Consider the following 56,471-nt stretch of genomic DNA (forward strand, 5'->3'; position numbering starts at 1 on the left):
TGGAATGTATCGTGGAAGGTCATTGTCAACGGTAACGACATGACCACGGCCATGAGGCCCTATCTCATCGACATTGAGATTGTCGATAAGGATGGAAGCGCATCTGACACTTGCTCGCTCACCTTCGATGACCAGAGCGGGCAACTTGAACTGCCGCCAGACGGTTGCTCAATTGAAATCTTCTTGAATGGCGTTTCGAAGTTCAAGGGGACACTGGATGACATTCGTTCGTCAGGCACGCGGGGCGGTGGCCGGACACTCCGCGTCACAGGTAAGGGCTTCGACAGCCGGGGCAAGGTCAAGCAGCCGCTGATGTTTCATAAGGATGATGCCACTCTTCAGGAATTTCTCGATGACGCAGCAAAGCGGGCTGGTCTGACACCGCCCAAGCTTGACCCTGATTTTGCTAATATTCAGCGGGACTATTGGTCTGCTGATGGCGAGAGCTACCTTCACCTTGGTGAGCGGCTGGCCCGCGAGTTGGGTGGCACATTCAAGATGAGGGATACTCAGTCTGTTCTCGCCAAACGCGGCGACGGAAAGGCTGCGACCGGTGCGCAGATGCCGACGATCCGGGGAGTGGTCGGAGAGAATGTAATCTCATGGGATATAAGCCCCATCAAGGGGCGTCGGACCTTTACCAAGGCCAAGGTTCGCTATTTCGATAGAAAAGCCGCTGACTTCAAAACCGAAGACGTTGAATTCGATCTGGATAGAGATCTGCCAGATTCCACCAATGTTGTGCGTTCAACGGTTGCTGACAGTGACCAGGCAAAAGCCGTAGGCGATGCACGGAAACGCGAGGCCGAACGCGAAGGCGGTGAAGGCTCGGTGCAAATGGACCTGACAGCCGAGGCCCAAGCAGAAGGGACATTCATACTTTCCGGTGCACGCGAAGGTGTGGATGGTCAATACCGAATTTCTTCTGTTCGCCATAAGGCGGACAGAAGCGGTGGTAGTTTAACTTCACTGGAAATCAAACAGCCCGGTGGGGGGGCAGGCAAGGACAAGCGAAAGAAAAAAGGCAAGGCCAGCGCTGCCGACGGCTCTGATAATGCGTTCAAGGGAATGAGTGACGATCCGCTCGACGATTAGAATCTTTCGTCTCAACAACAGCCGCCTTCGGGGCGGCTTTTTTTATGCCTGAAAGGGAAATCCATGAAAACCAGTACAGCAGGGCGAAAGCTCATTGAGCAGCGCGAAGGCGTTGAATTGACAGCCTACAAGGATAGCGCCGGGATTTGGACTATTGGCGTTGGCCACACATCAGCGGCAGGCGCACCAAAAGTCACGCCTGGCATGAAGATTACGGCGGCGGAAGCCTCGGAAATCCTGTCGCGTGACCTTGCGACCTTCGAAGCGGCAGTGTCGTCGGCAGTGAAGGTTCCACTCAACCAGAATGAGTTCGATGCTCTGGTAAGCTTCGCCTTCAATGTCGGCGCTGGCGCTTTCAAAAGCTCGACCTTGCTGAAGCGCCTCAATGCAGGTGACAGGCAGGCCGCAGCCGATCAGTTCCTTGTCTGGAACAAGATCACCATCAACGGCAAAAAGCAGGCGCTCAAGGGGCTGACAATCCGCCGCGAGGCAGAGCGAAAGCAATTCCTCACTCCGGTATCCGATGCGAAACCCGAAGTCGGAAATCCGTCCACGGAATTCTCTACCGGTTTCTGGGGCGATCTATTCCGGGCAATTCTCGCGATCTTCGGAAAGGGCAAGTGATGGATATTGCCCTTCTTATCCCGATCATTCGGCAAATCCTTCAGGTGGTCGGCGGTTTCCTGATCGCTCGCGGCTGGCTGGATGACGGCGCAGCTGATGCGCTGATTGGCGTTATCGTGAACGGTATCGTGTTTCTCTGGTGGCTGTACGACCGCCACCGGATCAACAAGAAGGCTCGCCTTCTGCGATACAAGGTAGGAGAAACCGACCATGCTTGAGGCAGTCATTGGACTTATCGCCGCTTCGAATGGGTGGGTGGCCTATATTGGTCTAGCCATCACCGGGGCGCTCGGTCTGTACCTGAAGGGCCGCGCAGACGGTAAGGGCGCTGAAAAGACGCGGCAGAAAGATGAAAACTCTGCCGCGCGATCCGTTGCCGACGAAATTGACGCGGCTGTGGCTGGCCGTGAGCCTCAGGCGAACCGCGAAAGGCTGTCAAAATGGTCAAGATAGCCGCTCTCGCTGTTCTTTGTGTGCTCTCGGCATGCGCCATTCCGCAAGGCTCATTCTGCTTGGTCGCGAATCCTATGAGACCTTCGCCCGAAGCTTTAGCGTCTATGACTGATCGGGAGGTATCAGCGATGCTTTCACATAATGAGAAAGGCGCGAAGATGTGCGGGTGGAAAGCATGACAGAAGCTGGACAGGAGCGGGCAATAGGGCGCATTGAGGGGAAACTTGATCTGATTATCTCGGATCAGGAAAAAGCGCGGCAGGACCGCAAGCAACAGTACGAGCGGCAGGAGAAAACTGAACGGCTCCTAGAAGCCCTTCAGAGGAACTATGAAAGTGTCGACTCCAGACTTGAAAAGGTAGAGGAGCCAGTCGCTGATTTTAATCGATGGCGAGAGCGCGGGGTGGGAGCGATAATGCTTGTCAGCTTCTTCGCAGCTACCTTCGGCGCCATTCTCGCCTCTTTCTGGAAGAAAATCCTTGCGCTCATCACCGGCTGAATTCGCCACCATTCGAGAACTCCAACCCGTTCGAGAAGGATCGAGCATCTTCATTGAGCGGGAAGGAAACCGTATCGAACTATCGCCAATGCAGGCGAAAATCATTGCCCTTGCATGGTTTGAAGCGATAAGTGGCGCCTACGTCCGGAGTGATTTAGTCAGACTTCAAACCACAACCATCGATAATCTGCCCGATGGCTTTTCCCGATCCTCGCACATTGAATGATTGCTCGTGATAATTCTCACCAAGCAAATTCAAAACTACGGCAACACGATTCTTGGCATCTCGAACCGCTTCAAGAAGTTTTAAGCCTACCACACCAGATGCTCCTGCTTTTCCGTCCGCATCCGATAGTTCAACATCGACATCAACGATGGGATTTTTATCTACCCGAATTTTCATTTTTGGATGCGTTGTATTCGCGGTTTGGTAAGTATTCTGATTAAAGGAAGTATCAGGAGTTAGGTATACAGCTTCAATTTTACTGCCTCTGCATCGAAAACCAAGCCCATATGCTCCTTGCCCTGTGAATGCCATATGCACAGAGTCATCATCAAATGCACTCTCTTTGCCGGTATAGACCCATTGAGCATTCGCCGACACGCAGGTCGCTAGTAAGCCAACCAGTATAACCCCAAGCCTTCTTCTCATATTTCGCCCCATTCCATATTCGCCACAACGATGCTGTTCAAAGATGACACTTCAAGTCAACAGTTTCTAGCTAGTGTCTTTGTTGCCGCCGCCGCGTTATCGCTTTTCAGATTCCGATTTGTGTTTGGTGGATATCACTCTGCCTGCCTCAATTATCTTCTCTGCCCCCTCGGCAAATCTCTCAATCTCATGCAGCATTTTGAGCCATTCATGACGCGGAACGGTGATACCGCCTTGGTCTGTCGCAGGAGAGAATGAGGCTTCCAACCGAGCAATAATTTCAGCGTTCATTGAGCGTTTGTTCTGCTCGGCGGCTTCGCGAACGCGCTCACGCATCCCGTCTGGAAGGCGGAGCATAAACTTGTCCTGAAGTGTGCGGTTCTGGTCCTCTGTCATAATAATATCATTAGGACATCTTTATCGCTTGACGCAATGAAGTCCTTAGGACATTACTATGCTGTCCTAATGACATTAAGGAGCCCAAATGAACCGGGAAGCAAACGACAAGTTCATGCTCCGCTTACCTTCAGGGTGGCGAGAGAAGATCAAACGCGAGGCTGAAAAGAGCGAGAGAAGTATGAATGCCGAAATTGTTTTCCAGCTTAAGCGCGCATATGGCGCAAATGAAAAAGAGCGAAGCAACGGCCTCGTAAACCCGCTTCGCTCTCAGTGATAACCACTCGTAAGGATATCAACATGAAACATAGCAGTTTTTCTGACTATGCAAAAGCTAAAATCACCATCGATCGGCGCAGCGCTCTGCGGAGCCTTATAGGTGTCGGCTCAATTCTATCAGTTGGTGTTTCGCACTCTTCGGCAGCACAAAACGCTCAAGCGGCAGAATATTTCCTTGAACAGCTTGAGAGCATGTTCTCTGAAACATGGGCTCGCGTAACCGATGCTGGGGGAACATATCAACGATACCAAGATGCCGTTAGCCTCGCAGAGGTGATCGCGATAGCACCGGCGCAAACCTTTGCGGGTATTGCGCTGAAAGCACGAGTTGCTGCCAGCACCAAAGACTTTGGCGACCACGTTATAAAATTGCCCTTTGAAACCCAGCGCCGGTTAGAAATCCGAGTTCAAATTGAGCAGAAATCTCTGGAGGCGTGCCATGCAGGCTGACATTGACATAAAGAATTTCGAATTCGAGGGCAACGGCGTCCGCAGCATCATCCAGAACGACGAACCGTGGTTCGTTCTATCTGATGTGTGCCGTGTGTTGGAAATTCGCAATGCTGGTGATGCAGCAGCTAGACTCGATGAGGACGAAAAGAATAGCATCCGCAATACGGATGTTAATATTAACATCGGTAATACCGATGTTAATGCTGGTCGCGGAAACCCAAATGTCGTCATTATCAACGAATCTGGCCTCTATTCGCTGATACTCACCAGTCGAAAGCCTGCTGCCAAGAGGTTCAAGAAGTGGGTGACGTCAGAAGTGCTGCCGACCCTGCGGCGGACCGGCGTCTACATCATGGATGGTCGGGATGAAGATTTGCCGAGCCTTGCCGATGGCAAAGTGTTTGGCATGAAGGTGGCCAAGGTTAACGCCGCTGCACGTCTGATCTCGGTCGCTAATGCAATTTATGGGCCGGAAGCTGCTCGCGCGCTTTGGGAAAGTGAGGCCGGACTTCCGAAAGTGGCGCACAGATCTGTCACCGCATTGGCTGGGACTTCCGCTGACGATCCGACCGGGTGTCTTCGGCATCTGTTACGTTCGGCAGCGGAAAACGGCAGAACGATAGGCGAGACGCTGCGTCTCGCTTTGCATGATAGCGTGGCTGCTCGGCTCTTACCGAAATACGGTATGCTCGCAGATCCTCATATCCATAAAGGATACTTGGCCATTGCCTGCGAACATCCATTCCTTGGTTCGGTGTTCTCGCAAACGCAATGGGCTGGCGACTGGAAAATAGCGATGATGCAGCTTACCGGGGCCAAGTCCGCCCGTTTGAGAATCTCGGGCGAAAGCAACCCTACGCCTGTAGTCCTGATACCGAAACGGGCAGTGCTTTCGGTTCTCGCCTCGTATCACTGACGGCACCGACCCATTCAATCCCACATTTGTACGAATATGCCGCCCCCGACCGGGGCGGCTATCGGCGCTGCAAGCACCGATAAGCGGCGGCTTAAGATTGGACGTCAAATCCGCCCGGCATGACGGTAGGTCAAATGCCACACCCCGACCCTTGCGGGCGGGGGCATACTGGCCTTTACAGGTTAACAAAAAATGCAAGAAGGGTTTTCATTCACAGCCGTGCGGCCGGTATCGCCACCGGCAAGCTATATCGGCGGCAAGAAACAACTGGCGCAGCGGCTTGCCTCCATTATCGAGCAAATCCCGCATACGCTTTATGCCGAGCCGTTTGTCGGCATGGGCGGCGTTTTCTTCCGTCGCCGACTGGTGCCCAAATCAGAGGCGATCAACGATGTTTCAGGCGATGTGGCCACTTTGTTTCGAATACTCCAGCGCCATTATCCGCAGTTCATGGAAACGATGAAATTCCAGGTTACATCACGCAAGGAGTTTGAGCGGCTGGCCGCATGCGATCCCGACACTCTGACCGACCTGGAGCGCGCCGCACGATTCCTCTATCTCCAGAAACTGGCGTTCGGCGGCAAGGTCAAGGGGCGCACGTTTGGCGTCGATACCTCCGGCCCGGCCCGCTTCAACATCAATCGGCTGGGGCCGATTCTGGAAGAGGTGCACGAACGGCTTGCAGGCGTGGTCATCGAGCGCCTGCCGTGGGACGCGTTCATTGATCGGTACGACACGTCGGCAACGCTGTTCTATCTCGATCCGCCCTATTATGGCTGTGAGACCGATTACGGAAAGGACGTGTTTTCCCGTGCGGACTTCATCCGAATTGCTACCCGTCTTCAAACGATCAAAGGACGGTTCGTTCTATCGTTGAATGATCGGCCCGAAGTGCGGGAAATATTCAACAACTTCCGCATATGCGACGTGCCACTGACCTATACGATTGCAGGCGGTGAAGGAAAGCCGGTTTCCGAAGTCATTATCTTGGACAGGAAGGAGCCGACAGTACCAAACCTACCATGAATGCGCAACATTTTGCGCAATCGATGTTGACATGCTCTCCTTTAGTGTGTAGATATATACACATCGCAACGAATATAGGAGACGCGATGCTACAAGACAGCAAGAAAATAATTAAGCGACTGAAAGATGACGGATTTGTGTTTGTTTCAGCCCGAGGCTCACACCACAAATATCGCAAGGGAACAGTAACTATCATCGTTCCTCATCCGAAGGCGGACCTCCCGATAGGAACCGCTCGCAAAATTGCCAAAGAGGCGGGCTGGCTGTAGCCAGCCCCTCCCCCGCAATAGAATTTTCTTGCTGACGAATGGAAACATCCACTCTTAATTACTCTAAAGGAAGCTAATGAAACACTACTTCGCATTGGTGCATAAAGATGCCGATAGCTCTTTTGGCATTCAGTTCCCAGATATTCCGGGTGCATTCTCTGCGGCTGATGAGGTTAATGACATCGTGCCGAACGCTATCGAAGCGTTGGGTCTTTATGCAGAGGATACTGAATTACCAATAGCATCCACACATGCAGACATAATGGCGCGCGAGGATGTTCGTGCTGAATTGTCCGAAGGGGCATTTCTAGTGTCTATTCCTTTTATCGAGGATGACAGTGCCGTTGTGAGAGCAAATATCTCTATAGAGAGAGGCGTCTTAAAAGCGGTTGATGAATGTGCAAAACGTAGAGGCTTGACCAGATCAGCGTTTATCGCACAGGCCGCAAGACATGAAATCGAGGCAGGCGCGTAAGCGCCTGCCTTTTCTCACTCGTTAATCACACCAGTTGCGGCGCTTCCCCTGCCAAGGGCGAGCTAGAAGCTCTTCAATGAGGGTTTCGCCCACATCTTTCCCATCGACGTATACCAACGCCAATGTGCGTCCATAGCGGTCTTTGATGCGGCCTGATTCCGGATCGCCCTTCTCAATATCCACCTGCCCGCTACCGAGCAACTCAGCCAATCGTTTACGCGCCACCAGCCCCAGCCGCCTTTCGGCATCACATTTCGGATGCCCGATCTCCGGCGCATCGATGTTGGCTATCCGGATTCTTTCGGCTCGGATCGTGAATGTGTCGCCATCAATCACGCAGATATCGCGACCAGTTGTCAGGCATTCCCCAGCCTGTGCTCCATGGATAGCGCCAGGCGCTGCAGCTAGCATGAGCAGCGTAAAGACTGCCAATCTGTGGGGAAATCTGTGGGGTGATAGGCGTTTCAATATCGGGGAATATGATCTAAGCATTTGATTTTTCTATGGTCGGAGTGAGAGGATTCGAACCTCCGACCCCCTCGTCCCGAACGAGGTGCGCTACCAGGCTGCGCTACACTCCGTGACCATGTGGCCTTGACCATTGAGGCGGCTTATAACGCCCCAAATTTCAAGCTGCAAGAGCATCTTGTCGTTTTTTTAAACGCCTGACTTGAAAAGTCGGAAACATCTTTCCGGCAAGCATCAAACCGCAGCAAAAACAGGCTTCGTGCCACCGCCAAAAGCCACGAAATTGGGATTGGCAAACCCCGCAACACCCTCATTGGCGCGCTGGCCATAAGAGAGCGGCACGCCCTCGAACGTCGTGGTAAGACCACCAGCGGCGCGCAACACGGCGTCGCCTGCTGCAGTATCCCATTCCATCGTCGGGCCGAAACGCGGATAGATATCGGCCTCTCCACTGGCAATCAGGCAAAACTTCAGCGATGACCCGATGGAAACACAGCTGCTGATCCTGTTTTCGTCCAGGAACTTCTCCGTTTCCGGGTTCTTGTGTGACCGACTGCAAACCGCCAGGCGCTCGGCCCCGTGGACGCGCACCGCTATCCCACGCCGCGTTCCGATCGCATGATCTTTGGTCGTCGTTATTTCTTCGGCACCATCGCCGTTTCCAATAAACAAGCGGTTGCGAACTGGTGCATAAACGATGCCAAGAACCGGAGCGCCATCCTCGATCAGACCGATATTCACCGTGAAGTCGCCGTTTCGCAGCAGAAACTCACGGGTGCCGTCCAGAGGATCAACCAATAGGAACCGCCGACCCAGCTGTGAAGGCAAACGCCCTGCCGCCACTTCCTCCTCGGCGACAACCGGAATATCCGGAACAACCGAAGCAAGCGCCGCAAGAATGATGGCTTCCGCGTCACGGTCTGCTTCCGTGACCGGGGAAGAATCCTTCTTGCTCTGAACCGCGCAACCATTGGCATAGTGCTTCATGATAACGCGCCCCGCCTCAAGTGCAGCTTCCTGCAGGACGGCCAGTATTGCATCGTCGTTCGGATCGGCTTTCGGGGAGGCTGAAATCTTCATTGCTCAGATTGACCAGGAATCGCTGCCATAACTGCCGATGATACCACGTTCGGCGAGATACTTTTCTACTTCTGCGACGAGTTCGTCAACGCCACGACCCGTCGTGCTCAGGCGTAACTCTGGTGATACCGGTGCTTCATACGGAGAATCGATCCCGGTGAAAGCCTTGATCTCACCGCGCAAGGCCTGCGCATAAAGCCCCTTCGGGTCACGAGCGATGCATTCCTCTATTGGTGTATCCACGAAAATCTCCACAAACTCACCTTCCGGCAAGCGGGCGCGGATACGATCCCGTTCGCTCCGAAATGGCGAGATGAAAGAAACCAGCACCAACAGCCCCGCATCGGTCATCAACCGGGCAACCTCTCCGACACGGCGGATATTCTCTGCCCTATCCTCCTCCGAGAAGCCCAGATCGCTGTTGAGGCCATGACGGACATTATCCCCATCCAGCAGATATGTATGCTTGCCGAGCGCATGGAGACGCTGTTCCAGTCGGTTTGCGATGGTGGATTTGCCGGAGCCGGACAGACCCGTGAACCAAAGCACAGCCGGTTTCTGGAATTTCTGCGCCGCGCGTGTCTGCTTGTCGAGGTCGAAGGACTGCAGATGCACATTCGTCGCCTGACGAAGAGCGCTATCGATCATTCCAGCACCAACGGTCGCGCTGGTAAGACGATCGATCAATACGAACGCGCCCGTTACACGATTATCGGCGTAAGGATCGAACGCAATCTGATCCACCATCTGGAGATGGCAAAGTCCGATCTCGTTGAGGTCAAGGCGGGATGCTTCCTGACGGGTGAAGCTATCGACATCGGTTCGGTATACGATCTCGTTGATCGTTACCGGCGTCTGATCAGTCTCCGTACGCAGAATATAAGACCGGCCGGGATGCAACGCCTCCTCGCCAAACCAGACTATATTGGCCGAGAACCGATCAGCAACTTCGGGTCGGGCTTCCGTCCCAACCAGCATGTTGCCGCGAGAAACCTCGATCTCGTCCTCCAGAACCAGTGTGACAGCCTGTCCTTCGGAAGCGCGCGGCAGGTCACCGTCATAGGTGGCGATACGTTTCACGCGGGAGGTCTTGCCTGATTTGGCAACAACCACTGTATCGCCGGTAGTGATCGACCCGGATGCCACGGTGCCGGAGAAACCGCGAAAATCGAGATTGGGCCGGTTCACATATTGCACCGGAAAGCGAAAGGGCTTTGCCGCCGCCTCCGTATCGATGCGCACGGTTTCCAGATGTTCGAGCAGATGCGGCCCCGCATACCAGTCCATGCGGGGCGATGGCAGCGTGACATTGTCGCCGAAGCGCGCCGAGAGCGGGATCGGCTGCACACTGACAAAGCCAAGTTCTTTGGCGAAGCTCATATAGTCGGCAATGATGTGCTCGAAGGCTTCTTGCGAAAAATCGACCAGATCGATCTTGTTCACGGCCAAAACGATGTGACGAATACCGAGCGCCGACGCAATGAAGGAATGGCGCCGTGTCTGGGTCAGCACACCCTGTCGGGCATCGACAAGCACGATAGCAAGATCGGCGGTCGAGGCGCCGGTTGCCATGTTGCGCGTATATTGCGCATGACCCGGCGTATCCGCGACAATGAATTTGCGACGTGGTGTCGAAAAGAAGCGATAGGCGACATCGATGGTAATGCCCTGCTCCCGTTCTGCCTCCAGACCGTCAACCAGCAATGCGAAGTCGAAGTCGTCATCCGTGGTGCCGAACTTGCGGCTATCGTTCTTCAACGATGCGAGCTGGTCCTCGAAGATCAGTTTCGTATCATAGAGCAGGCGCCCGATGAGCGTCGATTTGCCGTCATCCACCGACCCGCAAGTGAGGAAGCGCAACAGGGTCTTACGCTCCTGATCAGCCAGAAAATCGCTAACTGCAGCATTGGTCGCAACGGGCTTGATTATCGCATTCATCAGAAATAGCCCTCGCGCTTCTTTTTTTCCATCGACCCGGCTTCGTCGCGATCGATGGCCCGGCCCTGCCGTTCGGATGTACGGGCAATCAGCATTTCCTCGACAATATCGGAAAGGTCTGCCGCGCTAGATTCAATTGCGCCAGTCAGCGGATAGCAGCCAAGTGTGCGGAATCGCACCAGCCGGTTTTCCACCCGTTCGTCCGGACGCAATTTCATACGGCCATCATCGACCATAATCAGCATGCCGTCACGCTCGACCACCGGGCGATGCGCTGCAAAATAAAGCGGCACGATGGGGATATTCTCCTGCAGGATATATTGCCAGATATCGAGCTCGGTCCAGTTCGACAGCGGAAAGACGCGGATCGATTCCCCTGCGGAAACGCGGGTATTATAGATTTTCCACATTTCCGGACGCTGGTTCTTGGGGTCCCATCCATGCTGTGCGTTACGGAAGGAAAAAATGCGCTCCTTGGCGCGCGATTTCTCCTCGTCGCGACGAGCACCACCAAAAGCGGCATCGAACTTGTATTTGTCGAGCGCCTGCCGCAAGGCGACCGTCTTCATCACATGGGTGTGGACATTCGATCCATGGCTAAAGGGGCCAATATTCTCGCGCACGCCGTCCTTATTGATATGCACGAGCAGCTCGAAACCCTTTTCACGTGCCTGAGCATCGCGAAATTCGATCATCTCCCGAAACTTCCATGTCGTATCAACATGCAGGAAGGGAAAAGGCGGCGGCGCGGGATAGAATGCCTTCATCGCCAGATGCAGCATCACCGACGAATCCTTGCCGACCGAGTAAAGCATCACCGGATTGGAGAAGGTTGCTGCAACCTCACGAAAAATATGGATCGCTTCCGCCTCAAGGCGCTGAAGATGCGTCAGGTTCTTGGTCAGGGATGCATGATGCACGACTACTTACTCCCGGCAACCGGATGGGGACTCGATACTGGCGGGAGGGATGGCCCAAGGTCAGGAGATGGCCTTCATCCGGCGCAGATACGGCAAAAGCCGCGATGCGCGCATTGTCGTGAAATGATGCGAAAAAGTGAAAGAAACCTATCGCGTATTGCGACCGGCTTGCGCGAAAAACTTACCGTATTTGCAAGCAGGGCCGGAACAAACTTGCGCGCGCTGGAAAAAGCTGATTTTCGGCCAAGCCACGGAAAATCATACAATTTTTGTGATATTTAACGGCTTTTCGCTGTGGAGCTGCCCGTTATTCGGACAGCTCCAGAGCAAATTTTTACTTGGCAAGGCTCGCCTGAACATCGTTGAGCGTCGCTTCGAGTGCCGACACCATCGTATCGATCTGCTGATCATTGATGATGAGTGGCGGACAGAAGGCAAGCGTGTCGCCCATTGCGCGGGAAATGACGCCTCGCTCCTGGAGAGCCGCATTTGCCTGAGCTCCCAGCGCACCAGCCTGTTCAAGACCTGTCTTGGCCTGCTTGTCGGTGACAAGCTCGACACCGGCAATGAGACCGACGCCGCGCACTTCACCGACCAGCGGGTGATCCTGCAAATCGCGCAGGCGCTTCTGCATATAGGTACCGCGGTCGCGCGCATTGGCGACCAGATCACGCTCTTCGATGATGGCAAGGTTTTCCAGCGCGACTGCTGCTGCCACCGGATGGCCGGATGCCGTGAAGCCAGTGCCAAGCGTGCCGATCTTGTGGCTTTCTTCGGCAATCGGCGCGTAGACACGCTCATTGATGAGGAAGGCCGAAATCGGCAGATAGGATGACGAAAGCTGCTTCGACATAACGAGAATGTCAGGCTTCATGTCAAAAGTCTGGCTGCCGAACAGATTGCCCGTCCGCCCGAAGCCGCAAATGACTTCATCGGCGACCAGCAGAATATCGTAGCGCTTGAGAACCGCCTGCACCTTTTCCCAATAGGTTTTAGGCGGCACGACCACGCCGCCAGCACCCATCACCGGCTCACCAATGAAAGCTGCAATGGTGTGCGGGCCTTCAGCAAGGATCAACTGTTCCAGCTCATCCGCCAGTCGCGTTGCGAACTGCTCTTCAGTCTCGCCGGCCAGCCCTTCGCGATAGTGATGCGGACAACCCGTATGCAGAATGCGGTCGATCGGCAGGTCGAAGGAACGATGGTTGTTGGGCAGACCCGTCAGGCTGGCAGAGGCAATCGTCACGCCATGATAGCCACGCTTGCGTGAGATTATTTTCTTGCGCTCCGGTTCGCCGAGCGCATTGGAGCGATACCAGATCAGCTTGATGACAGTATCGTTGGCCTCGGAACCTGAATTGGTGAAATAAGCCTTGCTCATCGGGACTGGAGCCATCGAAACGAGCTTTTCCGCCAGATCGATGACCGGGCCATGCGAACGGTAGGAAAATGTATGGTAGAAAGGCAGCTTCTTCATCTGTCTTGCAGCTGCCTCGGCCAGACGCGGCTCCGAAAAGCCCACGCCGACGCTCCAAAGTCCTGACATCGCTTCGATATAGCGCTTGCCCGATACATCTTCGACGTAAATGCCATCGCCACGCTCGATGACAAGCGGGCCTTCCGCTTCGAGGCGGACAGCATCGGTGTAAGAATGGAGATGATAACGGATATCGCGGGCTTCAAGAGAGTTTGGCTGAGCAGTCATTCATTGATCCTCCGGGAAAGATAATGAATTTGTAGCCCGTTTCAGAAAAAGCGCAAACCGGAAAGCCGCTGAAAATGCCCTTCGGATCAAACCGCCGAGGGACTTGGAAGATATTTAGAGAAGTCCGAAGGTACGGGCCTTGGCGACCGCCTGAACCTTGTTGACCGCAACGAGCTTGGTCAGAACGTTGCTGATGTGGAAATTCACCGTGCGTGTGGAAATATTGAGGATCGTACCGATGATCTCGGCAGTCTTTCCTTCGCTTGTCCAGCGCAGGATTTCCCTTTCCCGCATCGTCAGGTTCACTTCAGAAACGCAATTCATCGCCGGAACATCAAGATGTTCATACATGGACAGATGTAAAAGATTGGCTGCGATCTGCATCTGACGCCGCAACATCGAAATCTCGCCAGAAGACAATGCCGGACCACTTCTCAGGAAAGACAACATTCCGAATACACCTTGAGCCGCCCAGCATGGCTGGGAAATTCCGACCTTGAGGCCGAAGCGCTGTGCATCCGTCCAAATCTGCGGCGCATCTGCAAACAGCTTTGGCGACCAGACCAAAGGCTCGATGCTGTTCAATGCCTTGCGAACCAAGGGGGCGACATCCGCATATTTTCTGGCCGTATAATGATCGATCCATTCCTGCGGCAACGATCCAAAGCTGAGCCATTTGACCACGCCATTCAGCAACGGAACGCGCATGACATAGGCCGTATGTGCAAAACCGCACTGCTTGGCATAGGTATTTATGTATTCAAGGAGTTGTGCGGCATCGTCAGCAGATTGCATGGATTCATAAATTTGTTCCCATTTCATTGCAGACTTCCCAAAGAAAAATATAACTATTGATGATTATTGAAATTCGAAGCATTTAAATAAAATGCCAACAAATCACTAGCACATCCCTGTAGTTTTCTCCAAATACTAATCATAAATATAATATTATTCATTCATAAATATTATATAATTCTAAATTACATTTAACTTTATTCTTTTCTTAATTATTATATAAGGCAAAAATTCCAATGCTGCGATTGAGCCAGATGCTGAGAATATGAAATGCCAAGCCGATGCAGCCGCGCCGGCTGTTTTGTAGCCGATCCATAACTACAAACCAGTCAAACGCCTGCAGCGCATCTGTCAAAACTACGGGTATATGAGATTAAGTTAATTTGACTGCGGCATTTATCAAGCCGCAGCCTCTTCCGAAGTTGTGCCTGGGGTATAATTGAGGATCGGTGTAAGCCAGCGCTCGACCTCCTCAACCGCCATTCCCTTGCGATCTGCGTAATCCTCAACCTGATCGCGTTCGACCTTGGCCACACCGAAATAATAACTTTCGGGATGGCCTATATAGAGACCCGATACAGAAGAGCCGGGCCACATCGCATAGCTTTCAGTCAGTTCCACGCCCGTGTTTGCAGTCGCGTCCAGAAGGCGGAAAAGCGTCGATTTTTCAGTATGATCGGGCTGAGCCGGATAGCCCGGAGCAGGACGAATGCCTTTATATGGCTCACCGATCAATTCTTCTGGCGTATAGGTTTCGTCCGAAGCATACGCCCAGAATTCCTTACGCACACGCTCATGCATCAGTTCCGCAAAGGCTTCCGCAAAACGATCAGCCAGCGCTTTCACAAGAATAGCCGAGTAATCGTCATTGGCGCGCTCGAAACGTTCGGCTATCGCCACTTCACCAATACCTGCCGTGACGACAAAGCCGCCGACATAATCCTGCTTTCCGCTTTCGACGGGAGCCACGAAGTCGGACATCGCGACATTCGGACGACCATCGCGCTTGCTCAATTGCTGGCGCAGCGTGAAGAAGGTAGCAAGTTCCTGCCTGCGGCTTTCATCGGTGAAAAGACGAATATCGTCTCCCACCGCATTGGCAGGCCAGAAGCCGACGACAGCTTTCGGCGTGAACCAATTTTCGTCGATGACTTTCTTCAGCATCGCCTGCGCGTCGTCCCAGAGCTGCCGGGCGGCTTCGCCCTGCTTCTCGTCTTCAAGAATTGCCGGATAGCGGCCTTTCAACTCCCACGTCTGGAAGAACGGCGTCCAGTCGATATAGCGGGCGATTTCGGCCAGATCGTAATCGTCGAAAGTCTTCGTGCCGGTGAATGTCGGCTTTGTCGGAACAAAGCTATCCCAGTCAAGCTTATGCGCATTGGCACGCGCACGAGCGATCGGCAGGCGCTGTTTTTCTGCTTCATTGCGCGCATGAGCCGCCGCTACCTTGGCATATTCTCCGCGCAGACCGTCAACATAGGCCTGCTTGCCTTCCGGCGACAGCAGGCTCGAAACCACACCAACTGCACGGCTGGCGTCGATGACATAGACCGCCTGTCCGCGCTCATAACGCGGATGAATCTTCACCGCCGTATGGACACGGCTGGTCGTCGCGCCGCCGATCAGAAGCGGAATGTCAAAACCCTCGCGCTCCATTTCTGCTGCCACATGCGCCATTTCGTCGAGCGAAGGCGTAATAAGGCCGGAAAGGCCGATGATATCTACCTTCTCGTCGCGCGCCACCTGCAGGATTTTCTGCGATGGCACCATCACGCCCAGATCGATGATTTCGTAATTGTTGCAGGCCAGCACGACGCCGACGATATTCTTGCCGATATCGTGCACATCGCCTTTCACGGTCGCCATCAGCACCTTGCCGGCGCTCTGACGTTCACCGCCGCCAATGCCTTTTTCAGCATTGAGGCGCTTTTCTTCTTCCATATATGGCAGGAGAACGGCCACGGCCTGCTTCATCACGCGGGCCGACTTGACCACCTGCGGCAGGAACATCTTGCCTGCGCCGAACAGATCACCAACCACGTTCATACCGGCCATCAGCGGCCCTTCGATGACGTGCAGCGGGCGTTCGGCAGACTGCCGCGCCTCTTCCGTATCGGCTTCAATATATTCGGTAATGCCGTTGACCAGCGCATGTTCAAGGCGCTTTGCCACCGGCCATTCGCGCCAGCTCAGATCCTGCACCTTGGCTTCCTTGGAGCCTGAATCGCGAAAACGCTCGGCGATTTCCAGCAAGCGTTCAGTCGCATCGGAGCGGCGGTTCAACACCACATCCTCGCAAGCCTCACGCAGTTCCGGATCAATGGCATCGTAAACCGCAAGCTGACCGGCATTGACGATGCCCATATCCATACCTGCCTGAATGGCGTGGTACAGGAACACGGCATGCATCGCCTCGCGCACCGGCTCATTACCGCGGAACGAGAAGGAAAGGTTCGACACGCCACCCGAGACATGCACATGCGGCAAGGTCGCCATGATCTTGCGTGTCGCTTCAATGAAATCAACGCCGTAATTATTGTGTTCTTCGATACCGGTCGCCACCGCAAAGATGTTTGGATCGAAGATGATGTCTTCCGGTGCGAAGCCGACCTGTTCCGTCAGAATCTTGTAGGCCCGGGTACAGATTTCGATCTTGCGCGCCTCGGTATCGGCCTGTCCGGTTTCATCGAAAGCCATCACGACAACTGCCGCGCCATAGGCGCGAACGAGCTTCGCATGATGAATAAAGGCTTCCTCGCCTTCCTTCATCGAGATGGAATTGACCACTGCCTTGCCCTGGACGCATTTCAGGCCAGCCTCGATGACTTCCCATTTGGAGCTGTCAATCATAATCGGCACGCGGGCAATATCCGGTTCGGCAGCAATCAGATTGAAGAATTCGACCATAGCCTTTTCGGAATCGATCAGGCCTTCATCCATGTTGATGTCGATGATCTGGGCGCCGTTGACCACCTGATCGCGCGCGACGTCGAGCGCAGCAGAAAAATCGCCAGCCTTGATCAGCTTGCGGAAGCGTGCAGAGCCGGTCACGTTGGTGCGTTCGCCAACATTGACGAAGGGAATGTCTTCGGTCAGCGTGAAAGGCTCAAGTCCCGAAAGACGCATCAGCGGTGCAACCTTGGCAGGCTTGCGTGGCGGATGTTTCGCGACAGCCTCGGCAATGGCACGGATATGTTCCGGCGTCGAACCGCAGCAGCCGCCCACCACATTGACCAGACCATCACGGGCGAAGCCTTCGATCTGGGCAGCCATTGCTTCCGGCGTTTCATCATATTGGCCGAACTCGTTCGGCAGACCGGCATTCGGATAGGCGCAGATGAAGGTATCGGCAATGGTCGACAATTCGTCGAGATGCGCACGCATGGCGTTGGCGCCCAACGCACAGTTGAGACCGATAGTGAATGGCTTGGCGTGACGCAGCGAATGCCAGAACGCCGTCGGAGTCTGGCCAGACAGGGTGCGGCCGGAAAGATCGGTGATCGTGCCGGAAATCATCACCGGCAGGAAGATGCCCTTTTCCTCGAACACTTGTTCCGAGGCGAAAACGGCCGCCTTCGCATTCAGCGTGTCGAAGATGGTTTCGATCAGGATGATGTCGGAACCGCCATCGATCAGCCCCCGGATTTGCTCGGCATAGGCAATGCGCAGATCATCGAAGGTGACAGCACGAAATCCGGGATTATTGACATCCGGCGACAGTGAAGCGGTGCGGTTTGTCGGTCCGAGGGCGCCCGCTACGAAACGGCGGCGGCCGTCCTTCTGCTCGGCACGCAAGGCAGCGCGGCGGGCAAGACGCGCGCCGTCACGGTTCAATTCGTAGACCTGCTCTTCCATGCCGTAATCGGCCTGGGCAATTGTCGTGGACGAAAACGTATTGGTTTCCAGAATATCCGCGCCCGCGATGGCGTAAGCGTAGTGGATTTCCTCGATAGCCTTGGGCTGCGTCAGGGTCAGAAGGTCATTATTGCCCTGAAGCTGACAATCGCAGGCGCCAAAGCGCTCACCCCGGAAATGTTCTTCATGAAAACCAAGCCCCTGAATCTGGGTTCCCATCGCACCGTCGAGGATCAGGATGCGCTCCCGCGCTGCCTTGGTGAGAGCTGCAAGCACTTCTGAGCCATCCGGCTGCGCTGCCGTTGCACCAAAAAGATCTTCGAGGGAAGAGGCCATAAAACACCGCCTGTATTCAATCTGTTATCAGGCAACAGGATTTGCTCGGACACACAAACCCGAATTGCCCTTCATACGCATATCACGGAAGTCGCTTAATGACATAAACATATCTTTATGTCAATTCGGAGCAAATATTTCCCAATTTGTTATTCGGGCATCACCGATCTATTGCCGAGGCCAAGAAATCGTGACTGCGCAGGGCCACCGCTCTGCCACAATGTCCGGCCTAGAATAACCGCAGGGACGATATGTGTTGATCATTTTTACGCGCATCTTATCCGAAAGCCGTTCCACACTTCGGTATGCGCTGTGAGGAGAGGCCGATGAAAAGGTTTGCTTATTCCCTGTTTGCCGCATGTTTGTCACTCGGTATGGGACTATCCGCTGCTGCCGGGACGGCGAATGCAGCACCACAGCCATCCTTGATGGTGACACCGTCCGCCCAGGCTCTAGCGCCGAATGTACAGAACGTTCAGTATTACGACTATCGTGGTGACCGCCGCTATTGGCGGGAGCAACGCCGCTACTGGCGGCATGATCGTCCGCGCTACCGTCCTTACTATCGCTACGATCGCCGTTATTGGGGACCACCACCTGTTTATCGCTACCGTCCAGCCCCCGTCTATCGTGGCGGCAACCCGCATGTGCGGTGGTGCTATAACCGCTATCGCTCCTATCGAGCCTACGATAACACGTTCCAGCCTAATTATGGGCCACGGCGCCAGTGCTACTCGCCATATCTCTGAAACGAAAAAGCCCCGGAAAACCGGGGCTTTTTCTAAATAAAGTGGTTCAAAAATCAGGTTACATAAGCACCGATTGAAGCCGCGACCAGACCGATCGCAACAGCAATCATCACGCCATAAACGCGTGGCTTGTCAAACAGGACGGCAAAAGCCGCGAACCAGCTGACAACCGCAGCGCCCAGCGCGAATAAAAAGCCCGGCTTATCGCCGTGGTACAGGTTAGCCGCCATGAGGCCGCCGATAATCAGCGCACCAAAAACGATCATCAACCCTGTGGCATATCGCTCGTAATCGTCCATTTAAATTCCTCGGTTCCGCTCCCGCCGCGACGGGTGCTGGCAACTCTCGTCAATGCGTTTGGCCATTTAAGGGCATTGGCCGGTTGTCATCACACAATCATTATTCGTGTCGTTCTTCAACCATTTCACTGCGCCATTTTCCGCAATTGTTACGACTTTTCACGTCAACGTTCCTATAGTTGCTGGATAACCGGCGTTTGTCCCGTTCAAAACCATGCTAGTACTACTTCCATGGAATCGTCGGGCATTGCCATTTTCGAAACAGAGATCGGACCGTGCGGCATTGCCTGGCGCGGCCCAAAGATCGTCGGCGTCGAGATTGGAGATACCGACGAGAAGGAAACCCGTTATCGGCTTGGCGAGCGGTTCCCCGGTGCCGAAGATACCGACGTCCCTTCCTTTGTCAGTAATGCAATCCGGGGCGTGCGCGCGCTTCTGGCAGGCGCCGATGTTGATTTTTCAGATACACCGCTGGCGCTTGATACCCAACCCGATCTTAACAGGCAGGTCTATGAAATCATTCTTGAGCTGAAACCGGGCGAGACAACGACCTATGGTGCAATTGCCCGAAGGATCGGCGATGTGAGTCTCTCCCAGGCTGTCGGCTATGCGCTTGGCAAGAACCCGTTTCCGATCATTGTACCCTGTCATCGGGTGCTCGGAGCCAATGGCAAGGTCGGCGGCTTTTCGGCAGCGGGTGGTACGGCGACGAAACTGAGGCTTCTCAATATCGAACGTGCGAGAACGTCCAGCGAGCCTGATCTTTTCGGCGGACTGCCGCTACAGGAAAGACCGCAGACAGACTGGTAGTTATTTTACGCATTTCCGCACGCAAGACCGCTTCGCACTTTTGCAGGAAAATGCTTTAGCGCTTGCCTGTCACAACATCGGCTGAAAAGCGCAATTCACGCATCGGACGCACCAGTTGCGTCGTCGCGTCATAGGTCGGATGCTTCTTGAAAGCGAAAAGCGCTTCTTCATCCTTGAACTCGGCATAAACAACGAGATCGATGCGGTCGCACATCGGATCGACCCTGGAGTTCGGCAGAACTTCAAAAAGGTCAGCATGGGGAATGGTGGCAAGTTGTTCCAACCCCTTTTTGACCGTCTCTATGTCCTGACCTTCTTTGACGCTGAAGAAAACAATATGCCGGATCACGCCGCGACTCCCTGAATTTGGTGAGGCGTGTCTAGCGCATCAAGGCGCGCAGAAAAATGGCAAATTTGAGCGATGTGCCTAACTTGCCTTGACACGACGCCAGGCAAACCCGGCCTCCTCCGGTACTGATCCACGTCCCGGCTGGTAATAGCCGGGCGTATCAACCAGACGATTTTCGCCAAGACGGCTCTGGGCAACCTTGTTCGTCACCTGCAGGCTGTCGAAGCCGGTCCGCAGCATCAGGGCGGCCTGATCGATCAGCACATCACCAACGGCACGCAATTCGCCCGCAAACCCCTCGCGGCGCAAAATCTCGGCCTTGGAATAGGAGCGACCGTCATTGAAAGCCGGGAACTGCAAGGCGATCAGAGGCAGGCTGCCCAGATCATCCAGCAGCGGTTCAATGGCTTCGCCCGGCGCAACCGACACGCCGATCCGGTGATTGGAGGCGCGGCGACGCTCCTCATCCAGTCCAAGCCAGACGGCCAGCGGAATGATGATCGCCGGGGTATCACCAGCCGCTTCAAGATCGTCGGCAAAGACATAATCGTCTTCGCGAAAGCCATCGGCAGACCAGAGTTTGGTTTCGTTGATATCGCTCATTTCCGGTCACCTGCTCCCAGTTTCTTCAAGCTGTCGGACAGACCCGACAGATGGATGCCGCATTCTGTCTTTTCCGACCCCGCCCAGCGTCCGGCACGTTGGTCTTCGCCATCGCCCACAGGCCGCGTGCAAGGCATGCAGCCGATGGAACGGTAGCCCTGCGCGGTCAAGGGATGCGGCGGCAGATCATGCTTGTCGGCATAGGCCTTGAGATCGCCTGCCTGCAAACGCGCCAGCGGATTGATACGAATACGCGGGCCGACCGATTCAAACGTAGCCAGGCTTTCGCGCGTCGAAGCCTGAAACTGCTTGCGACCCGTCATCCAGGCCCGATAAGGGGCCACGGCGCGCGCCATAGGCTCGACCTTGCGGATAAAGCAGCAACGATCCTTGTCGGTCATCGACAGCGCGCCGAACGGATCGTCCGCCTTGAGATTATCCTCAAGCGGCAGGATATCCCGCACATCGGTCAGCCCCAGCCGGTCCACCAGATCATGACGATAATCGAGCGTTGCCCGAAAGTGCTTTCCCGTATCGAGAAACAGAACCGGTGTCGCCGGATCAATTTCCGAGATCATGTGCAGAAGCACCGCCGATTCCGCCCCGAAGGAAGAGACGACCGCGATCTGCCCCTCATAGAGTTCGCGCGTGACGAGCGCGATCACCTCCTGCGGGGTAGACGCGCCGTGGCTTGCCTCCAGAAGGCGGGCTTCGGCGGCAGCAGTTTCTTCCGCATCAAGCTGCACGGCTTATTTCTCCATAAAGCGCGTGTTTGAACGGTTCCATGCCGACGCGGCGATAGGCGGCAAGGAAAGTTTCTTCCGGGCTTTCCCGCAGGGACAGATAGGTGTCCACCACCGTTTCGATGGCATCAACCACCTCTTCCGACGAGAAGCCACGACCAGTGATGTCACCGATGGTCGAATGCTCGTCCGCCGAACCGCCAAGCGTGATCTGATAGAGTTCCTCGCCCTTTTTCTCAACGCCCAGAATACCGATATGGCCGACATGGTGATGGCCGCAGGCATTGATGCAGCCGGAAATCTTGATCTTGAGATCGCCGATTTCAAGCTGGCGCTGCTGGTCGCCGAAGCGCTCGGAAATGCGTTGCGCCACCGGAATGGAGCGTGCATTGGCAAGGGCGCAATAATCGAGACCGGGGCAGGCGATGATGTCGGTGATGAGACCGGCATTCGGCGTCACCAGCCCATCCGACTGCAGCAGATCATAGACGGCTGCGAGATCGGCCTTGGCCACATGCGGCAGAACCAAATTCTGCTCGTGGCTGACGCGGATTTCATCGAAAGAATAGGTTTCGGCAATATCCGCCACCAATTCCATCTGCTCTGCGCTCGCATCGCCGGGAATACCGCCGATGGGCTTCAGCGAAATGGTGACGACCGCATAATCCGGGTTCTTGTGCGGCGTGACATTGCGCGCCACCCAGCTTGCAAATTCCGCATCGGCCTTCTGGGTAACAGCCAGCACTTCCCAGCCTTCCGGCCGTTGCGGCAGCTTCGGCATGCGGAAATAGCTTTCAATCGCGTCGATATCGCGCTGCGGCAGCTTCAGCTCGCCATTGCGGATTTCTTCCCATTCAGCATCGATCTCGCGGGTCAGTTCTTCAACGCCCGTTTCATGGACGAGGATCTTGATGCGGGCCTTGTACTTGTTGTCGCGACGGCCATGCAGATTATAGACGCGCACAATAGCCGTCACATAGGTCAGCATGTCCTCGATGGGCAGAAAGTCGCGGATTTTCTTCGCCACCATCGGCGTGCGGCCCTGACCGCCGCCAATATAGACGGCCAGCCCCAGATCGCCTGCCTCGTTCTTCTTCAGCTGCAAGCCGATGTCATGCACCTGGATCGCGGCGCGGTCATGCTCCGAGCCGACAATGGCAATCTTGAACTTGCGCGGCAGATAGGAAAACTCCGGGTGCAGCGACGACCACTGGCGCAGGATTTCGGCGAAGGGGCGCGGATCGGCCACTTCGTCGGCGGCAGCGCCAGCGAAGTGATCGGCGGTTACGTTGCGAATGCAATTGCCGGAGGTCTGGATGGCGTGCATCTCGACTTCCGCCAGCTCTTCCAGAATGCGCGGCACGTCCTTCAGCGCAGGCCAGTTATACTGGATGTTCTGGCGCGTGGTGAAATGGCCAAAGCCGCGATCATAGACGCGCGCAATGTGACCAAGCTTTCGCAACTGGCGGCTCGACAGCGTGCCATAGGGAATTGCCACGCGCAGCATATAGGCGTGCAATTGCAGGTAAAGGCCATTCATCAGGCGCAGCGGACGGAACTGTTCTTCCGTCAGCTCTCCGGTCAGGCGGCGTTCAACCTGATCCTTGAACTGGGCAACGCGGGCCGCAACAAAATCGCGGTCGAATTCATCATAACGATACATAGTCTAAATCCAGATCAGAGCATTTCCAGCAAAAGTGGGAACCGGTTTTGCGTCCGGAAATGCGTCAACAGATATTACGAGGCGCGCTTCAATTCAGGTTTTTCGAGGGGCAAATCGCCAAAGGTCACGATGGTCGGGCCGGAAAGGCGGATGCGTTCGCGCAGGCGGATCGGGTAAAGCCCCTCTGCTCGCTCCTCGACATCGATCACATTCACATCGACGACAAGATTGGCTTTCGCCGCAACTTTGCCCGCATCTTCGAGCGCCGTCACGGCTTCGGCATGGCGGGCGATCAGCGCGCCGTTGATGGTTTCCTGCCAGGAGCCGTCGGCACCGAGCCACACAGCCTGCCCGTCGATCAGCCGGTTTGCAGTGAGAACTTTTACGACCATTTCCAAACTCCAAACTTTTGTTAACAGCGCATCCTGCGGGTTTAGGCTGCGACGGAAACCGGCCTGAGGGCCAGCGCTTCAGCTTTATCGATTGCGGCACCGGCGACCGCATCGCCGATGATCACCATGACTGGGCCGGAAAGTTCCTTGCGGTTTTCTAGATCCGGCAAATTCTTCAGCGTGCCATGGAACAGGCGTTTGTCCTGTCGGCTCGCATTTTCCACCACCGCCACGGCGGTATCTTCGTGCAGGCCTGCACCAATCAGGCGCGCGGCAACCGATGCCGCGACCGTCGAGCCCATATAGACGGCAATCGTTGCTCCGGAGACGGCGAGCTTCGCCCAGCCCGGCAGCACGTCGCCCGTCATGTCATGACCGGTGGTGAACACCAGCGACGAGGCGACACCGCGCAGAGTCAGCGGCAATTCCATATCCGCAGCGGCAGCAAAGGCCGAGGTGATGCCGGGCACGATTTCGAACCCGATACCGGCGGCACGCAGCGCCGCCATTTCTTCGCCTGCGCGCCCGAACACCAACGGATCACCGGATTTCAGCCGCACAACGCGCTTACCTTCCCGCCCGAGCCTTACCAGCAAGCGATTGATCTCTTCCTGGCTTTTGGAATGGCAGCCCTTGCGCTTGCCTACAGCGAGACGCTCGGCGTCACGACGGCCCATGGCAATGACGCCTTCCGGCACCAGCGCATCGTGCACGATCACATCGGCTTCCATCAAAGCGCGATGGGCGCGCAGGGTCAGCAGATCTTCGGCACCCGGACCGGCGCCGACCAGCCAGACATAACCGGCGGCATTGTCACGCTGTTCGATCAGGTCGCTCGCAGCCTTGTAGGCTTCCACGCGATCGCCATTTTCAATGGCGCTGGCAACACGGCCCGAAAAGAAACCGCGCCAGAAGCTGCGGCGCGCCAGCCCCTTGGGCAATGCGCGCTCGACCAGCGGACGCCAGCTTTCGGCGAAATGCGCAAGCTCGCCAAGGCGCGGCGAAAAGGCGGCATCGATACGCGCACGAACCATCTGCGCCAGAACCGGAGCGCTCCCTTCCGAGCCGATGGCAATCGTCAGTGGCGCGCGGTTGACGATGGCAGGCGTCAGGAAATCGCAAAGTGCTGGACGGTCAACGACATTGACGGGAACCCTCTCGGCCTTGACCACTGCAGCAACAGCGCGGTCCTGCGCCTCATCACCGGTCGCCACGAAAACCAGCTTTGCGCCCGCGACATGTTCCGGCGCAAAAGGTGCCGCAATATGCTCCACACCATGGCTCGCGATGAAATCGGCCAGATGGCGTTCTGTTTCTTCGGCAATAATGCGAAGGCGTGCGGACGTCTGCGCCACAAGGCGCGCCTTGTTCAACGCTTCCTCGCCGCCGCCAACGACGACAACCACCTCTTCCGAAACCCGGAAGAAGGCAGGAAAATCAGCCAGTAAACGCTTTTGCGGTAGAGACACGGCGCGATCCTTGGGAGCATTTCCAGCGAAAGTGGATACCGGTTTCGCGTGCGGAAATGCATCTGGTAAAAAGATGGCGCCATTATCCATGGAGAGCGGGAGATTTATAAGAAACGGGCTTGCGCGTGAAAATCACGGCGAGCATCACTTTTTCTCAAAACAGCCGATTGCGGGATTTTCATTCCCCGGAATGATCCCAATATACCCCACAATTTTTATAGGATTTACATAAGCTTATAGGTAATTTCCGGCCGTGAAGAATGCCGGAACATGTTTGGGCCACCGTCGTGGCAGCACGGCAATCAGGTCGAAACGCAACGACAGACGGACTTGGTCAGGCTGGCGTTGCAGCCAGAGATCGGCGGCGGCTTCGATGCGCTGCATGGCCTGTGGCGTGACAGCGAGTTGCGCCGCTTCCAGACTGCTCCGTGCCTTGACCTCAACGATGAGCACCAGATTGCCTCGGCGCGCGATCAGATCGATTTCGCCAAGTCTTGTCCGATAGCGCCGTGCGACAATCCGAAAGCCTTTCAGAAGAAGCATCAGAGCCGCAAAGCGTTCAGCGCTGTGTCCACGAAAGAAAGCGGTTCGCTTTTTCTCGCGCAGCTCCGTCAACGCTGATCCGATTTCAGTTGCATGAGGCGCTGATAGAGAACGGATTTCTGGCCACCGGTCATGCGCGCGGCTTCGCCTGCGGCCTTGGATGGCGGCAGTTCGTCGGCAAGTGACAGAAGCAGCTTGTCGATGTCCTCTTCACTTTGCGGAATGGTGTTGCCCGTCGGCGGACCGACCAGCAGAACGACCTCGCCGCGAATACGGTCCTCGCCGTCGAATTCCTTCGCCAGTTCGCCCAGTGGTGCAGTGCGAATGGTTTCATAAGCCTTGGTCAGTTCGCGGCAGAGCGCGCCCAGACGATCCGGGCCGAACACTTCCGCCATTTCGGCCAGCGTCGCTGCTGTCCGGTTTGGTGATTCATAGAAGACCAGTGTTGCGTCGATGCCCTTGAGGCTTTCAAGCTTCGTCTGCTTTTGCCCGTGCTTGGACGGCAGAAAGCCACAGAACATGAAGGCGTCGGTCGGCAGACCGGAAGCGGCGAGTGCGGCCAGAACGGCGGAAGCACCCGGAATGGGAACGACACGAATACCGGCCGCGCGCGCCTCGCCGACCAGACGAAAGCCCGGATCGGAAACGAGCGGCGTGCCCGCATCGGACACCAGCGCAACGCTTTTGCCCGCTGACAGCGCGGCAATCAGCTTTTCTCCGGCTTCGGCGGCATTGTGCTCGTGATAGCTGATCGGGCGGCGGGAAATGCCGTAGCGGTCGAGGAGAACACGGGTCACACGCGTATCCTCGCAGGCCAAAACATCGGCTGCGGCAAGCGTTTCGATGCCGCGCAGCGTCATATCGCCAAGATTGCCAATCGGCGTCGAGACGATATAAAGCGCGGGTTCCAGCGGACGGGCGCGCATGGCTGTGCCACCCACCACATAATCGCGCCGTGCGTCGCCCATATCCTCAGTCATTGCTTATCCCTCATGCGGCCAGATCGGCCACCAGCGCATCCAGCACCAGCGCACCGTCCGGCGTTGCGCGAATGATGCTGCCGCCCATCGGCTCGATCATGCCCTCGGCAATCAGTTTCGCCAGGCGCTTCTGATCAACGCTCTGGCCCGATAGCCGCTTGTATCGATCGAGATCGATGCCTTCGCGCAGACGAAGCCCCATCATCAGAAACTCGTCGCCCTCCTGCCCGCCATCGAGGTATTCTTCCTCTACGATACCGTGGCCGCGTCGTTCAACGTGATCGAGCCAGGTTTCCGGATGCTTTTCGGTAATCGTCACCGTGCGCACATCGTTTTCCACGAAACGCCCATGCGCGCCGGGGCCGATGCCGACATATTGCCCATAGCGCCAATAGACCAGATTGTGCTGTGACTCGCGCCCCGGCACTGCGTGATTGGAAATCTCATAGGCCGGAAGTCCATGCTCTGCCGTAACCCGCTGCGTTTCTTCATAGAGCGCTGCGGCGTGGTCCGGCTCCGGCGTGGTGAGCTTGCCCGCCTTCCAGAGATTGTAGAACTGCGTGCCTTCCTCGATGGTCAGCTGATAGAGCGAGAGGTGATCGGCAGCCAGTCCGATGGCCTCCTTCAGCTCTTCGCGCCATGCCTCGATGCTCTGGTTCGGACGCGCATAGATCAGATCGAAGGACAGGCGCGGGAAAATCTCACGCGCTAAGCGAATGGCCGCCTTTGCCTCATCGACCGAATGCATACGCCCCAGACGGCGCAGATCGGGATCGTTCAGCGCCTGAATGCCGAGCGACACGCGATTGACGCCTGCCGCGCGATAGCCGCGAAAACGGTCGGCTTCCACACTGGTCGGATTGGCCTCCAGCGTCACTTCGATGTCGGGCACGACAGACCAATGCGACGCAATATTATCCAGAAGCGCACCCACTGTTTCGGGCTGCATCAGCGACGGCGTGCCGCCGCCGAGAAAAATGCTGGTGACGGTGCGCGGGCCGGTGCGTTCACGCAGCGTTTCCATCTCGCGCCGGAACGCTTGCGAAAACCGCGCCTGATCCACCGGCTTGTGGCGGACATGACTGTTGAAATCGCAATAGGGGCATTTGGCCAGACAGAACGGCCAATGCACATAGACACCGAATGCATTTTCCCCGTTTACCCGCGCGATGGGAATCGCGCTGGCAACATTTTTCGCCTGCAAAGGGGGAAAGAGCCTGTTCATTTCGCGGAAGCCGGCTCCACGTTGAGCGCCTTTTCGGCGAAAAGCTTGAAGGCACGGGCACGGTGCGACAGAGCCGAAGCGTCACCGGGCTTCCAGCCATGCTTTTCGTCGGCAGCCATTTCGCCAAAGGTCTTTTCATGACCGTCCGGCAGGAAAACCGGATCGTAGCCGAAGCCGGTCGTGCCACGCGGCGGCCAGATCAGCACACCTTCGACCTCGCCACGGAAATATTCCGCTTCACCATCCGGCCATGCAAGACAGATGACGGATACGAAACGCGCCTTGCGCTTATCGGCCGTCAGCGCGCCCTTTTCCTGCAAAAGATCCTCGACCTTTTGCATCGCCATATTGAAATCGCGCGTACCGTCTTCGGTCTCGGCCCAGTCGGCGGTATAGACACCCGGCTCGCCGTCGAGCGCATCGACCATCAGGCCGGAATCGTCGGACAATGCGGGCAACCCAGTGGCTTCAGCCGCTGCAAGGGCCTTGATATAGGCGTTTTCTTCAAACGTGGTGCCGGTCTCGTCCGGCTCCGGCAGGCCAAGTGCTGCAACAGAGCTGACGTCGAAACCAAACGGGCCGATCAGCCCGTCGAATTCCTTCAGCTTGCCCGCATTGTGCGAGGCGACAATCAGCTTGCCCTTTTCCAGCGTTCTCATTTTCAATTCCATAGTTTGGGTTCGGCGATTTCCAGCGAATTGCCGGATGGATCGCGGAAGTAAATCGAGCGCGCACCGTTGGGCCAATCGAAATCGGCCTCAATGGCGACGCCATGTTGTTCCAGATGTTTCCGCCAACCGTCGATCTCGGCGCGACTTGCGGCAAAACATACATGACCCGGCCCCGTCGTGCCATGGGCTGGCACAGGCAGATGACCGGGCAATGGCGGTTTAAGCGTCTCTTCCGCCTTGAAGAGCAGCAATATACCCTCGCCGCAGCGGAAGAACGCGTTGCGTTCGCTGAGCTGGCCCACCGGTTCCAGCCCCATCGTGTTGCGATAGAATTCTACCGCCTCGGCGACATCGCGAACATAGAGTGCCGTTTCAAGAATACGTGCAGCGCGCATGGATTTTCCCCTCGGTTGCGACGCATCCGATGCGGTTCATCGAGATTCCGGTTATGGCGAGCCGAAAATGGTGGTCTTTGAGACCCGGAGCGGAGTGTACTTAAAGTACATGAGCACCGGAAGCGAAAAAGAACGCCATTTGCAGGCCGCCAGAGTCGGAATAACGCGTACCGTCAGGCTACGGCCATCTTCTGCAAGGACACGAGGCGATCGACACCGCTGCGTGCGAGCTTCATCAGGTTCAGGAACTCTTCTTCCGAGAAAGGCGTACCTTCGGCAGTTCCCTGAATTTCAACGATGCCGCCCGTGCCGGTCATGACGAAATTGCTGTCGGTCTGGGCAACGGAATCTTCCGCATAATCCAGATCGAGAACCGGCGCGCCTTCATAAATGCCGCAGGAAATGGCCGCGACATGATCCTTCAGCACCTTCTCGACCCGCACCATCTGGCGTGCTTCCATCCAGCGCAGGCATTCATGCAAGGCCACCCAGCCGCCGGTGATCGCCGCCGTGCGCGTGCCACCATCGGCCTGAATGACATCACAGTCCACCGTGATCTGCACTTCGCCCAGAGCCTGCATGTCCACGACGGCGCGCAAGGAGCGTCCGATCAGACGCTGGATTTCCTGCGTGCGACCGCCCTGCTTGCCGGCAGCGGCTTCGCGACGCATGCGATCGCCGGTCGAACGCGGCAACATGCCGTATTCCGCCGTGACCCAGCCCTTCCCGGTGTTACGCATCCAGCCAGGCACCTTTTCTTCAAGGCTTGCCGTGCACAGAACATGCGTGTCGCCAAATTTAACCAGGCAGGAGCCTTCCGCATGTTTGGAGATGCCGCGCTCGAAAGAGACGGCGCGCATTTCGTCGGCAGCACGCTTGGATGGACGCATATATCAAATTCCTTGGTCGAGTTTTTTGGGATTCAAAGTTTTCCGTGCGGCTTTTTAGGCCCCCCAGGCGCAAATAGAAAGGAAATTTGCGCTTTGCCAGCCCAAAGATATGTCGAGAAGTGTTGAGAGGTCTGCCAGGACAGAGCTAAAGACTTTGACGCTTCGACTTACGGTCTTATATTTATCGCATGCCATTCATAGGGTTCGCTACCATAACATGATGAAACCGCCGGAACACCAGCTCTTGAGTTCGCTCGACCAGCGCTCGCGCGATATTTTCCGGTTGATTGTGGAAACCTATCTAAACGATGGCGACCCTCTCGGCTCACGCAATCTGTCCCGGTTGTTGCCCCACACACTTTCTCCTGCGACCATCCGCAACGTCATGAGCGATCTGGAGCATCTGGGCCTCATCTATGCGCCGCACATCTCAGCTGGACGTCTGCCGACGCAGATAGGTCTGCGTTTCTTTGTCGATGCGTTTCTGGAAGTGGGCGACCTGCCGCCGGAAGAGCGCTCTTCCATTGAGGCGCAGGTTCGCTCCGCCGGAATGAACAATTCGGTCGAAAGCGTTCTTACCGAAGCAAGTCAGGTCCTTTCGGGCCTTTCGCGCGGCGCCGGCCTCGTACTTGCCACCAAGGCGGAAGGTGCGCTGAAACATATCGAATTCGTTCGTCTCGAACCGACGCGGGCGCTCGCCGTTCTGGTCATGCAGAATGGCGATGTCGAAAACCGTGTCGTCAGTCTGCCCGTCGGCATCAGCAATTCGCAGCTGGTCGAGGCATCGAACTTTCTAAACGCCCATATTCACGGCCACACGCTTTCTGAAGCCAAAGCCGAATTGAAAAAGCTGACGGAAGAAACGCGGGAGGAACTTGACCAGCTGTCGCAGGAACTGGTTTCCCAGGGGCTGGCAGTCTGGAGCGGTGCCGGAACGGATCAACCGGCGCGGCTGATTGTTCGCGGTCGCGCCAATCTTCTGGAAAATATTCATGCGCAGGAAGACATCGAGCGCCTGCGTCACCTGTTCGATGATCTCGAAACCAAGGACGGCATGGTCCAGCTTCTCGATCTTGCCGAGGCCGGATCAGGTGTCCGCATCTTCATTGGTTCGGAGAACAAGCTTTTCTCCCTTTCGGGCTCATCGCTGGTAGTCGCCCCCTATCGCGACAGCGAGCAAAGGGTTATTGGTGCTCTGGGAGTCATCGGGCCAACACGGCTCAACTACGCGCGGATCGTTCCTATGGTGGACTACACCGCCCAGATCGTTTCCCGGCTCCTGCGGTAACTGTGAGACTTGCCGGGACAAACCAAGTCCCTGAAAATAGACCTTGATTTTACTGGCATGAAACTCGATATCCGCCCCAGAAGATATTCAAGACGGAAGTAGCACTATGGCTGACGAAAAAAACAAATCCCAGAATCCCGATCTTGAGCAGCGCGACATCAACAATCCCCGGGATCGTGAGGCGCTGAACCGAGCTGCCGACGATTTTCTGAAGGCACGCAAGGCTGAAGCTCGTGCGGAAGCTGCCGAGGATGAAGCTGAGGCGTCCGTGGATGAAACCGCAAACCGGATCGCGATGCTCGAAGCCGACAATGGCGAGCTGAAGGACCAGCTGCTGCGCGCTGCAGCCGAGATGGAGAACCTGCGCAAGCGCACCCAGCGCGATGTGCAGGATGCACGCACCTATGCCGTGACCAACTTCGCCCGCGACATGCTGTCGGTTTCCGACAATCTGCGCCGCGCACTCGAGGCTATCCCTGCCGAAGCCCTGGCGACCGACGCGAGCCTGAAATCGCTCGCAGACGGCGTGGAAATGACCGAACGCGCCATGCTGCACGCTCTGGAACGTCACGGCGTCAAGAAGCTGGAGCCGGAAGGCCAGAAGTTCGACCCGAATTTCCATCAGGCCATGTTCGAAGTACCGAATCCGGATTTGCCGAACAACACCGTCGTGCAGGTCGTGCAGGATGGTTACGCCATCGGCGACCGCGTTCTGCGTCCGGCGATGGTCGGTGTGTCCAAGGGTGGCCCGAAGGTAACTGCCGACAATGGCGGCGCGGCTTCCGACGGCAACGCCTGATTTCAGCAATAACCGGTGAAAATTGGAGCGGCGGCTTTGTCTGCCGCTCTTTTCATTTCCGCAGTCCACTTTGCAATGAGGTACATATTGCTATTGGAGCGAACCGGTGAAAAGTTGTCACTGGATGTGTGGAGGAGACCGGCTGCGTGACTATACCTGAGTTTCTGAATTTCGCAGGCGTTTTCGTTTTCGCGGCGACTGGCGCCCTTGCCGCTTCGCGCCGCCAGCTCGATATTATCGGCTTTCTGTTCCTTGCCAATATTACCGGTATTGGTGGAGGAACACTGCGCGATCTCGTCCTCGGCGCGCCAGTTTTTTGGGTTGTCGAGCCCGCTTATCTGCTGGCGGGCACGCTGGCAGCGATCTTCGTCTATTTCACCGCGCACATGGTGGAGTCGCGCTATCGTGTGCTGCTCTGGCTCGATGCCATTGGCATGGCGGCTTATACGGTGTTGGGTGCGGCCAAAGGGTTGGCGCTTGGCTTCGGGCCGTCCGTCGCTATCGTGACCGGTATATCCACAGCTACCCTCGGCGGCATATTGCGCGATATGGTGGCGGGTGAGCCTTCCGTACTGATGCGCCGTGAAATCTATGTCACGGCTTCGCTCGCCGGTGCGTGTCTTTATGTTCTGCTTGCGTGGCTGCAGGTCGAACCAGCCATATGTGCAATCGCAGCAGCCTTGATCGCTTTTGTCATTCGCGGCGGCGCGCTTTATTTCGGCTGGACATTGCCCGTCTATAAAGGCCGTCCCGGACGCACGGAAGAAGAACTTCAGCGCGACCGGATCATCAGGCCGGAATAACTACTAGACCAAACCGGCCTGGCTTGCAGCAGCCTGCAGGCTGAGCTGCGGACGCGGTCCCATTTGCTGGATGATAAGACCTGCCGCCAGCGAACCTAAACGCGCGCAATCTTCAAGTGAACGCTCGTTTGTATAACCATAAAGGAAACCGGCTGCATAGAGATCGCCCGCTCCGGTCGTATCGACCAGCGCATCAATTTCAATAGCTGGGATGGTCAAAGTTTGGTCTGGTGTGATGACCACCGCACCTTTTTCCGAACGGGTGATGATCGAAAGCGTGCAATCCATACGCATGGCGGCAATCGCCGTTTCAAGCGACTGCGTCTTATATAGAGATTTCGCCTCATCTTCGTTGGCGAAAACAATATCGACGGTGCGCGAGCGCATGAGTTCCAGAAACTCTTCACGATACCGGTCGACACAGAACGGATCGGAAAGCGTCATTGCCATCTGGCGTTTCTTCTCGTGCGCGATCTTCGATGCCATGACGATGGCTTCCTTCGCACGTGGCGGGTCCCACAGATAGCCTTCGAAATAGGTCACCTTCGCATCGGACACCTTGGAGGTCTCGACATCTTCCGGTCCGAGTTCCACGCAGGCGCCAAGATATGTATTCATCGAGCGCTCGCCGTCCGGCGTTACGAAAATCATTGAACGGGCGGTTGGCGATCCTTTTTCCAGCGGGCGGGTATCGAAGGCAACGCCCTGCGCGCGGATATCATGCGCGAAAACACGGCCCAGATGATCGGTCGCCACCTTGCCGAAATAGGCCGAGCGTCCGCCCAGACTTGCTACGCCCGCTGCCGTATTTCCGGCACTGCCGCCGGACATTTCCGTCGCCGGACCTGCAATCCGGCTATAAAGCAGTTCCGCACGCTCCGCATCGATCAGGTTCATCGCACCTTTGACGATACCGTTCGTTTCCAGAAAAGCGTCATCGGTACGCGAAAGAATATCGACAATGGCATTGCCGATACAAAGAACATCGAATGTGGCCATGAGCGCGAGAAGCTCCCCTTTTGATTAGTCTCCTATCCGCCTGACCCAAAGCGCAACGCGCTTCAAGTGCTTTTACGCAAGTCGCGCTCGGAAAACCGCTATGCACTTTTCTGCGACGTGCTTCAGGCCGGATATGCGGTAGTCATGTGCGTGCCGGTTTAGCGTCTTATAGGCAAATAGCAGCTTTAACGCTTTCGCTTCAACCAACATGAACCGTTGGTAATGCGCTCGCCACGTACAGGCAAGTCACTTAGCGGTCAAATTGGGGATAACCGGTCAAGGGACAAACAACATGACTTATCCACAAGCCCGGATCGCATGCTCATGGAAGCAGACAATTCCTGTCAGGTAAAAGCCGATATATCGTAGCGACACGCAGCACTTCCCCAGAACTACGCGATACTGCGCGGCTAATTGGCCAATGTATTATAAATCGCGTTCTTGAGCGAGACTGTGCTTTGCCGCTTATTCTGATGAAAGCACGGTCTCACTCACCGAATGCTCGCAACCCGTTAGGGGGCTGTGCCGGATTTTCTCTCTGAGAGTATCGAACATCTGTGGGGAGAGTAACTCCGCAGTGGTCCATTTACCTGTTGAGAAACAGAACCCGGCTTATGCAAAACCCAAAATCTACCATCCCGCAGATACCGGCCGATGGTTATTTATTGGCACGGCGGCTGTTTTGATGGATCAGTAGCGGAACGACCGTTTGCCGAGTACGTTCTATTGCGTCAGCGGACGGGTTGTAGCACTTATTTTCAGGCTCCCCACGCCTCACAAGCGCGTTAGCAATTTCGCGCCGAACTCGGCGCTCGTTCGGGTGTCGAGCCCACATGTCACAGAGTTCATAGCTCCGACGCCCATCAAAATAGGCCACTACGTCGGCGGGTGGTGCAGAGGCAATCCATAACTCGCTGCCTTTAAAACCTAGCGCAATCTTGCCATCAGAAATACTGGAACAAGCTGACAAAGCGAGACATGCCAACAAATTAATCGAACGCATTTTTTAAATTCCTTCTTATATATATTTGGCAATATTAAATTTAATAACTATTAAATAGATATTTCTTAAATATAAAACTAATAATATAAACAATTTAATTTATCATTTAAACTTATTAACTTAATACAAGCATTAAAATAATTTTATAATGGAAATCTTGTCAATTATACGACATCATAAATTGTAAATTCGCTTATTTCATCATAACCACCAGACAAGATGGAGTATTAAGTATTTTTCTGACTGATATATTACATATATCAGTCAGTATTATATGTCAGAATATTGGGAACAAGAATTATTGTATAACCTCCATAGATTCATATCCTAGAGATGGCGATGGCACGTATCTCGCCGCCCTCTCTGGCTACCCTGCATATCTCCCGCATTGTGGGTAGCGCGGCTTGCGCAAGGGTGAAGGCATAACTATTTCCATCCTCATCAACAGTCGGAATTGGATCGAAAATGATCTTGGATGCTGCCTTGAAAGCCCTGAAGCGCCTGACCACACCGGAGTTGCGCGCAGTTTTCTGGAAGACAATAGGGTTGACGCTGTTGCTGCTCGTCGGCCTTTGGGCCGCAGTCCGTCAAATCTTTTTTACTTTTGCCTGGCCGTGGATGGAGCAAATTCTGCCTGGCATGCCGGAATGGGCGGGCTGGCTTGGTATCGTCGCTGCTATAATCGCAGGCATTGGTCTGGCGCTTGTGCTCGCATTGATGATTGCACCTGTCACAGCGTTAGTGGCGGGCCTCTTTCTCGACGACGTGGCCGAAGTGGTCGAGCGAGAGGATTATCCGGGCGACCCTCCAGGCACGTCCTTGCCGATTGCCCGCTCCGTCGTCGTTTCGTTGAAATTTCTCGGTATCGTCATCCTCGGCAATATCGTCGCCTTACTCATGCTGTTTATACCAGGCGTCAATCTGATCGCCTTCTTCGTCATCAATGCCTATCTGCTTGGGCGGGAGTTTTTCGAGTTTGCAGCCATGCGCTACCGATCCGAGGCCGAGGCGAAGGCACTAAGGTCGCATTATGGCGTGACAGTCTTTCTGGCCGGGTTGCTGATTGCAGGCTTCATGGCGATCCCCATCGTCAATCTTTTGACCCCGCTTTTTGCGGCCACAATGATGGTCCATCTGCACAAAGCCATCTCGCGGCGGGAGGCCGCGCTCACGCCTGCGGCGGCAAGGGGATAAGCGGCGCGGGGATATCGCAGGTTTTCGCCGGATACTTGCAGATATCGGCAATCACGCATTTCTCGCATTCCGGCTTGCGCGCCTTGCACACATAACGCCCATGCAGGATGAGCCAGTGATGCGCATGAAGCATGTATTCCGCCGGAATGACCCGGACAAGGATGGCTTCCACAGCCTCCGGCGTTTTGCCGGGCGCAAGACCAATCCGGTTGCCAATGCGCAGAATATGCGTGTCCACCGCCATAGTCGGCTGGCCGAAAGCCATGTTCAGCACCACATTGGCGGTCTTGCGGCCAACGCCTGGCAGCTTCACCAGTTCGTCCCGGTCCCCCGGTACTTCTCCGCCAGAATCGCGGATCAAGGCTTCGGACAGAAGAATGACATTCTTTGCTTTATTACGCCAAAGACCGATGGTGCGAATGTGGTCGCCGACTTTCTCTTCGCCGAGCGCCAGCATTTTCTGCGGCGTATCGGCAATTGCGAAGAGCCCGCGCGTCGCCTTGTTGACCCCAGCATCGGTGGCCTGTGCCGATAAAACGACCGCGACAAGAAGCGTGAAAGCATTCACATGCTCCAACTCGCCCTTCGGCTCCGGTCTCTGAATGGAAAACCGGCGAAATATCTCATGAATTTCGTCTGCCGTATAAAGCGTACCACGCACCCGACGTTGAGGGCGGGCGGCGGAAGAAGCGTTCACAGGCGATTTGATTTTGGCCTTTTCCATTCCGCCTCTATAATGGTTTCTCTATCGACAAAACAATCAGCAGCTTGACGCAGCCCACTCAAAATGGCCCGACAATCTGCCAGATGACCTGAATGCCATGCATCATCCAGACGGCGCAGAACCTGACCGGTTCGACAAACCCATTTTCGAAGCCCTGCTCACTCCCTATCGTTCGCTGGGGCGGACGGGCTTCACCATCCTGATGGGAGCCCTGATCGGCTGCTGGATGTTTGTCGGCATTCTTTTCTGGTCCATCGGTGCGTGGCCGATCTTTGGATTTTTCGGCCTCGATGTTCTGCTGATCTATCTCGCTTTTCGCTGGAATTACCGTGCCGCCCGCGCACGCGAGGAAATCTCCGTGTCCCGCTCTGCCCTGCATATTCGCAAATATGCAGCGTCTGGCAAGATGACTGTACATCGTTTCAATCCATTCTGGACACGGTTCAAGGTCGCGCGAAAGCCGGATATCGGAATTACCGGCATGAGCGTCGAAAGCCGTGAAGCGAGTGTCGTGATCGGAAACTTCCTCTCCCCGGACGATCGCGAAAGTTTTGCAACCGCTTTCGGTGCAGCGCTTTCAGAAGCGCGCCGATAGCAACACTCCTAATCTTTCCGGGTATATCGCGCCTGAATTTCGTTTTACCTTGAAACGAACGAATCCGGATTGGCCCTTGAAGTCAGGCTTTTCACAAGCCATATCAGTGAGCGAGGAGATACGCCGTAAGGGTTCTCTTCATAACGGTCGCTTCTCATCAAGGACTGATGCAATGACAAGAATGACTCCGTTTTCGAGCCCTTTGCTGCTCGGATTCGATACGATGGAAAAGACGCTGGAACGGATCGCTAAATCCGGCGACGGTTATCCGCCCTACAACATTGAACGCCTGCGCGGCGAGACGGGTTCCGAACGCCTGCGCATCACTTTGGCGGTGGCCGGCTTTTCCAGCGACGACCTCGAAGTCATGACGGAAGACAATCAGCTCGTCATCCGTGGACGCCAGACCGACGATACCGAACGCGAGTTTCTGCATCGAGGCATAGCTGCCCGACAGTTCCAGCGCGTTTTCGTTCTGGCGGACGGTATGAGGGTTCTCGGTTGCGATCTGAAAAATGGTCTTCTGGCCATTGATCTCGACCGTCCGGAACCCGAACGGCTGGTTAAACGAATCAACATAGCGGTGAAAGACTGAACTTGTTCAGTTTTTGTTCAGCACAATGCCGCTATATTGAAAATGTGAAGCTCTGATGCGGCATGGTCGCAAATGACATGCCGACGAAATGGAGGCTAAGACCATGGACAGACATATATTCACCGAAAACGAATTCGCCCATCTCGGCGAAGGTGAAATTGCCTATGTGCGCAAGATCCGTTCAGATGAACTTGCCCGCAGCTTCCCTGCCCTCCCACCGATCGAGCCGGGCCTGGAACTCTGGGCGCTCTTTGGTGCCAGCGGTGAGCCAATTGTGCTCTCTGATGTTCGCGCCACCGCGCTACAGGGTGCACAAGACCACGAACTGCGCACGGTGATGCTGCACTAAAGTTTGATGCGATACCGGCTATCGCCGGTATCGCCACTCCGCACGTACTTTGTGCGGAAGTTTCCAGCGCATGCAATCGCCGCAAGCCATCGTCAGGCAGCAATGTGCTTCTGCTTGGGTAGTATGTTTTCCCTACAAATTGTTTCTGCAAGCAAACAAACAAAACCGCCGTTCGAGATGAACGGCGGTTTTGTTTACGAGAAACTATTTGAACTCAGGCAGCGTTGGAGGCTGGTTGAGCGGTCAGGAATGAATAAAGTGCCTGCGCGTCATGTGTACCGCGCAATTTGGCAACAGTATCGGCGTCGCGCAGCATACGGGCGATGCGCGAAAGTGCCTTCAGATGATCCGCGCCGGCATTTTCCGGCGCGAGAAGCAGAAAAACAAGATCGACGGGTTGATCGTCCAGCGCCTCGAAATCGACCGGGGTTTCCAGACGAGCGAAGATTCCGGCTATTTTGTTGATATTCGCCAGCTTGCCGTGCGGAATGGCAACGCCATTGCCGACCCCGGTGGAACCGAGGCGCTCACGCTGGAGAATTGTTTCGAAAACTTCACGCTCAGGGAGACCGGTCAGTTCCGCAGCCTTCTCAGACAAAATCTGCAAAAGCTGTTTTTTGGAGCTGGCTTTCAGCGCCGGGATAATCGCCCCGGGCTGAATCAGATCACTAAGATCCATTCTCTCCGTTCCTTCTTCAATCAGGCCTTTGCGGCCCGGTTTGGGGAAGCGCACGCGGCCGCCTAATCGCGATCCGCTGCGTGCGCTTCAGGTTTGCCGTCAGGCGCGAGGCGCGGCCTGGCGGGTGACCATCGATGGATCGACCCAGCCGATATTGCCGTCCGCGCGACGGTAGACGATGTTAACTTCATCATTGCCAGCATTGCGGAACACCAGAACCGGATTTTCAATCAGGTCCAGCTCCACGACCGCCGACGCCACCGACATGGTGCGCAGGGCGACGGACGATTCCGCAACAATTGTCGGCGCGTAATCTGCCGGAAGATCCTCCTCTTCCTCCGACAGCGGTGCCATAACACGATATGCAACGTCATCATAGATCGCATCTGGCTGCGTAGCCGGGCGCGACTTCAGACGGCGCTTATAGCGGCGAAGGCGGGTTTCGATCTTGTCCGCCGCTGCTTCAAAAGCCAGCTGCGGATCCTGCGCGTCGCCAGTGCTTTGCAGGGTTGCACCGCTATCGAGGTGCAAGGTGCAATCCGCACTGTAACGCGAACCGGACTTGGTGACCGTAACCTGTCCGGAAAAGCCATGATCGAAATATTTGCCGACAGCCTCATTCACCCGATCAACGATCCGGGTTGTGAAAGCTTCACCGACGTCCATATGCTTTCCAGATACACGCAGAGTCATTTGGCACACCTCATTTGCGTTACACCACAGGACTCAGTCTAATCACAAGGCGAGCGAAGCGCAAAGCGAACCAGCATCAAAGATGCTTTTCGTCCTGTGCGTTTTCCAACTAAATTCACGGCGCCTGCACGCTTCTCAGGCACACTTTCCGGCGAGGTGTTGAAACACCTTCCGAAAAGCCTTCGAAGTCGTGGCTGCTCCAATCGTTAGCCCCTTTTCGGGATGGTTGCCGCACATCGCTCTGTTACGTAACGCCCCAGTAGCTGGTCCGTTGCCAGGATTGTTCTGGTCCGGCTTCCCCGGAGCGTCACATTGCCCTTCCTTCAAACATATGAACAACCGCAATTTCTTCCAGAAATTACAGCGATATTATCAGACTTTGCCCGCAAAACGCATTCGCCGGAAACGTCCAACCCATGTCTTCATCCCAAAACCGGTACTATTTTGAAAAGACATGCTTCAATTTCTGCTTTGGCGTATTTTCGACAGCAGAAATACAAGCGCTTTCTGCTGACATCGCGCCAATTCACGCTGACGACTTGTCATGAAGCCCTAAAATAAAGGGGGCCAGACATGTGCCGCAGCGCGAGCCGGGCTTCTATTGGGTGAATTGGCGCTTGTCAATTGGTCCTCATGCCAGTTGGTCGTCCTGCAATGCCGCTCTCTCCACAAATCGAGATCGAGTTTTTCTGAAAGAGCAGCGCTACAGATCCAAAATTTTAGAGCATCCCTCCCTATTCAAATACGGGAATGACGCTCAAGAGGTACAATCGGTGATTTAAAGCGGTCCCTTCACAGCGCAATTTGTGGAACCGTTCTGGCTACGCAATCAGGAAACCGACGATCTTGCCTTCTTTTCACGCCTGCGCTGAACCGATGAAGCAATATTCATCGATTCCCGATATTTTGCGACCGTTCTCCGCGCGATATCCACACCGTCCTTCTTCAATGCATCTACGATAGCGTCATCGGACAGCACGTCGTCGGGCTTTTCAGCATCAATCATCTGGCGGATGCGATGGCGTACACTCTCCGACGAATGAGCGTCGCCGCCCTCGGATGAAGCAATCGAAGCTGTAAAAAAATAGCGCAGTTCAAACACGCCGCGCGGCGTGGCCATGAACTTGTTTGCCGTCACGCGGCTGATGGTCGATTCATGCATACCGACCGCATCGGCGACAGTACGCAGATTGAGCGGTTTCAAGTGGGTCACCCCTTGTCGCAAAAATCCGTCCTGCTGCCGAACTATCTCCTGCGTGACCTTGAGGATAGTGCGCGCACGCTGGTCAAGGCTGCGTACGAGCCAGTTCGCAGTCTGCATGCAGTCCGACAAAAACGCTTTTTCCTCGGCCTTCACAGACGCACTGACTTCTGCATAGTACTCGTTGTTGACGATGAGACGCGGCATCGCGGCGGCATTCAGCTCGATAGCCCAGCCGCCGTCACGTGATGGCGTCACAAGTGCATCCGGCACGATGGCATCCGCCACAGAAATCTCGAATAATGAACCAGGCTTTGGATCGAGCATGCGGATTTCGGTCAGCATATCGAGAATATCGGCCTGATCGACGCCGCACAGCTTCTTGAGCGTCGCGAAGTCGCGCCGCGCCAGAAGATCGAGATTGTCGACCAGCGCCTCCATCGCCGGATCGAACCGATCCTTGAGGCGCAACTGTATCGCCAGGCAATCCCGCAGATCACGAGCAAAAAGGCCAGGCGGATCAAAGCTTTGCATTGTTCCCAAAATGCGCTCGATCTCAACCGTTTCAACGCCCAGATTCTGTGCAAGCGCAACAATATCGATACGCAGATATCCGCCTTCGTCCAGAGCGTCGGCAAGTGCTGTCGCGATGAAGCGGTCTGTTGTTCTGGAAAACGTCAGCGCGATCTGTTCTGCCACATGTTCGCTCAGCGAAACCCGGCTGGCTGTGACTTGATCTATGTCATAGCCACTGCCTGAAACATATCCGTCGCCAATTGACGATTTCCATTGTGCGGCAAGATCGGGGCCGATCTCGTCAAAGCGACCCGGATCGTCTGGAAAGATATTTTCAAGCGAACTGTCGAAGGTGGATGAGAGATTTTCCGCGTCATCCGAAGCATCCGTTTTGAACCAGTCGCCGTCCGACATATCGTCGGATGCCAGATCGTCATTGCCGGTTTCGGTACTTTCCCGCACTGGTTCCGCGCTCGAAAAATCATCATTCGCTGCCTCAATTCGATCCAGCAGCGGATTTTTTTCGATTTCAACATCGAGAAACTGTTCGAGCTCAATATGCGTCATCTGCAGCAGCTTGATCGACTGCATCAGCTGCGGTGTCATCACCAGCGATTGCGATTGACGGAAATCGAGCTTGGGCGACAGAGCCATGCGACGCGTTATTCTCCCCCGGTTAAAACCCTGTCAATCATTGCCGAGCACACGGTCAACGCGCACGCTACCTTGACAGCAAACTTGCCTTCAGACGGCATTCCATCGAAATGGGACCTGTGAGCCCATACAGAAGAATAAGCCGCCCGCTCGCAGCCGTTTTAGACTGAAAGCGTATTTGAATGAAAACTGGTATGAACCTTGCTTGTCAATTCAGAATGTGCGGTTTTGGGACAAAAGGGGAAATAGTCGCGATTCAGCTGCACTTTCTGCAACCTGCACAGAACCTGACAGGCCCGAACCGATGCCCAGTCAGAGTGAGGCACTTCCGAAGGAAAGCGAAACGACCTGAAAATGCCCTGAATATTAAAGTGTGAATTGATCGCCGAGATAGAGCCTGCGCACGTCTGGATTTGCGACGATTTCGGCAGGACGACCATGTGTCAGCACCTGACCGGCGTGAATAATGTAGGCGCGGTCGATAAGGCCGAGCGTTTCACGCACATTATGGTCAGTAATCAGAACGCCGATACCGCGGCTGGTCAGATGGCGAACGAGCTGCTGGATATCCGAAACGGCGATCGGATCGACGCCGGCAAAAGGCTCATCGAGCAGCATGAAGTTTGGGCGTGATGCAAGAGCACGCGCAATTTCGAGACGACGACGCTCGCCGCCTGAAAGAGAAATGGCAGGCGCCTTGCGCAGATGAGCGATGTGAAACTCTTCCAACAGCGCATCCAGTTCGGAAGCGCGCTTGGAACGATCCTTTTCTACCACTTCCAACACGGCCTTGATGTTGTTTTCCACCGAAAGGCCACGGAAAATAGAGGCTTCCTGCGGCAGATAACCGATGCCCAGGCGGGAACGACGATACATCGGCATCGACGTGACATCGAAACCGTCGATCTCGATGGAACCGGCATCAGCCGGGACCAGACCCGTCACCATATAGAAACAAGTGGTCTTGCCTGCGCCGTTCGGCCCTAGAATACCGACGGCCTCGCCCGCACGTACACCGAACGACACGCCATTGACAACCTGCCGGCCGCGATAGCTCTTGCAGAGACCCCGCGCCACCAGCGTACCCTTGAGACGCGTCGACTTACCCGGCTGGCCGGGCATCGCGCCCGCGACATCGGATGGTGCGTTGACATTTTGCGATGCGTCTTGCGGCCCGTCAGCCTTCTTGTTCCAGAACAATCCCACGCCTGCTCCGGTCAGTTCTGCTTGGGCGCAGCACCGCCCTGCTGTTGATCTTTCGGAGCCATGATGATCGACACGCGACCCTTGGTCTGGCCCTTGCAGCTTTCGACATTGGCGCGGCCAGTATCGAGATGTGCCGTCAGCTTGCAACCGGTCACGACATTGTCGCCATCGGTCAGGACCACTTTCTGTCCCTGAAGAACCATCACCTGGTTTTTCGCATCATAACGACCGGTATCGCCAGTTGCGACCTGCGTGCCAGATTTGAGATAAACTTTTCCGGAGATGTCGATGTGATCGATACTCGATGAATCAAGGCCTCCGACGCCAGCACTTGCCGGTTCCGGGGCTTGCGCCTCGCCGTCTTTCTTGGCTTTATTGTAATAAACGGTCATCTGCCCGGCCTTCAGCAAGGCATCGCCCTGCGAAACGGCAACATTGCCGGTAAATACGGCAATACCTTCCTTGTCGCGCATTTCCAGCTTGTCAGCGTCGATCTTGACCGGCGCCTTGCTGTTGGAAAGCTTCAAGCCGTTCACGGCCGCACCTTCCTGCGCCAAAGAGGCCGTCGGAGCCGCGACAAGCCCAAGCGCCAGAACTGCAAATCCCATCCGCAAAGTGCGGGCCATCGTACCCTTGTTCATCTTGCCCGTCTCGCGTTCCATATATCTTCAGCTCCCCGAAGCATTCGGCCCTCCCTGGGCCAACATGCGGTCAGACGCAACATTAAGCACTTTGCAGCCAAATGGGAACATTCGGCATCGCAGAATGCGATCAAAAAAGCGGTTTAGAGCCTGTAGCACCCTGACAGCATCAGAATCACGCTCTAACAATTTGTTTTCGAGCACATTTCAATCTGAAAATTAACTTCAGAATGCACTCAAGCGCCGCACAGATATCAATCGGTCCGAACGATTCCCTGTCTCAAATCAGGCAACCTTCTCAGGGAGCCTTGTTGGGCGAAACAACGCTGCCGTCAACAGTCATTCGAACCTTGTTCTCGAAAATGAGAACCTTGCCGTTGTCCTTGACCTGCATGCTGTCGGCCAGAATATGCGTGCTGCCGCTACGGATATCGACGGGCTTGTCGGTCGTGATCTGCCCGCTCTTGAGGTTTACGTCCGCAGAACGCAACACCGCACGTAAACCGTCATCTGTTGTAACAATAAAGTCCTTATCAAGTTGCAAACGTCCATTGGCATTATCGTAAATGCCGGATGTTGCCTCGACTTTGGCCGTGCCCTTTTCACCAACAGGCAGCTCGGCCGAAATGCCTTCAAGCGCAATCGCGCCGCTGTTCTTCGCGTCCTGCGTCGCCTTCGCCGCAGTCATCGAATAGGGACGATTATCCTTGGTATAACCGTTGAGATGCGGGCTGGTCATGACGAGCTTGCCGCTTTCGCCACCATTATTCACTTCCACCTTTACAGGCGTATTCGGCGTTGCAAGAAACGTGTACCATGAAAACACAGCACCAACGATAATCGCTGCTACCGGAAGCGCAGTTTTCAACACCCGGACGCGAACGGAATGACGCTGCGCAGCATGGAAAAGCGACTCGGCTTTCTCCGACGCACCAAAACGCATGCCACCTGCGCCGCGACCCGGAGCGGTCGCGTTCTGCGGCGCATGACTATGTGTGGTGTCGGCAGTCATCTTGCGTTCGATTCCTCAACGGCTTTCATAGAATTCGGCAATAAGCGCGTCTGTGTCGCGCTTTTTCATTTCAATAAGGTTTATTTGGGGTGAAATAGTCGGCCGCTCAATAGCTTTATACCGCGCAAAACACCGCACCCGCCTCGCAGATAAGGAGCAGGAACGGTTTATGCCTTTGATAATTCAGCCCAATTTGCACTCCACTAAATTAAGTAGAATGCTAATCAACTCTTTGATACCACAAAACAACCCCGAATTACAGCAGAACGTAATACAGTTCCGGCGCGCTCACGCGCTATGTCTGATGACGACGAGAAGAATGCGACGCTGTTTCATTACAATAGGTATTTCGAGTACTATCTTAGCCAGACCGGCTTATCGAAGAGACTTGCCGCATGCCTTCATTCGAGGCAAAAGGTGACTAGTCAGGCGCAAGCTGCGCTATTTGAACGAACGGATGGACGGGAATGGCTCAGGACGCCGAAGCAATCATCGAACGTCGGAAACTGCGCAGAAAACTGACAATCTGGCGTGGAGCCTTCCTGCTTTTGATAGCAGCTTTGATCGCCGTCTTCGCTTCATGGTCCTTGCGTGGCACCAATTTCAACCAGCCGCATATCGCCAAGGTTCGCATTGAAGGCACGATCTTCGAGAACGAGGAATTGCTGAAGCGCCTCGACAAGATCGCCAAGGACGACGCCGTCAAGGGTGTGATTCTGGTTCTCGATTCGCCCGGCGGAACAACAGTGGGCGGTGAAGCCATTTTTGAGGCCGTGCGCAAGATTGCCGCGAAAAAGCCCGTCGTCACGCAGGTAGGAACACTTGCCGCTTCGGCAGGTTACATGATCGCCAGCGCGTCCGACCATATCGTGGCGCGACAGACATCCATTGTCGGTTCAATCGGAGTTCTGTTTCAATATCCCGACGTCTCGAAGCTTCTCGATACGATCGGTGTGAAGGTCGAAACCATCAAATCGTCGCCACTCAAGGCGGAACCCAATTATTTCAGCCCGGCCAGCGAAGAGGCCAAGGGCATGATCCGCAATATGATCATGGATTCCTATGCATGGTTCGTGGATATTGTCGAAAAGCGCCGTTCGTTTACGCATGAACAGGCGCTGGCGCTGGCCAATGGGGCAGTGTTTACGGGACGACAGGCACTGGACAAGAAGCTGATCGACGGGTTGGGTGGTGAAGAAGAGGCCGTTGCCTGGCTCGCAAGCAAGGGGCTCTCCAAGGATCTGCCGCGTCTTGAGTGGAAGCCTGTCAGCAGTGACACGGGTTTCTCGCTCCGCGATCTCATCATTCATGCTGGCGCCCGCCTTATCGGTGTGCCACAGGAAGCAGACGGCATGTTGAAGGAGATTGCCAAGGAACGCATCTTTCTTGACGGACTTCTCTCGGTTTGGCACGTTGACGGTACGCCTGAAGCGAATTGACGCCAGCCGGGCAAACTTACACAATATCCGGTAGATACCGGATGAAACAAACAGAAGAACAGGGGTTTAAAGCCGTGATCAAATCGGAACTCGTTCAGATTATCGCCAGCCGTAATCCGCATCTCTTTCAGCGCGATGTTGAAAACATCGTGGGCGCGGTATTCGACGAGATCACAAACGCCCTTGCGGATGGCAATCGCGTTGAGTTGCGCGGCTTCGGCGCCTTTTCGGTGAAGAACCGCCCTGCCCGCAGCGGCCGCAATCCGCGCACCGGCGAAACCGTGGACGTAGAAGAAAAGTGGGTTCCCTTCTTCAAGACCGGCAAGGAACTGCGCGACCGTCTCAACGGTGCAGTCTGATAGACACCATGGCGGCAAAACGCATCATCGCCATCATCGTTCTCGTGCCGCTTGCAGTGGTTCTGATTGCGTTGTCGGTTGCCAATCGCGCATCGGTGCAGTTCACGATCGATCCATTCAACCCGGGCAATCCCGCCCTGTCCTATAATGCACCACTGTTCCTATGGCTGTTTGGTGCACTTCTTCTCGGTGTTGTCATCGGTTCCCTGGTGACCTGGCTCACGCAGGGCAAGCATCGCCGCAAGGAGCGGATGTATAAACAGGAAGCCGCGCGCCTGCTTGAACGGAGCACCGCCGCCGAAAAGCGTAATATATCGGTCGTGAACTCCTGAAACGCCTGCTATTCTCAAACCCCGGGAGCAAAACTTCCGGGTTTTCATGGCCGAAATACCCTTTGTGAGCGCTTGAACGTCGTTTTCCCCTTTCGCGCTGGCCTTGTTTATCCTACCTAGACCCCAATCATGATGATTGGAGTTTCGGGTGAAAGCGCCAAAGGGAAAAGGCAAAAAGCCGTCGGGCGGCAAACAGGACCGCGGTTTCGAGCGCGCAAGACATGATGCGCCGCGTTCAGAAAACAAATTTGAAGGCCGATTTGATGGCAAGTCTGACAATAAGGGCTCGTCTTTCAAAAAGCCGCGTCCCCAATTCGCCAAGGCTGCACCCAAGCCCGTAGACGACAAGCCTGCCGCTCCGCTTCGCGAAATCAAGCCCTATGCCGGTGCACGTCCGGGAGAAAGACTACCGCTCATTCTCGAAACGGAGCCCTCCCCCGATTATGCGCTTCTCGATAGCGGCAACGGGTTGAAGCTTGAGCAATATGGCCCCTATCGGATTGTCCGCCCCGAAGGTCAGGCAATCTGGTTGCCAAGCCTGCCACAGAAAGAGTGGGGTCAGGCCGATGCCGTCTTCACCGGCAACACCGACGAGGAAGGCATGGGGCGCTGGGCGTTTCCAAAAGAGCCGCTCGGCGAAACCTGGCCGATGCAGCACGACGGCGTTTCCTTTCATGGCCGGTTCACGTCATTTCGCCATGTCGGCGTGTTTCCCGAGCAGGCCGCACACTGGTCGTATATGGATGGGCTTGTCCGGGAAGGTGTAAAGTCCGGGCGCGGCGTGAAGGTGCTCAATCTGTTCGGCTATACGGGCCTCGCCTCATTGGTAGCGGCACGGGCAGGCGCGGAAGTGACCCATGTAGACGCATCCAAGAAAGCTATTCTCTGGGCGCGTGAAAATCAGGAAATGGCCGGGCTTTCCGATAAGCCAATCCGCTGGATCTGCGAAGACGCGATGAAATTCGTGCAGCGCGAGGAGAGGCGCGGCAGCTTCTACGACATTATCCTGCTCGATCCACCTGCCTATGGGCGTGGCCCGAGCGGTGAAGTCTGGCAGTTGTTCGAGCATCTGCCCGCAATGGTCGATACATGTCGGTCCATCCTGACGCCAAAACCACTGGCCGTCATCCTGACTGCCTATTCGATCCGCGCCTCTTTCTTCGCCATTCACGAGCTGATGCGCGACCGTTTCACCGGCCTTGGCGGCACGGTCGAATCGGGCGAACTTATTCTGCGCGAACGTTCCAACGATCAGACGGGCGGGCGGGCGCTTTCCACATCCATGTTCAGCCGCTGGGTAGCAAAATGAGCCGTGACGACGATTTTTCCAAAGGCGGCTCTCGTGCCGAATATTCCAAAGTGGGTCAGGTGAAGGAAGTCACCAGCCTCACCAACCCGATCGTGAAAGACCTTCGCTCGCTGGCGCTGAAAAAATTCCGCGACCAGCAGGGCGTATTTCTGGCCGAAGGGCTGAAGCTGGTTATCGATGCGCTGGAACAGGATTGGCGCATCAAGACGCTGGTTTTCGCCAAATCCGGCAAAGGCAACAAACTGGTCGAGCAGGTTGCCGCCCGTACCTTCGCCAAGGGCGGACTTGTGCTGGAAGTGACCGAAAAGATCATGGCTGCCATCACCCGCCGCGACAATCCGCAGATGGTTGTCGGCGTTTTCGAACAGCAATATCGCCCTCTTGTAAGCCTCAAGCCGAAGAACAATGACGTCTATATTGCGCTGGACCGCGTGCGCGACCCCGGTAATCTGGGCACAGTCATCCGCACCGCCGATGCGGTCGGCGCCAAGGGCGTCATTCTGATCGGCGACACCACCGATCCCTATTCGCTGGAAACCGTGCGCGCCACGATGGGCTCGGTCTTTTCCATGCCGCTCTACAAAGTGACGGAAGCCGATTTCCTCAACTGGCGCAAAGGCTTTTCCGGCCTTGTCGTCGGCACCCATCTGAAAGGTGCCGTCGACTATCGCACCATTCCCTATGCCAACAAACCGGTTGTGCTAATGATGGGCAACGAACAGCAGGGCCTTCCTGATAGCCTTGCCGACACTTGCGACAAGCTCGCGCGCATTCCGCAGGCCGGTCGTGCAGATTCTCTCAATCTCGCAATTGCCACCGGGGTCATGCTCTACGAAATTCGTCGCGACGCCCTCACGCTCGATGAAAGGACTTCCGGATGAAGCGACACGCGGTCTGGTCCTCACTTTTCGTCGTCATTCTTGCCGTACTGATCGACCAGGGCGTCAAACATCTGGTGGAAACACGGATGGGCTACGGCCAGCAGATCGACTTGCTTCCGTTCCTCGCGCTGTTCCGCACGCACAATGAAGGCATCGCCTTTTCCATGCTGGCATGGCTGCATGACTGGGGACTGGTCGCGATTACCGCGGCAGTTATTTTGTTTGTGCTTTATCTGTGGTGGACCAACGCGCCGGACCGCATCTTTGCGCGCTACGGCTTTGCACTCGTCGTCGGCGGCGCCATCGGTAATCTTATCGACCGCGTGATGCACGGTTACGTCGTGGACTATATTCTGTTCCACCTGCCGACCTGGTCATTCGCCGTGTTCAACCTCGCCGACACTTTCATCACCATCGGCGCCGGTCTGATTATTCTGGAAGAATTCCTCGGCTGGCGGCGCGAACGGGCTGCCCGTTAACCCACCGGGTTGAACAGTTTCTGCCTTTCGCATAATTTGATCTCTTAAAATTAAAAGCTTTTTGAAGAGGATAAGGTCCAGTCATCCGAATTGACACATTGGTGACATGCTTCTGTCATCGTCGCGTAGCACTGAATCTGTACTGCTTCGGTCGAACTGGACACCTTGTCCGCGCAATCGACTGAACGAGGATTGGAATTAGTTAGCTCTCGCTGAAATATCAGTGGGAAAGCCGTTCAGGAATACGTGAATAGACAAATCAGGAGCCATCATCATGACAGTACTGCTTGGAATGGACCAGCAAATCATTGATGATACGGTCATGTCAGGCTTAGAAGCACAACAGGCGCTGTTCGCGTCCAACGGCGACCCCATCGTTCTGGGGCGCATCGGATCGCTGGAAGTACGGCTTGCAAACTCACGCGAGGCCATCGAGGCCGCGCAGGAACTGCGTTTCCGCGTCTTCTTTGACGAAATGGGCGCGCGCCGGGAAAGCATCGAAGCAGTGGAACTTCGCGACGCCGACCGCTTCGACGCTATTTGCGATCATCTGCTCGTTTACGACACCGCCCTGCCCGTGCCGGAGCACCAGCAGATTGTCGGCACCTATCGTCTGATGCGCAGCGATCAGGCGGAAAAGGCGCTCGGCTTCTATTCTGCCGACGAATATGATGTGCAGCGTCTGGCCCTTTCGCGCCCGAACCTCCGCCTGCTTGAACTGGGACGCTCCTGCGTGAAGGCGGAATACCGCTCCAAGCGCACTGTGGAGCTTCTTTGGCAAGGTGCCTGGGCCTATTGCCGCCGCCATTCCATCGATGTGATGTTCGGCTGCGCGTCGTTCCACGGTGCTGTGCCTGCAGCTCATGCGCTCGGCCTATCGTTCCTCCATCACAATTGCCGGGCCACCGATGACTGGGACGTTCGCGCCCTGCCCAATCGTTATCAGGCCATGGACCTGATGCCGAAAGAAGCCATCAACAACAAGGTTGCCTTGTTCTCGATGCCGCCTCTGGTAAAGGGATATCTGCGTCTTGGCGCGATGATCGGGGATGGCGCGGTGATTGACGAAGCATTCGGCACGACCGATGTCTTCATCATTCTGCCCATCGAGCGGATTTCCAGCCGCTACATCACTTATTACGGCGCGGAAGCGAACCGTTTTGTGTAAGCAAAAAGGCGAAACATCTGTTTCGCCTTTTTAGTTTCACGCCCTGCCAGCCAGTTCCTTCAACTTGTAGATCAGGTCCAGCGCTTCCCGTGGGGTCAGTTCATCCGGACTGATTGCGGAGACAACCTTGGCCAGTTCACTATCTTTCGCCTGAACCTGCGGCTTCGGCTTTTCCTGCTGCAAGACGACGGAGAAGAGGGGCAGATCATCGATCAGCTTGTCTGCCTTGCCGGAGGTTTCGCCCGCTTCAAGCTGGTGCAACACATCGCGCGCACGATTGACGACCGCTTCCGGCAACCCCGCCAAACGCGCCACCTGCACACCATAGGACCGGTCGGCGGCACCCTTGGCCACTTCATGCAGGAAGACGACATCGTTGTCCCATTCCTTGACCCGCATGGTGACATTGGAAAGCCGCGCGAGCTTTTCTGAAAGCGCCGTCATTTCATGGAAATGCGTGGCAAACAGTGCACGGCAACGGTTCTTCTCATGCAGATATTCGACCGCCGCCCAGGCAATGGACAGTCCGTCGAACGTCGCTGTACCGCGCCCGATTTCATCAAGGATTACCAGTGAACGCTCGCCCGCCTGATTGAGGATCGCCGCCGTTTCCACCATTTCGACCATGAAGGTCGAGCGCCCCCGCGCCAGATCGTCGGAAGCACCGACACGGCTGAACAGCCGGTCCACAACACCGATCTGCGCAGAACCCGCAGGCACGAATGAGCCCATCTGCGCCATGATCGCAATCAGCGCATTCTGACGCAGGAAGGTCGACTTACCGCCCATGTTCGGGCCGGTCAGAAGCCAGATGGCACCATTTCCGCCGTCTGCTTGCGGCGAGAGATCGCAATCATTGGCGACGAACGGATTGGCTGCCTGACGCCGCAAGGCCTGCTCGACGACCGGATGACGACCGGCTACAATGTTGAATGACAGGCTGTCATCGACCTGCGGACGGCAATATCCCTGCTCTTCCGCCAGTACGGCAAGCGATGCCGAGACGTCGAAAACCGCCAGTGCCGATGCGGCGGCACGAATACTGTCAGCATGGGACACGGCCTCCGCCGTCAGTTCCTCGAACACGGCAAGCTCGATGGACAATGCGCGGTCGGCGGCATTGGCGATCTTGCTTTCAAGTTCCGCCAGTTCGGTGGTGGTAAAGCGCATGGCATTGGCCATGGTCTGGCGATGGATGAAACGGCTCTTGGCTTCATCCGTATCCGTCATTGCCCCGGCATTGTTGGCGGACACCTCGATAAAATAGCCAAGCACATTGTTATGCTTGATCTTCAGCGATTTGATACCGGTCTCTTCGATATAGTTGGCCTGCAGACCGGCGATCACCCGGCGTGACTGGTCGCGCAAGGCCCGCATCTCGTCGAGTTCGGAATTATAGCCCGCGCGCACAAAACCGCCGTCACGCTTCAAAAGCGGCAATTCTTCGGCCAAGGCCCGGTCGAGATGAGCCGTGAAGATGGCAGGCATGGCACTGACGGCATCACGGGCATGCGCCAGTTCATCGGGCAGCAACGCGCTTTCCAGCAGGCCCGCAATGACATGCGCAGCTTCGAAGCCTCGGGCAAGGCTATCCAGATCGCGCGGCCCACCGCGCCCAACGGCAAGACGCGAGAGTCCGCGCGGCATATCTGGCACGCCCTTCAGTTCAGCACGCATGGCTTCGCAAAGCGACTGTTCGCTCAGGAACCAGGAAACGGAATCGAGCCGCAGCGCGATTTCCTTCGGATTGGTCAGCGGTGCGGTCAAGCGTTCGGCGAGAAGCCGCGCGCCACCACCCGTCACCGTGCGATCAACCGCCTTCAGCAAACTGCCGTCGCGATTGCCAGACATAGTGCGGGCAAGTTCAAGACTGGCGCGTGTGGCCGGGTCGATGAAAAGTGTGCCGCCCTCATGCTCGCGTTCGGGCCGCATCAAGGGCGGACGCTCGGAAATCTGCGTCTTTTCGATGTAGGCGATTGCCCCGGAAATGGCTGAAAGTTCAGGACGGCTGAACTGGCCAAAACCATCCAATGTCGCGACGTTGAAATAGCGCTGGATTCGCGCATCCGCAGCCGCGCTGTCAAAGAGGGTCGCCGGTTGCGGCGTTACCGCCTTGCCGACCAGATCGAAGACCGGACGCAGTTCCTCATCATGGAAGGCGCTGTCAGCCACGACCAGTTCACGCGGGTCCACCCGCATCACATCGGCGAAAAGCCGGTCCGATGTGGTTTCCGCCACGCGGAACGTTCCGGTAGAAATATCGATCCAGGCGAGCGCCAGCGCACCGTCGCCGCGCGTACGCCCCATCGCCATCAGGAAATTGGCTTCGGATGGGTCCAGCAATTTTTCCTCGGTCAGCGTGCCCGGTGTGACGAGACGGATCACATCGCGCTTCACCACCGATTTAGAGCCACGCTTCTTCGCCTCTGCCGGATCTTCCACCTGTTCGCAGACCGCGACGCGATAGCCCTTGGTGATCAGCTTCTGCAGATAATCGTCGGCAGCATGGACAGGCACACCACACATGGGGATATCCTCGCCCAGATGCTTGCCGCGCTTTGTGAGCGTGATGCCCAAAGCCGCAGAGGCCTCCACTGCATCATCGAAGAACAGTTCGTAAAAATCGCCCATGCGATAGAAGAGCAGCGAATCGACATTCGCCGCCTTGATCTCAATATATTGTTCCATCATGGGCGTCAGGCGAACGGGCGCTGCCTCGGCGGTGTTTTCTTCCGCTTCCGAGCTATGTTCGTTAGCCGTCGTTTCCATTTAAAAACCTTCATTTATTGCTTAGCCGAGGAGGCTAAAGTTATAAAATTTCGTATTCCATCGTTTTTGGATGAATATCTATTCCTCGAAGCACTGTTTACACGATGCGTGACTGGCGCTATCGAGGTTCTCCCGCAGATGAAACCGGAGGGAACATGCCAGCCTCGACGCCGAAGGGCAACACATCAGAACGCGCACCCACAGCCAGTGAGAAGGAAGCGCTAGACTTTCACGCGCAGGGCCGCCCGGGCAAGCTGGAGATCAACCCCACCAAGCCCATGACCACGCAGCGCGATCTGTCGCTCGCCTATTCTCCGGGCGTTGCCGTGCCGGTAAAGGCAATCGCCGAAGACGCCGCCCGCGCCTATGACTATACAGCCAAGGGCAATCTGGTCGCCGTCATCTCGAACGGCACCGCCATTCTCGGCCTCGGCAACCTTGGTGCGCTCGCATCCAAGCCGGTGATGGAAGGCAAGGCCGTGCTGTTCAAGCGCTTTGCCGATGTCGATTCCATCGATCTAGAAGTCGATACGACCGACATCGATGCCTTCATCAATGCGGTACGCTATCTCGGACCATCGTTTGGCGGCATCAATCTGGAAGATATCAAAGCGCCCGACTGCTTCATTATCGAGCAGCGCCTGCGCGAATTGATGGACATTCCGGTTTTCCACGACGACCAGCACGGAACGGCTATCATCGCCGCTGCCGGCCTCATCAATGCGCTGCATCTGACCGGTCGCGACATGAAGACGACGAAGCTCGTCTGCAATGGCGCGGGTTCGGCGGGTATTGCCTGTATCGAACTCATCAAAGCGATGGGGTTTGCCTCGGAAAACGTCATCCTGTGCGACACCAAGGGCGTCGTCTATCAGGGTCGTGAAGAGGGCATGAACCAGTGGAAATCCGCACATGCCGTGAAGACCGACAAGCGGTCCCTCACAGATGCCATGAACGGTGCGGATGTCGTGTTCGGTCTTTCGGCCAAAGGCGCGTTCACCGAAGACATGGTCCGTTCCATGGCGCCGAACCCGATCATCTTCGCCATGGCCAATCCCGACCCGGAAGTCACGCCTGAAGAAGTGGCGCGCATCCGTGATGACGCCATCGTTGCCACCGGTCGCTCGGACTATCCGAACCAGGTCAACAATGTCCTTGGCTTCCCCTACATCTTCCGTGGCGCACTCGACGTTCGTGCAACCACCATCAACGACGCGATGAAGATCGCTGCCGTCAATGCGCTGGCCGAGCTTGCCCGTGAGGATGTGCCGGACGATGTAGTTGCCGCCTATCAGGGCAGTCGTCCGCGTTTTGGTCCGAACTATATCATTCCGGTGCCGTTCGATCCGCGCCTGCTTGCGTCCGTCTCGGCTGCGGTCGCCAAGGCAGCGATGGAAACCGGCGTTGCCGGACGCGCCATTGCCGACATCGAAGGTTACAAGCGCGAATTGTCGGCGCGTCGCGATCCGATCGCTTCCACCTTGCGCGGCATCTATGAACGTGTCCGCCGTCAGCCGAAGCGCATCGTCTTTGCCGAAGGCGAAGAAGAACAGGTGATGCGTGCCGCCGTTTCCTACGTCAATCAGGGTCTCGGCACCGCTATTCTGGTCGGCCGCGAGGAACGGGTAAAGGATACGGCGAAGGCTGCCGGTCTCGATCTCGACCGTCCGGGCATCGAAATCATCAATGCACGCCTGTCGAGCCGCAATGCCGCCTATGCCGACTATCTCTACGAGAAACTGCAGCGCAAAGGCTATCTGACACGCGATTGCCACCGTCTCATCAACAATGACCGCAATCATTTTGCGGCCTGCATGGTGGCGCTTGGCGATGCCGATGGCATGGTGACGGGCGTGACCCGAAATTATGCGACGGGTCTGGACGACGTGCGCCGTGTGATCGATTCCAAGCCCGGCCACCGGATGGTCGGTGTTTCCATCGCGCTTTGTCGCGGACGCACGGTGTTCATCGCCGATACCGCCGTACACGAAATGCCGACCGCAGCCGAGCTTGCCGATATTGCGGTTGAAGCTGCAGGTATGGCGCGCCGCATGGGTTATGTGCCGCGTGTCGCACTGACCGCTTTCTCGACTTTCGGCCATATGGGCGGTGAACGTTCCGCGCGCATTCAGGAGGCCGTCCGCATTCTGGCGACGCGTCATGTCGATTTCGAATTTGACGGCGAAATGAGTGCCGATGTGGCTTTAAACCCGAAGCTGATGGAACAGTATCCTTTCATCCGCCTGTCGGGCCCGGCCAATGTGATCGTCACGCCGGACAATCATTCAGCCTCAATTGCCGCCGACATGCTGCAGGAATTGGGTGGTGCGACGATCATCGGCCCATTGCTCGTCGGCCTCGACAAGCCAGCGCAGATCGTCACCATCGGCGCGAAGGATTCCGACATCGTCAATATGGCGGCAATCACCGCCTATAACGCGACGAACTGAAAAAACCGCGAAGAGTAATACAAAGGCCGGGTTTCCCCGGCCTTTGCTTTTGGATATTCATCATCCATAAAAGCGGCTATAGGATAGCCATCGTCCACTATCCTTTTCTCCGCAAACCGGATCTACATGCCGCATGAGCGCACACGACCTTAAGCTGGAAGAGATCGTCAATCCCGAGACGCTACGCCGCAAGCTCAACGAACTGGCGGATTCCACGGACGAAAACTACACCAGTCCTACCGTACGAAAAGTGGTACTTCAGGCTCTGAAGGATGCTTTGGTGCGTGGTCGCGCCAATGCGGAAGGCATGCTGATGAAG

General features: G+C 55.8%; 60 protein-coding genes and 1 tRNA gene (2 of these 61 only partly in view). 29 read left to right on the forward strand and 32 right to left on the reverse strand.

From position 1 onward, the window contains the following. From MKS82_RS08960 to MKS82_RS08980, 5 genes are all read left to right on the forward strand, one after another. Nucleotides 1-1,095 carry the 3' portion of a contractile injection system protein, VgrG/Pvc8 family gene (locus tag MKS82_RS08960; RefSeq protein WP_240578633.1) on the forward strand. It extends 12 nt beyond the left edge of the window, so the window shows 1,095 of its 1,107 coding nt (coding positions 13-1,107); its start codon lies beyond the left edge, outside the window; the stop codon is at nt 1,093-1,095. Between the two features lie 63 nt (nt 1,096-1,158). Next, nucleotides 1,159-1,719, forward strand: a complete 561-nt coding sequence (locus MKS82_RS08965; protein WP_240578634.1) for a lysozyme — start codon at nt 1,159-1,161, stop codon at nt 1,717-1,719. After that, nucleotides 1,719-1,937, forward strand: coding sequence for a Pam3-gp28 family putative phage holin (locus MKS82_RS08970; RefSeq protein ID WP_151690307.1), 219 nt, complete (start codon nt 1,719-1,721; stop codon nt 1,935-1,937). Before MKS82_RS08965 ends, MKS82_RS08970 begins: the two co-directional genes overlap by 1 nt. Beyond that, on the forward strand, nt 1,930-2,172 hold the full coding sequence (locus MKS82_RS08975; protein WP_240578635.1) for a hypothetical protein: 243 nt from the start codon (nt 1,930-1,932) through the stop codon (nt 2,170-2,172). Before MKS82_RS08970 ends, MKS82_RS08975 begins: the two co-directional genes overlap by 8 nt. 175 nt (nt 2,173-2,347) lie before the next feature. Further along, on the forward strand, nt 2,348-2,671 hold the full coding sequence (locus MKS82_RS08980) for a hypothetical protein (RefSeq protein ID WP_151690233.1): 324 nt from the start codon (nt 2,348-2,350) through the stop codon (nt 2,669-2,671). A gap of 154 nt (nt 2,672-2,825) precedes the next feature. Here MKS82_RS08980 and MKS82_RS08985 read toward each other — a convergent pair whose 3' ends face one another. Both MKS82_RS08985 and MKS82_RS29515 read right to left on the reverse strand, forming a co-directional pair. After that, nucleotides 2,826-3,323: a hypothetical protein gene (locus MKS82_RS08985; protein ID WP_240578636.1), complete on the reverse strand. Its 498-nt coding sequence runs from the start codon at nt 3,321-3,323 to the stop codon at nt 2,826-2,828. 96 nt (nt 3,324-3,419) lie between these two features. After that, nucleotides 3,420-3,719, reverse strand: coding sequence for an Arc family DNA-binding protein (locus MKS82_RS29515; RefSeq protein WP_276313258.1), 300 nt, complete (start codon nt 3,717-3,719; stop codon nt 3,420-3,422). Nucleotides 3,720-3,807: 88 nt separating this feature from the next. Between MKS82_RS29515 and MKS82_RS08995 the strand changes: the two genes are divergently transcribed. From MKS82_RS08995 to MKS82_RS09020, 6 genes are all read left to right on the forward strand, one after another. After that, nucleotides 3,808-3,996 carry an Arc family DNA-binding protein gene (locus MKS82_RS08995; RefSeq protein ID WP_240578637.1) on the forward strand — a complete coding sequence of 63 codons (189 nt, stop codon included), beginning with the start codon at nt 3,808-3,810 and terminating at the stop codon, nt 3,994-3,996. Between the two features lie 23 nt (nt 3,997-4,019). Further along, nucleotides 4,020-4,448: a hypothetical protein gene (locus MKS82_RS09000; RefSeq protein ID WP_240578638.1), complete on the forward strand. Its 429-nt coding sequence runs from the start codon at nt 4,020-4,022 to the stop codon at nt 4,446-4,448. Further along, entirely contained in the window at nt 4,438-5,367 is a 930-nt protein-coding gene (locus MKS82_RS09005; RefSeq protein WP_240578639.1) for a BRO family protein, read from the forward strand. The genes MKS82_RS09000 and MKS82_RS09005 overlap by 11 nt, the downstream gene beginning before the upstream one ends. A gap of 192 nt (nt 5,368-5,559) precedes the next feature. Then, the gene (locus MKS82_RS09010; RefSeq protein WP_240578640.1) at nt 5,560-6,393 is read left to right on the forward strand and encodes a DNA adenine methylase; all 834 of its coding nucleotides are present in this window, start codon (nt 5,560-5,562) and stop codon (nt 6,391-6,393) included. Between the two features lie 86 nt (nt 6,394-6,479). Beyond that, nucleotides 6,480-6,662, forward strand: coding sequence for a type II toxin-antitoxin system HicA family toxin (locus tag MKS82_RS09015; protein WP_151555493.1), 183 nt, complete (start codon nt 6,480-6,482; stop codon nt 6,660-6,662). Between the two features lie 76 nt (nt 6,663-6,738). Then, complete coding sequence (locus MKS82_RS09020; RefSeq protein WP_151575261.1) at nt 6,739-7,137, forward strand: type II toxin-antitoxin system HicB family antitoxin; 399 nt, start codon at nt 6,739-6,741, stop codon at nt 7,135-7,137. Between the two features lie 21 nt (nt 7,138-7,158). On the opposite strand, the gene MKS82_RS09025 is transcribed toward MKS82_RS09020, so the two are convergent. The 8 genes from MKS82_RS09025 to metH form a co-directional block, all read right to left on the reverse strand. Then, nucleotides 7,159-7,473, reverse strand: coding sequence for a thermonuclease family protein (locus tag MKS82_RS09025; RefSeq protein WP_445558063.1), 315 nt, complete (start codon nt 7,471-7,473; stop codon nt 7,159-7,161). Between the two features lie 168 nt (nt 7,474-7,641). Next, nucleotides 7,642-7,718: transfer RNA gene (locus tag MKS82_RS09030), tRNA-Pro, on the reverse strand. Nucleotides 7,719-7,839: 121 nt separating this feature from the next. Further along, nucleotides 7,840-8,685, reverse strand: a complete 846-nt coding sequence (cysQ, locus tag MKS82_RS09035; RefSeq protein WP_176037607.1) for a 3'(2'),5'-bisphosphate nucleotidase CysQ — start codon at nt 8,683-8,685, stop codon at nt 7,840-7,842. 3 nt (nt 8,686-8,688) lie between these two features. Next, nucleotides 8,689-10,623: a sulfate adenylyltransferase subunit CysN gene (gene cysN, locus MKS82_RS09040; protein ID WP_109985913.1), complete on the reverse strand. Its 1,935-nt coding sequence runs from the start codon at nt 10,621-10,623 to the stop codon at nt 8,689-8,691. Beyond that, nucleotides 10,623-11,543, reverse strand: coding sequence for a sulfate adenylyltransferase subunit CysD (cysD, locus tag MKS82_RS09045; protein WP_181394216.1), 921 nt, complete (start codon nt 11,541-11,543; stop codon nt 10,623-10,625). Before cysD ends, cysN begins: the two co-directional genes overlap by 1 nt. Before the next feature lie 334 nt (nt 11,544-11,877). After that, nucleotides 11,878-13,248, reverse strand: coding sequence for an aspartate aminotransferase family protein (locus MKS82_RS09050; RefSeq protein ID WP_109985912.1), 1,371 nt, complete (start codon nt 13,246-13,248; stop codon nt 11,878-11,880). Between the two features lie 114 nt (nt 13,249-13,362). Beyond that, entirely contained in the window at nt 13,363-14,070 is a 708-nt protein-coding gene (locus MKS82_RS09055; protein ID WP_240578641.1) for a LuxR family transcriptional regulator, read from the reverse strand. A 372-nt stretch (nt 14,071-14,442) separates the two neighbouring features. Further along, entirely contained in the window at nt 14,443-18,234 is a 3,792-nt protein-coding gene (gene metH / locus MKS82_RS09060) for a methionine synthase (protein ID WP_109985910.1), read from the reverse strand. A gap of 326 nt (nt 18,235-18,560) precedes the next feature. Between metH and MKS82_RS09065 the strand changes: the two genes are divergently transcribed. Beyond that, a complete protein-coding gene (locus MKS82_RS09065) occupies nt 18,561-18,983 on the forward strand; it encodes a BA14K family protein (protein WP_240578642.1) in 423 nt (140 codons plus the stop codon). Nucleotides 18,984-19,036: 53 nt separating this feature from the next. On the opposite strand, the gene MKS82_RS09070 is transcribed toward MKS82_RS09065, so the two are convergent. After that, entirely contained in the window at nt 19,037-19,282 is a 246-nt protein-coding gene (locus tag MKS82_RS09070; RefSeq protein WP_010658028.1) for a hypothetical protein, read from the reverse strand. A 231-nt stretch (nt 19,283-19,513) separates the two neighbouring features. On the opposite strand from MKS82_RS09070, the gene MKS82_RS09075 reads away from it, so the two are divergent. After that, a complete protein-coding gene (locus MKS82_RS09075; protein ID WP_109985908.1) occupies nt 19,514-20,092 on the forward strand; it encodes a methylated-DNA--[protein]-cysteine S-methyltransferase in 579 nt (192 codons plus the stop codon). Nucleotides 20,093-20,147: 55 nt separating this feature from the next. Here the strand turns inward: MKS82_RS09075 and MKS82_RS09080 are convergent, their stop codons facing one another. The 12 genes from MKS82_RS09080 to rph form a co-directional block, all read right to left on the reverse strand. Beyond that, complete coding sequence (locus MKS82_RS09080; protein WP_109985907.1) at nt 20,148-20,441, reverse strand: Dabb family protein; 294 nt, start codon at nt 20,439-20,441, stop codon at nt 20,148-20,150. 78 nt (nt 20,442-20,519) lie between these two features. After that, complete coding sequence (locus MKS82_RS09085) at nt 20,520-21,044, reverse strand: DUF934 domain-containing protein (RefSeq protein ID WP_109985906.1); 525 nt, start codon at nt 21,042-21,044, stop codon at nt 20,520-20,522. Continuing rightward, nucleotides 21,041-21,790 (reverse strand): phosphoadenylyl-sulfate reductase, encoded by a 750-nt coding sequence (locus MKS82_RS09090; protein WP_109985905.1) that lies wholly within the window; start codon nt 21,788-21,790, stop codon nt 21,041-21,043. The genes MKS82_RS09085 and MKS82_RS09090 overlap by 4 nt, the downstream gene beginning before the upstream one ends. Then, nucleotides 21,780-23,450: a nitrite/sulfite reductase gene (locus MKS82_RS09095; protein ID WP_109985904.1), complete on the reverse strand. Its 1,671-nt coding sequence runs from the start codon at nt 23,448-23,450 to the stop codon at nt 21,780-21,782. Before MKS82_RS09095 ends, MKS82_RS09090 begins: the two co-directional genes overlap by 11 nt. Nucleotides 23,451-23,524: 74 nt before the next feature. Beyond that, nucleotides 23,525-23,842, reverse strand: a complete 318-nt coding sequence (locus MKS82_RS09100) for a DUF2849 domain-containing protein (protein ID WP_109985903.1) — start codon at nt 23,840-23,842, stop codon at nt 23,525-23,527. Between the two features lie 41 nt (nt 23,843-23,883). Then, entirely contained in the window at nt 23,884-25,311 is a 1,428-nt protein-coding gene (gene cysG / locus MKS82_RS09105; protein WP_109986254.1) for a siroheme synthase CysG, read from the reverse strand. Nucleotides 25,312-25,545: 234 nt separating this feature from the next. After that, nucleotides 25,546-25,926: a YraN family protein gene (locus MKS82_RS09110; protein WP_109985902.1), complete on the reverse strand. Its 381-nt coding sequence runs from the start codon at nt 25,924-25,926 to the stop codon at nt 25,546-25,548. Beyond that, nucleotides 25,923-26,834, reverse strand: coding sequence for a 16S rRNA (cytidine(1402)-2'-O)-methyltransferase (gene rsmI, locus MKS82_RS09115; protein WP_109985901.1), 912 nt, complete (start codon nt 26,832-26,834; stop codon nt 25,923-25,925). The genes MKS82_RS09110 and rsmI overlap by 4 nt, the downstream gene beginning before the upstream one ends. Nucleotides 26,835-26,844: 10 nt before the next feature. After that, nucleotides 26,845-28,059 (reverse strand): radical SAM family heme chaperone HemW, encoded by a 1,215-nt coding sequence (gene hemW / locus MKS82_RS09120; RefSeq protein ID WP_109985900.1) that lies wholly within the window; start codon nt 28,057-28,059, stop codon nt 26,845-26,847. Continuing rightward, a complete protein-coding gene (gene rdgB, locus MKS82_RS09125) occupies nt 28,056-28,718 on the reverse strand; it encodes an RdgB/HAM1 family non-canonical purine NTP pyrophosphatase (RefSeq protein WP_109986253.1) in 663 nt (220 codons plus the stop codon). The genes hemW and rdgB overlap by 4 nt, the downstream gene beginning before the upstream one ends. A 2-nt stretch (nt 28,719-28,720) precedes the next feature. Then, the gene (locus MKS82_RS09130) at nt 28,721-29,125 is read right to left on the reverse strand and encodes a VOC family protein (protein WP_109985899.1); all 405 of its coding nucleotides are present in this window, start codon (nt 29,123-29,125) and stop codon (nt 28,721-28,723) included. Between the two features lie 173 nt (nt 29,126-29,298). After that, a complete protein-coding gene (gene rph, locus MKS82_RS09135; RefSeq protein WP_104757069.1) occupies nt 29,299-30,015 on the reverse strand; it encodes a ribonuclease PH in 717 nt (238 codons plus the stop codon). Between the two features lie 217 nt (nt 30,016-30,232). Between rph and hrcA the strand changes: the two genes are divergently transcribed. The 3 genes from hrcA (at nt 30,233) to MKS82_RS09150 (ending at nt 32,905) form a co-directional block, all read left to right on the forward strand. Then, complete coding sequence (hrcA, locus tag MKS82_RS09140; protein WP_109985898.1) at nt 30,233-31,303, forward strand: heat-inducible transcriptional repressor HrcA; 1,071 nt, start codon at nt 30,233-30,235, stop codon at nt 31,301-31,303. Between the two features lie 106 nt (nt 31,304-31,409). Next, on the forward strand, nt 31,410-32,102 hold the full coding sequence (gene grpE / locus MKS82_RS09145) for a nucleotide exchange factor GrpE (RefSeq protein ID WP_109985897.1): 693 nt from the start codon (nt 31,410-31,412) through the stop codon (nt 32,100-32,102). A 146-nt stretch (nt 32,103-32,248) separates the two neighbouring features. Beyond that, a complete protein-coding gene (locus MKS82_RS09150; RefSeq protein WP_109986252.1) occupies nt 32,249-32,905 on the forward strand; it encodes a trimeric intracellular cation channel family protein in 657 nt (218 codons plus the stop codon). A gap of 3 nt (nt 32,906-32,908) precedes the next feature. On the opposite strand, the gene MKS82_RS09155 is transcribed toward MKS82_RS09150, so the two are convergent. Continuing rightward, nucleotides 32,909-33,904, reverse strand: a complete 996-nt coding sequence (locus tag MKS82_RS09155) for an adenosine kinase (RefSeq protein ID WP_109985896.1) — start codon at nt 33,902-33,904, stop codon at nt 32,909-32,911. Nucleotides 33,905-35,372: 1,468 nt separating this feature from the next. Between MKS82_RS09155 and MKS82_RS09160 the strand changes: the two genes are divergently transcribed. Continuing rightward, nucleotides 35,373-36,101, forward strand: coding sequence for a sulfate transporter family protein (locus MKS82_RS09160; RefSeq protein ID WP_109985895.1), 729 nt, complete (start codon nt 35,373-35,375; stop codon nt 36,099-36,101). On the opposite strand, the gene nth is transcribed toward MKS82_RS09160, so the two are convergent. Further along, nucleotides 36,076-36,825 (reverse strand): endonuclease III, encoded by a 750-nt coding sequence (gene nth, locus MKS82_RS09165; protein WP_109985894.1) that lies wholly within the window; start codon nt 36,823-36,825, stop codon nt 36,076-36,078. The two genes, MKS82_RS09160 and nth, sit on opposite strands and share 26 nt — an antisense overlap. Before the next feature lie 97 nt (nt 36,826-36,922). On the opposite strand from nth, the gene MKS82_RS09170 reads away from it, so the two are divergent. From MKS82_RS09170 to MKS82_RS09180, 3 genes are all read left to right on the forward strand, one after another. Continuing rightward, nucleotides 36,923-37,420: a DUF2244 domain-containing protein gene (locus MKS82_RS09170; protein WP_109985893.1), complete on the forward strand. Its 498-nt coding sequence runs from the start codon at nt 36,923-36,925 to the stop codon at nt 37,418-37,420. Nucleotides 37,421-37,592: 172 nt separating this feature from the next. Further along, on the forward strand, nt 37,593-38,015 hold the full coding sequence (locus MKS82_RS09175) for an Hsp20 family protein (RefSeq protein WP_104757083.1): 423 nt from the start codon (nt 37,593-37,595) through the stop codon (nt 38,013-38,015). Nucleotides 38,016-38,118: 103 nt separating this feature from the next. Beyond that, nucleotides 38,119-38,364, forward strand: a complete 246-nt coding sequence (locus MKS82_RS09180) for a BQ00720 family protein (RefSeq protein ID WP_109985892.1) — start codon at nt 38,119-38,121, stop codon at nt 38,362-38,364. Between the two features lie 214 nt (nt 38,365-38,578). On the opposite strand, the gene ptsN is transcribed toward MKS82_RS09180, so the two are convergent. The 6 genes from ptsN to lptC form a co-directional block, all read right to left on the reverse strand. Next, nucleotides 38,579-39,043: a PTS IIA-like nitrogen regulatory protein PtsN gene (gene ptsN, locus MKS82_RS09185; protein ID WP_006465889.1), complete on the reverse strand. Its 465-nt coding sequence runs from the start codon at nt 39,041-39,043 to the stop codon at nt 38,579-38,581. 99 nt (nt 39,044-39,142) lie between these two features. After that, on the reverse strand, nt 39,143-39,736 hold the full coding sequence (gene hpf, locus MKS82_RS09190) for a ribosome hibernation-promoting factor, HPF/YfiA family (protein ID WP_105540902.1): 594 nt from the start codon (nt 39,734-39,736) through the stop codon (nt 39,143-39,145). Between the two features lie 829 nt (nt 39,737-40,565). Continuing rightward, entirely contained in the window at nt 40,566-42,107 is a 1,542-nt protein-coding gene (gene rpoN, locus MKS82_RS09195) for an RNA polymerase factor sigma-54 (RefSeq protein WP_109985891.1), read from the reverse strand. A 366-nt stretch (nt 42,108-42,473) separates the two neighbouring features. Further along, entirely contained in the window at nt 42,474-43,313 is an 840-nt protein-coding gene (lptB, locus tag MKS82_RS09200; RefSeq protein WP_010658003.1) for an LPS export ABC transporter ATP-binding protein, read from the reverse strand. 11 nt (nt 43,314-43,324) lie between these two features. Next, nucleotides 43,325-43,975, reverse strand: coding sequence for an LptA/OstA family protein (locus MKS82_RS09205; RefSeq protein WP_109985890.1), 651 nt, complete (start codon nt 43,973-43,975; stop codon nt 43,325-43,327). Between the two features lie 277 nt (nt 43,976-44,252). Then, nucleotides 44,253-44,966: an LPS export ABC transporter periplasmic protein LptC gene (gene lptC / locus MKS82_RS09210; RefSeq protein WP_109985889.1), complete on the reverse strand. Its 714-nt coding sequence runs from the start codon at nt 44,964-44,966 to the stop codon at nt 44,253-44,255. Nucleotides 44,967-45,433: 467 nt separating this feature from the next. Between lptC and sppA the strand changes: the two genes are divergently transcribed. The 7 genes from sppA to MKS82_RS09245 all read left to right on the forward strand — a co-directional run bounded on the left by sppA (nt 45,434) and on the right by MKS82_RS09245 (nt 50,933). After that, complete coding sequence (gene sppA, locus MKS82_RS09215; RefSeq protein ID WP_109985888.1) at nt 45,434-46,405, forward strand: signal peptide peptidase SppA; 972 nt, start codon at nt 45,434-45,436, stop codon at nt 46,403-46,405. A gap of 74 nt (nt 46,406-46,479) precedes the next feature. After that, on the forward strand, nt 46,480-46,764 hold the full coding sequence (locus MKS82_RS09220; RefSeq protein WP_061344837.1) for an integration host factor subunit beta: 285 nt from the start codon (nt 46,480-46,482) through the stop codon (nt 46,762-46,764). An 8-nt stretch (nt 46,765-46,772) separates the two neighbouring features. Further along, a complete protein-coding gene (locus MKS82_RS09225) occupies nt 46,773-47,096 on the forward strand; it encodes a lipopolysaccharide assembly protein LapA domain-containing protein (RefSeq protein WP_061344836.1) in 324 nt (107 codons plus the stop codon). Between the two features lie 148 nt (nt 47,097-47,244). Continuing rightward, nucleotides 47,245-48,405 carry a class I SAM-dependent rRNA methyltransferase gene (locus MKS82_RS09230; RefSeq protein WP_109985887.1) on the forward strand — a complete coding sequence of 387 codons (1,161 nt, stop codon included), beginning with the start codon at nt 47,245-47,247 and terminating at the stop codon, nt 48,403-48,405. Further along, nucleotides 48,402-49,286, forward strand: coding sequence for a TrmH family RNA methyltransferase (locus tag MKS82_RS09235; protein WP_109985886.1), 885 nt, complete (start codon nt 48,402-48,404; stop codon nt 49,284-49,286). The genes MKS82_RS09230 and MKS82_RS09235 overlap by 4 nt, the downstream gene beginning before the upstream one ends. Further along, a complete protein-coding gene (gene lspA, locus MKS82_RS09240; protein WP_109985885.1) occupies nt 49,283-49,765 on the forward strand; it encodes a signal peptidase II in 483 nt (160 codons plus the stop codon). The genes MKS82_RS09235 and lspA overlap by 4 nt, the downstream gene beginning before the upstream one ends. 274 nt (nt 49,766-50,039) lie before the next feature. Further along, complete coding sequence (locus MKS82_RS09245; protein ID WP_167394094.1) at nt 50,040-50,933, forward strand: GNAT family N-acetyltransferase; 894 nt, start codon at nt 50,040-50,042, stop codon at nt 50,931-50,933. A gap of 36 nt (nt 50,934-50,969) precedes the next feature. Here the strand turns inward: MKS82_RS09245 and mutS are convergent, their stop codons facing one another. After that, nucleotides 50,970-53,702, reverse strand: a complete 2,733-nt coding sequence (gene mutS / locus MKS82_RS09250) for a DNA mismatch repair protein MutS (RefSeq protein WP_109985884.1) — start codon at nt 53,700-53,702, stop codon at nt 50,970-50,972. Nucleotides 53,703-53,857: 155 nt separating this feature from the next. Here mutS and MKS82_RS09255 point away from each other — a divergent pair, with 155 nt between their 5' ends. Beyond that, a complete protein-coding gene (locus MKS82_RS09255) occupies nt 53,858-56,152 on the forward strand; it encodes an NADP-dependent malic enzyme (protein WP_109985883.1) in 2,295 nt (764 codons plus the stop codon). A gap of 133 nt (nt 56,153-56,285) precedes the next feature. After that, nucleotides 56,286-56,471: the beginning of a [protein-PII] uridylyltransferase gene (locus tag MKS82_RS09260; RefSeq protein ID WP_109985882.1), read on the forward strand. 2,619 nt of this gene lie beyond the right edge of the window; the window shows 186 of its 2,805 coding nt (coding positions 1-186); its start codon is at nt 56,286-56,288; its stop codon lies beyond the right edge, outside the window.

Source organism: Ochrobactrum sp. A-1, from assembly GCF_022488005.1.
GTDB lineage: Bacteria > Pseudomonadota > Alphaproteobacteria > Rhizobiales > Rhizobiaceae > Brucella.

Excerpts from the sequence above, each read along its gene's own strand:
- MKS82_RS08965 (WP_240578634.1), top strand. The coding sequence starts at position 1,159 with ATGAAAACCAGTACAGCAGGGCGAAAGCTCATTGAGCAGCGCGAAGGC.
- MKS82_RS08970 (WP_151690307.1), top strand. The coding sequence starts at position 1,719 with ATGGATATTGCCCTTCTTATCCCGATCATTCGGCAAATCCTTCAGGTG.
- MKS82_RS08975 (WP_240578635.1), top strand. The coding sequence starts at position 1,930 with ATGCTTGAGGCAGTCATTGGACTTATCGCCGCTTCGAATGGGTGGGTG.
- MKS82_RS08980 (WP_151690233.1), top strand. The coding sequence starts at position 2,348 with ATGACAGAAGCTGGACAGGAGCGGGCAATAGGGCGCATTGAGGGGAAA.
- MKS82_RS08985 (WP_240578636.1), bottom strand. The coding sequence starts at position 3,323 with ATGAGAAGAAGGCTTGGGGTTATACTGGTTGGCTTACTAGCGACCTGC.
- MKS82_RS29515 (WP_276313258.1), bottom strand. The coding sequence starts at position 3,719 with ATGACAGAGGACCAGAACCGCACACTTCAGGACAAGTTTATGCTCCGC.
- MKS82_RS08995 (WP_240578637.1), top strand. The coding sequence starts at position 3,808 with ATGAACCGGGAAGCAAACGACAAGTTCATGCTCCGCTTACCTTCAGGG.
- MKS82_RS09000 (WP_240578638.1), top strand. The coding sequence starts at position 4,020 with ATGAAACATAGCAGTTTTTCTGACTATGCAAAAGCTAAAATCACCATC.
- MKS82_RS09005 (WP_240578639.1), top strand. The coding sequence starts at position 4,438 with ATGCAGGCTGACATTGACATAAAGAATTTCGAATTCGAGGGCAACGGC.
- MKS82_RS09010 (WP_240578640.1), top strand. The coding sequence starts at position 5,560 with ATGCAAGAAGGGTTTTCATTCACAGCCGTGCGGCCGGTATCGCCACCG.
- MKS82_RS09015 (WP_151555493.1), top strand. The coding sequence starts at position 6,480 with ATGCTACAAGACAGCAAGAAAATAATTAAGCGACTGAAAGATGACGGA.
- MKS82_RS09020 (WP_151575261.1), top strand. The coding sequence starts at position 6,739 with ATGAAACACTACTTCGCATTGGTGCATAAAGATGCCGATAGCTCTTTT.
- cysQ (WP_176037607.1), bottom strand. The coding sequence starts at position 8,685 with ATGAAGATTTCAGCCTCCCCGAAAGCCGATCCGAACGACGATGCAATA.
- cysN (WP_109985913.1), bottom strand. The coding sequence starts at position 10,623 with ATGAATGCGATAATCAAGCCCGTTGCGACCAATGCTGCAGTTAGCGAT.
- MKS82_RS09050 (WP_109985912.1), bottom strand. The coding sequence starts at position 13,248 with ATGACTGCTCAGCCAAACTCTCTTGAAGCCCGCGATATCCGTTATCAT.
- MKS82_RS09055 (WP_240578641.1), bottom strand. The coding sequence starts at position 14,070 with ATGAAATGGGAACAAATTTATGAATCCATGCAATCTGCTGACGATGCC.
- metH (WP_109985910.1), bottom strand. The coding sequence starts at position 18,234 with ATGGCCTCTTCCCTCGAAGATCTTTTTGGTGCAACGGCAGCGCAGCCG.
- MKS82_RS09065 (WP_240578642.1), top strand. The coding sequence starts at position 18,561 with ATGAAAAGGTTTGCTTATTCCCTGTTTGCCGCATGTTTGTCACTCGGT.
- MKS82_RS09070 (WP_010658028.1), bottom strand. The coding sequence starts at position 19,282 with ATGGACGATTACGAGCGATATGCCACAGGGTTGATGATCGTTTTTGGT.
- MKS82_RS09075 (WP_109985908.1), top strand. The coding sequence starts at position 19,514 with ATGGAATCGTCGGGCATTGCCATTTTCGAAACAGAGATCGGACCGTGC.
- MKS82_RS09085 (WP_109985906.1), bottom strand. The coding sequence starts at position 21,044 with ATGAGCGATATCAACGAAACCAAACTCTGGTCTGCCGATGGCTTTCGC.
- MKS82_RS09095 (WP_109985904.1), bottom strand. The coding sequence starts at position 23,450 with ATGTATCGTTATGATGAATTCGACCGCGATTTTGTTGCGGCCCGCGTT.
- MKS82_RS09100 (WP_109985903.1), bottom strand. The coding sequence starts at position 23,842 with ATGGTCGTAAAAGTTCTCACTGCAAACCGGCTGATCGACGGGCAGGCT.
- rsmI (WP_109985901.1), bottom strand. The coding sequence starts at position 26,834 with ATGACTGAGGATATGGGCGACGCACGGCGCGATTATGTGGTGGGTGGC.
- hemW (WP_109985900.1), bottom strand. The coding sequence starts at position 28,059 with ATGAACAGGCTCTTTCCCCCTTTGCAGGCGAAAAATGTTGCCAGCGCG.
- rdgB (WP_109986253.1), bottom strand. The coding sequence starts at position 28,718 with ATGAGAACGCTGGAAAAGGGCAAGCTGATTGTCGCCTCGCACAATGCG.
- MKS82_RS09130 (WP_109985899.1), bottom strand. The coding sequence starts at position 29,125 with ATGCGCGCTGCACGTATTCTTGAAACGGCACTCTATGTTCGCGATGTC.
- rph (WP_104757069.1), bottom strand. The coding sequence starts at position 30,015 with ATGCGTCCATCCAAGCGTGCTGCCGACGAAATGCGCGCCGTCTCTTTC.
- hrcA (WP_109985898.1), top strand. The coding sequence starts at position 30,233 with ATGATGAAACCGCCGGAACACCAGCTCTTGAGTTCGCTCGACCAGCGC.
- grpE (WP_109985897.1), top strand. The coding sequence starts at position 31,410 with ATGGCTGACGAAAAAAACAAATCCCAGAATCCCGATCTTGAGCAGCGC.
- MKS82_RS09155 (WP_109985896.1), bottom strand. The coding sequence starts at position 33,904 with ATGGCCACATTCGATGTTCTTTGTATCGGCAATGCCATTGTCGATATT.
- MKS82_RS09160 (WP_109985895.1), top strand. The coding sequence starts at position 35,373 with ATGATCTTGGATGCTGCCTTGAAAGCCCTGAAGCGCCTGACCACACCG.
- nth (WP_109985894.1), bottom strand. The coding sequence starts at position 36,825 with ATGGAAAAGGCCAAAATCAAATCGCCTGTGAACGCTTCTTCCGCCGCC.
- MKS82_RS09170 (WP_109985893.1), top strand. The coding sequence starts at position 36,923 with ATGCATCATCCAGACGGCGCAGAACCTGACCGGTTCGACAAACCCATT.
- MKS82_RS09175 (WP_104757083.1), top strand. The coding sequence starts at position 37,593 with ATGACAAGAATGACTCCGTTTTCGAGCCCTTTGCTGCTCGGATTCGAT.
- MKS82_RS09180 (WP_109985892.1), top strand. The coding sequence starts at position 38,119 with ATGGACAGACATATATTCACCGAAAACGAATTCGCCCATCTCGGCGAA.
- ptsN (WP_006465889.1), bottom strand. The coding sequence starts at position 39,043 with ATGGATCTTAGTGATCTGATTCAGCCCGGGGCGATTATCCCGGCGCTG.
- hpf (WP_105540902.1), bottom strand. The coding sequence starts at position 39,736 with ATGACTCTGCGTGTATCTGGAAAGCATATGGACGTCGGTGAAGCTTTC.
- rpoN (WP_109985891.1), bottom strand. The coding sequence starts at position 42,107 with ATGGCTCTGTCGCCCAAGCTCGATTTCCGTCAATCGCAATCGCTGGTG.
- MKS82_RS09205 (WP_109985890.1), bottom strand. The coding sequence starts at position 43,975 with ATGGAACGCGAGACGGGCAAGATGAACAAGGGTACGATGGCCCGCACT.
- lptC (WP_109985889.1), bottom strand. The coding sequence starts at position 44,966 with ATGACTGCCGACACCACACATAGTCATGCGCCGCAGAACGCGACCGCT.
- sppA (WP_109985888.1), top strand. The coding sequence starts at position 45,434 with ATGGCTCAGGACGCCGAAGCAATCATCGAACGTCGGAAACTGCGCAGA.
- MKS82_RS09225 (WP_061344836.1), top strand. The coding sequence starts at position 46,773 with ATGGCGGCAAAACGCATCATCGCCATCATCGTTCTCGTGCCGCTTGCA.
- MKS82_RS09235 (WP_109985886.1), top strand. The coding sequence starts at position 48,402 with ATGAGCCGTGACGACGATTTTTCCAAAGGCGGCTCTCGTGCCGAATAT.
- lspA (WP_109985885.1), top strand. The coding sequence starts at position 49,283 with ATGAAGCGACACGCGGTCTGGTCCTCACTTTTCGTCGTCATTCTTGCC.
- MKS82_RS09245 (WP_167394094.1), top strand. The coding sequence starts at position 50,040 with ATGACAGTACTGCTTGGAATGGACCAGCAAATCATTGATGATACGGTC.
- mutS (WP_109985884.1), bottom strand. The coding sequence starts at position 53,702 with ATGGAAACGACGGCTAACGAACATAGCTCGGAAGCGGAAGAAAACACC.
- MKS82_RS09255 (WP_109985883.1), top strand. The coding sequence starts at position 53,858 with ATGCCAGCCTCGACGCCGAAGGGCAACACATCAGAACGCGCACCCACA.